The sequence below is a fragment of the Kitasatospora sp. NPDC004799 genome, from assembly GCF_040609095.1.
GTDB lineage: Bacteria > Actinomycetota > Actinomycetes > Streptomycetales > Streptomycetaceae > Kitasatospora.
This window is the reverse complement of sequence record NZ_JBEXJK010000014.1, coordinates 1-50,235: the sequence shown is the minus strand read 5'-3', so window position 1 is coordinate 50,235 and position 50,235 is coordinate 1. Positions and strand designations below refer to the sequence as shown.

Sequence of the window (50,235 nt, the reverse complement as noted above, 5' to 3'; positions counted from 1 at the left end):
GGCGCTACGAACGCGCCGCGCCGGGCGAGCCGGCCCACGTCGCCAGGCCGGCCGCAGGGTCCGCACCGGAGCGGGCGACTCCTACCTGCACAACGCCGTGGACGACCGCTCCCGCCTGGCTCCCATCGGCCACCACCACCCCGAACACGCCGCGCTCACGGGCGAGCCGGCCGCCGGCCGCGTCCCCGGCCTCACGCGTCACAACGACCAGACACCGCCGAAGATCCGGAACACGCGCTCACGGCCGTCGTGAGGCACGACGAACGACGGGCCGACGCGGCCGAGGCGCTGGAGCTGCCCGCGGGCGCGCCCGCCCGGCTCCAGGTGAGCGGGCATCAGGGCTTGCCGGCCGCGCCGGGAGCCCGGCGACGCCTGGGCCGGCCCGGCGGTTCCGGGCTACACACCCGCCGCCAGCGGGGCGACGAAGTGGTCCAGGCGGGCGGTGACCTGCCGCAGGACGTCGATCGAGCCCAAGGGGTCGTCGGGCAGTTCGAGGCCGTGGTCGGCGGCGGGCACTTCCAGGACCTCGTGTCCGGTCGATTCGGCGATGCTGCGGTCCCACAGCTTGTCGGCGCTGCCGCCGACGAGGAGGGTCGGGGCCTCGGCGCGGTGCAGGGCGCGGGCGACCGGCTCGTCGGTCAGCACGGGGGTCAGCCACGCGGCGGCGAGGTTCCGGTCGGCGGCGACGCCGGAGGCGAGGGAGGCCAGCGACTTGCCGATGAGCAGGCGGCAGGCGCCGCGCTCGGCGTCGACGGCCTCGGCGACCTCCCGTTCGACCCAGGCGATCCGGCGCTCGGGGCCGAACGTGGGGAAGTCGCGCGGGAGTTGCCACCACAGCTCCTGGACCGTCCAGCCGTGCCGGAGGAGAACCGACCGGGCGAAGTGGAGCAGCGGCCTGGCAGGCGTGTACGCGACGCCCGGGACGACGAGTGCGACGCGGTCGGGGGCGCCTTCGAAGCGGGTGCGGACGGCGAGCGGGGAGGGATCCGGCATGGGCGCAGGCTACGCGACCGTCCTCTGTGACGCGCTGTCAACCCTGACCATCGTCAGGGGCGCCGCTTGACTTTCGGGTCGGGTGGAAAGGGCGTCTCGGCTTCTACCGTCCGGACCATGACGTACACGGACAGGAATGCGCGAAGGGCCGGCGCCGCAAGGGCCGCCGCCCGATCCACGCCCACGCCCAGGCCTCGGCCCAGGCCCGTCCTCGCCGCGGCCCTGCTCTGTGCGGGGGCCGGGGTGGTGGCGTGGCTGGCGCCGGAGCGGGGTGGCGGCGCGGGGCCGGTGCGGGTGTCGGCCGGGTGGTCGGCCGACGGCTACCGGCGGGTGGCGGAGGCCGTCGGTGACGCCCCGGGGGCGGTGGCCTCGGTGCTGGAGCCGGCCACCGAGGTCGGGCTGCTGGTCCTGGGGCTCCTGCTGGCGTTCTGCTGGTGGACGGCCCGGGCCCGGCGGGCCGTCGGGGTGGTCGCGGGGGTGGCGCTGGTCGGGCTCGGCACGGTGCTGGCCTACGGGGCCAGCGAGGTGCTGAAGGTGGTCCTCGACGAGGAGCGGCCCTGCCGGGCGCTGTCCGGGCTGCCGGGCACGGCGCTCGCCGAGTGTCCGCCGCCGGGCGACTGGTCGTTCCCCAGCAACCACGCCACCCTGGCGGTCGCGCTGGCCACGGGGCTGGTGCTGCTGCGCCCGCGCTGGGCGCTGCTGGTCATACCCGTCGGCGGCGCCACGGCCGCGCTGCGGGTGGCGGCCGGGGTGCACTACCCGCACGACGTGCTCGCCGGGGCCGCGCTCGGCGGCACGGTCACGGCGGCAGCGGTCCTCGCCCTGCGGCCGGAGGCCGCCACCGCCGTGACGGCACTGACCGGGGTGCCCGTCCTCGGGCGGCTGCTGTCGGCACCGCCCGCACCACCCGTACCGCCCTCGCCGTCGATACCGTCGGCCCGGGGCTCCGGCACGGGCACTGGCACTGGCACTGGTGCAGCCCCGGGCGCGGCAGCCTCAGTCCCGTGGGCCTCCCGCGCAGGTCGCGCCGAGGGTCAGCCCGGCCTCGTGCGCGAGGACGGCGGCGGCCGCCCGGTTGGCCACGCCCAGCCGGGCCAGGATGGAGCTCACATGGGCCTTCACGGTGCCTTCCACCACCCCCAGCCGACGGGCGATCTGACCGTTGGACAGCCCGGCGGCGATCAGCGTCAGCACGTCCCGTTCCCGGGTGGTCAGGGCGGCCACCTGTTCCCGGGCGCCGACGCGCCGGTCGGCTGGGCCGCCGGCCCCGGTGGCGGCCAGGTGGGCGACCACCCGGGCGGCCACCTTGGGTGAGAGGTAGGCCGCCCCTCCCGCCACCGCGTGCACCCCGGCGAGCAGTTCCTCGGGCTCGCCGGACTTGATCAGGAAGCCGTTCGCGCCGCCGCTGAGCGCGCGCAGGATGTAGTCGTCCTCACCGAAGGTGGTCAGCATGAGTACTCCGGTGGCCAGGCCGCTCCGGCGGATCTCGGCGGCCGCCGCGATGCCGTCCGTGCCGGGCATCCGGATGTCCAGCACGGCGACGTCCGGCCGGTGGCGCCGGACGAGTTCGACGGCCTCGCGGCCGTCCCCGGTCTCGGCGACGATCTCGATGCCCGGGTCGGTGGCGAGCACCGCGCGCAGTCCCGCGCGGATCATGGGCTCGTCGTCGGCGAGCAGCACCCGGATCGGTGCGGTGGTCATCGGCGGCTCCTGTCGGTCGCTCGGTACGGAGGTGCTGCGGAGAGGGAGAGGGAGGTGTGGCGGGAGGTCAGGAGACGAGTACCTCGCGCGAGACGAGCCGGGAGTCCTGGAAGCAGAGCCGGTAGGCATCGCCGGACCGGTCCACGAACAGTTGGGCGGTGATGGCGTAGTACACGCACGAGACTCCTTCCCCCGACGGCGGCGCGGGCGTCGACGGCCCGCTCGGCGGGTGGTACGGCAGCCGGTGGCCCGGCAGCACCCGTTCGACCGAGGCCTGGTCCTGCCCCACCTGGAGGGTGGCGTAGACCTCCGGCTCCAGCACCGACAGGCCGACCACGTAGAGCGTCCATACTCGCAGTGCCACGGTCAGCAGCACGGCCGTCGCCAGCGGGACGAGCACCACGGCGGCCAGCGTCCGCCCCACCCTGCGGCGGGCCCGTCGCAGTTCGCGCACTGGCGACAGCGGGGCGGCGGGCGGCAGCGGGACGGGCCCGGCGGCACGGCGCGGCAGGTCGGCCACGACCTCGAACCCGCCGTCCGGGCGGGCCCCGTGGGCGAAGGTACCGCCCGCGAGCCGGACCCGCTCGGTCAGGCCGAGCAGGCCGCGACCGCCCGTCGCCGGCACGGCAGGTGTCGGGCCGGGCCTTCCGGCGGGCGCCGCGACGGTGGGGCCGGCGGACGTCCCGGTGAACGCTCCGGACACCGTGCCGGTGGGCGTTGCGCCGCGCGGGGTTGACGCGGACGCCGACGACGCCGCCGCCGACGACAACGCCGCGGATGCGGACGCCGAGGGCCGGGCTGCCGACGACGCCGCTCCGGGGACGGCGGGCGCGGGCGCCGGGCCGTTGGCCACCCGGAGACGGGCGCCCTCGGCCGAGTACTCCACCTCCACGGTGACGGCCGCTCGCGGTGCGTACTTGGCGGCGTTGGTCAGCGCCTCCTGCACCACCCGGTACGCGGCGTGCTCGGTGGCACGCGGCAGCCCGTCCGGCTCGCCGGTGATCTCCGCGCGGACGTCCAGGCCGGCGGCGGCCGCCTCGGCGACCAGGTGCGGGATGTCCGAGTCGGCCGGTCCGTGGGCCGCGGCAGCGCCACCGCCGCTCTCGTCCCCGTCGCGGAGGATGCCGATCACCTCGCCGAGCCGGTCCACGGCGGCCGCCGCGCCGGCCCGGATCTCCTGGACGGCCTCCCGATGGGGCGCGGCCAGGTCGGGGGCGAGCTTGAGGGCCCCGGCGCGCAGGGCGATCAGGCTGAGGTCGTGCCCGAGGGCGTCGTGCATGTCCTGGGCGATCCGGGCCCGTTCGCGCAGTCGGGCCTGCTCGGCGACCAGCTGCTGCTCCCGCTCCAGCCGCTCGGCGCGCTCCCACCCGGCCCGCACGAGCTCCTGCGACTGCCGCCAGAACCGGCCCAGCAGCCACGGCCCCATCCCGGTGCTCACGGCGAGCGCCACGAACAGCAGGCCCAGCACGATCCAGGAGGGCACCAGTCCGACCACCAGCACCCCACCCGCGACCAGGACGGCGAACACCACCGCCGCCGGCCGTACCCGCTCCATCCGCAACCCGGCCAGGAAGGAGAACCCGATCGCCGGCAGCGCCCACCAGAGGCTCGTGACACCGAGCCCGATACACACCGACGCCACCACGGGCAGCGCCACCCCACTCATCCGCATGCCCACGACCCTACGAGGACCGCCACCGCACCGGATCTGTCGAAAGTCATGCCCGAGGCCACACCCGGAGGGCTCCGGAGGAGTGCACCGCCGCCGAGACCGCCGGGATCACCGCCCGCCCGTACGCCGCCGGCCCGGCCGAGGACCTCGCCGCCGCGGGCCGCGTCCTGACACTGGTCACGGAGCGCGCGGACACCGAACCGGCCGACGCCCGAGGTTCCCGTACAGTCGGGAGTCTGACGCACTCGAACCGGGGGAAAGGTGACGTCATGGGTCTCGTCATGGTGTTCCTGCTCGCGCTCGTCGGCGCCGTCGTCGGCGCCACGACCTTCCTGGTGCTCCGGGAACGCGCACGACGCCACCGGTTCGACGCCCCCGAGGGGTGGCTGATCGAGCAGCAGCGGACGGCCGACGCCGCTCGCATGCGGGCGACGTACTCCAGCCTGTCCGTTCACCAGGGCAACGCCGTGATGGGCGACGAGGGGAACCACTACCGTTCCTGACCCACAAGGACCGGCTCGATCCTCGGCCTCCGCGACGCGCTCAGCGGCACAAGGCGGCGTCCACGACGGCTTCGAGGTGCCGGGTGACGGCGTAGTCGGTCGGGACGGTGGTCACCGCGATGTTCACCGCACGCCCGTCCTCTGTGGCGCCGCCCCGGGTCTCGTAGCCCGGGATGTCGCCGCCGTGGCCCCAGTAGACCCCGCCGCAGGAGAGCGGCCGGCTGAAGACGCCCAGTCCGGAGCCGGCCCCGCTGTCCCCGATCGGGACGGTGGTGCGCATCTGGGCGAGCTGGGCCGCGGGCAACAGCCGGTCCGGGACCAGCAGTTCGGTGAAGAAGCGGTCGAGGTCGGCGTTGGTGGAGATCATCTGCCCGGCTGCCCAACCCACCGACGGGTCCATCTCCGTGAAGTCGGTCAGCGGCCCGTCGGCGGAGTCCCTGCGGTAGCCCTTGGGGTGGGCCTCACGGATGGTCCGGTCGCCCACGGCCGGGAAGTAGGTGTGCCGCAGCCCGATGCGCCGGACGATCCGCCGGTCGATCTCCTCGGCGAGCGGCCGGCCGGTCACCCGCTGGACGATCAGGCCGGCCAGCACGTAGTTGGTGCTGCTGTAGCCGAACCTCTCCCCGGGGGCGAAGACGGGCTTCTGCCGCAGGGCGAGGTCCAGCAGCTCCCGCGGCTCGAAGTACCGGTGCCGGAAGGAGGCTTCGTCGACCAGTCCCTCGTAGTCGGCCAGGCCGCTGGTGTGCTGGAGGAGCCGGCGGACGGTGACGCCGCGCCCGTCGACGCCCTCGCCGCGGGCCAGGCCGGGCAGGTAGGTGTCGACGGGGGCGTCAAGGTCGACCTTCCCCTCCCCCACCAACTGGAGCACGACGACGGCGGTGAAGGTCTTGGTGGTGCTGCCGATCCGCACCTGCCCGCCGGCGGGGACCTTGGCACCGGTGGCCAGGTCCCCCACCCCCGCGGTGTAGTCGCGGGTCCGGCCCCGCCCGTCCCGGACGGTCGCGAGCGCGGCGGGCACCCCGTCCGCCCGCACCAGCGCGGTCAGCCCCTGCTGCACGACGTCCGGCGGGGCGGCGGCCGACGCGGCGGACGGCGCCGGCGCCCCGACGGCCGCGGCGGTCGAGAGCAGGAGCGCGAGTGCCATGTGGCGGGTACGCGAACGAGGACGCACGAGTCAACTCCAGGGGAATCGTGGGGAGCAGGAACGCCCCCCGGTCACGACCGCCAGTCTGGTCGCGCACCGATTCACCGACCTCCCCCGATCGAGGGAGCACCGCCGTTCCTCTCCGTCAGGGCCGGCCGGGCTCGACGCTGTCGGGCCCGGCACCCGGAAACCCCGCTCTAGACGAAGATCAGCAGGGGCCAGCCGAGGACCGAGAGCGCGGCCGCCGACCAGCCGACGGCGGCCGCCCGACGGCCGTACTCGACACCCCGGGCCCGCTGGAAGGCGGCGACCGGCGAGGCGATCGCCGCGATCGGCACCGCGACCGCGAGCAGCATCCAGTCCACCCGGCCGAACCCCAGTCCGCCCAGGAGGACGAAGAATCCCGCGAACACCGCCGCCGGCCCGAGCACGCACCCGGCAGCGACGGTGGCGGCCCGGAAGCCGTTCGGGCGGGCGCAGACGAGCGCCACCGCGCACGGCACGAAGCAGGCGGTCGCGACCACGTGGGCGATCGAGAGGCGGAAGCCCAGCCTCGCGGCGACCAACGCCAGCGGCCACGCGAACACCGCCATCGCCGCCCCGACGAGACCTCGGGCGCTCGCAGGCACCGCCCCCATGACCTTCCCCTCCCCGCCGGGCTGTTTTTGAACACGTTCAACCTAGCAAGGGGTCGGGATGCCAAGGGAATCGGAGACACTCGGCGACTCGCGCCGTCTCGACGGGCCCCACCCCCACGGCTACGCCGGACGCGGGCGCGCGTCCGTGCGCGGGAGTTGGTCGAGGTGCTCGCGGGCCCAGGCGCAGGCCACGTTCATCGGGCCGAGCAGCGAACGCCCCAGCTCGGTGAGGGCGTACTCGACCCGGGGCGGGTTCTCGTCGTACGCGGTCCGGGTGAGCCAGCCGTCGCGTTCCATCGCGCGCAGCGTCTCGGTCAGCACCTTCGGCGTGACACCCCGGAGCGGCGCCTTCAACTCGGTGAACCGGCGGGGGCCGTCCTCGAGGCACCGGAGGACCAGGCCGGCCCACTTGTCGCCGACCCGGATGGGCATCCGGTGGCTGCAGTGCGGGTCGAACGCGTCGGCGTCCAGGCGGGCGGTCATGGCTCCACGATAGGGCCGGTTCCGTTGAAGTAACCGGCCACCTCCGGCTTACCGTCCTCGGACATCGGGCCCGAACGGGCCCACCAGGGAGGAACCATGAGCAGGATCGTGATCTTCGGCGCGGGCGGACGCGTGGGGCGGGCGGCCGTGGCCGAAGCGGTGCGGCGGGGGCACACGGTGACGGCGGTGGTGCGGGACCCCGGGAAGTACCGGGACCTCGGCGCGTCGGAGGCGGTGACGGTGGTGCGCGGCGACGCGACGGACGCCGGGTCGGTGGCCACGGCCGCCGCCGGGCACGACGCGGCCGTGAACGCCTCGGTGCGACTGGACCTGCCCGCCGAGGAGTACTTCACCGCAACCGCGCGGGCGCTGGTCGAAGGGCTCGGGCGGGCCGGGGTGGGACGGCTCCTGGTGCTGGGCATCGCGACCACGCTGGAGGTCTCGCCGGGCGTGCGGGTGATGGACGACCCGGGGTTCCCGGAGGAGTACCGGGTGTTCTCCCGGGGCCACGTCGCGGAGTTCGAGTTCCTGCGGACCGCCGCGACGGCGCTCGACTGGCTGATGGTCGTCCCCCCGATGGACCTGACCGCGGAGGCCGAGGCCACCGGGCACTACCGCGACGCCGTCGGCGCGGTCGTCGGGCAGGGCCGGATCTCGCACGCGGACCTGGCGGTGGCGCTGCTGGACGAGATCGAGACGCCTCGGCACCACGGGGTGCAGTGGGCGGTCTCGCACTGAGGCCCCCACCCGGGCGCCCGACGGCTGCCGCCAGCACCCGAGCGCACAACCGCCGCCCCCACCCGGACCCGGCGAAGAACCGCCGGTGACACCCCGCACGTTCCTCCGAACCGCACCCCGCGAACGCCGCACCACCCGGAGGACACCGTGCCCCCGCTCAACGACTTCGCCATCTGGGCGCCACTGCTGACACTCCTGCGGGCCGAACACGCCGACCGGGCGTCCGGGCGGCGATGTTCGCGGCGGACGTCTCGCCGTCCGTCGACCCGGCCCTGCTGGAGCGGACGCTCCGCGAGCGGCTGCCGGAGGCCGTCGGCGCGACCGAGGAGGAGATCTCCGCCGCCGAGCAGCGGCTCGGCGTCGCCCTGCCCGAGGAGCTCAAGGCGCTCTACCGCGCGACCAGGGTGAGCCCGGCCGGGCCGGACGGCTCCGGGGACTGGGAGGCCGACTTCGCCGAACTGGAGGCCACCGGGCACGCCGTCGGCTGCGAACTCACCTCCCTGGACCGGCTGTTCGTCGCCGACGCGACCACCCGGCCGTGCCCGTGGGAGTACGCGGCGACCGGGGCGGTCGCCACCCCGCCCGACGCCGCCGTCCAGGGCCCGGTCGGCTCGCCCGGCCGGATCGCCTTCGGCAGCAACGGCGGTGACCACTTCGCCGCCGCCCACCCCGACCTGGAGGTCGTGGAGGTGTTCCGCCGCAGCGGCGCGCCCCTCAGCCTCGCCCCCGTCGCCGGGCTGCCGCGGCTCCGCACCCTCACCGCCCACCCCGGCACGCCGGCCGACCCGCTGGAGGTCACCGCCCTGACCGGACTGGAGCACCTGGGGCTCGGGCCCGACGAGTGGCGCGTCCTGCTCGACGCGGGGGCGGTCCCGACCGGACTGTCCGCCGGTCCCCCGCACCACTGTCGAGGGTCACCCCACCCCCGGCAGCGGCCCGAGGTGACACACCCCTCCCACCGCCCGCACCGGAAAAAGCAGTTGGTCCGGTCACGTCACGAGTTCGACAATCGCCGGATGACCGATGACCAGAACGTGATCAACCGGCGCCGCGCGGCCCGTACCACCTGCCGGCGCTTCCTCTCCGGCGACCGCCTCCTCAGCATCCGCGAGCGCCTCGCCCAACTCGCCGCCCTGGACGGCCTGGACGTCTCCCCCGACTTCTACGGCGGCGACGGGCCGGTGCGGCAGCTGGAGGAGCGGACCGCCGCGCTGCTCGGCAAGGAGGACGCGGTCTTCTTCCCCACCGGGACGATGGCCCAGCAGGTCGCCCTCCGGTACCACGCCGAGCGCACCGGCAACCCGGCGGTGGCGCTGCACCCGCTCAGCCACATCGAGCGCCACGAGCGCCATGCCCACACCCAGCTCACCGGCCTGCGCGGCCTGTGGCCCACCACCGCGCAGCGCCAGCCGACGCCCGAGGAACTCGCCGCGCTGGGCGAGCCGTTCGGCACCCTGACGGTCGAGCTCCCGCTGCGCGACCCGGGCTACCTCCTCCCCACCTGGGACGAGCTGACCGCCCTGGTCGGCGCGGCCCGCGAGGCCGGCGCCCGGGTGCACTTCGACGGTGCGCGGCTCTGGAACACCACGGTCCACTTCGACCGGCCGCTCGACGAGATCGCCGCCCTCGCCGACAGCGTCTACGTGTCCTACTACAAGGACCTCGGCGGGATCAGCGGCGCCGCCCTCGCCGGTGACCGGGCCCTCACCGCCCACGCCCGCACCTGGCGCCACCGCTACGGCGGCCAGCTCTTCCAGCAGTGGCCGGCCGCCCTCGCCGCCCTGCACGGCCTGGACACCGTCCTGCCCCGCATCCCCGGCCACATCCGCCACGCCGCGACCACCCTCACCCCCGCCCTGGCCGCCCTCCCCGGCGCCCGCCTCCACCCCGAGGTGCCGCCCACCCACGAGTTCCAGCTCTGGCTGCCCCACTCCGCCGAGGCCCTCAACGCCGCCCACCTGGCCCTGGCCGAGGAGGAGGGCATCTGGTTCGTCTCCTACTGGGAGGACGCCGCCCCCGGTCTCGCCATGGCCGAGGTCAGCCTCGGCGAACCGGCGCGGGACTGGACGGCGGAGCAGGTGACCGAGGTCGGCCTGCGCTTCCTGGAGCTGGCCGCCGAGGGCTGACCCAGGGAGACCGCCGCGGGCCGCCGTGAACCGCCGCAGGCCGCGCGAGCCACCGTGAGCCGCGCGGGCCGCCGTGAGCCGTGTGAGTCGCCGTCAAACGGTTCGCGACACGGACCCCTTTATGTCAGACTGACGATATGAGCGAGATGCACGTGGGGGCGCTGGCCGCCGTTCGCAGCCGCGAGGAGTTGGCCGCGGTGATGGCCGACGGGGTGCGGCCGAAGTGGGTGATGTTCTGGGGACACACCGAACGCAAGGGCGGCGGGACGCGGCAGGAGTGCCTGAGCCAGTGGTGGCCCGGAGAGTTCACCGTCGACGGGGTCACGTACGCCTCCGCCGAGCACTGGATGATGGCCGGCAAGGCCCGGATGTTCGGCGACGAGGAGATCGTGCGGCGGGTGCTGGCCGCCCGCACGCCCGCCGAGGCGAAGAAGCTGGGCCGGCTGGTCAAGGGCTTCGACGACGAGACCTGGACGGCCGGCCGGTTCGAGCTGGTGGTGGCGGGCAACGTCGCGAAGTTCGGGCAGGACGAGGCGCTGCGCGACTACCTGCTGGGCACGGGTGACCGGGTGCTGGTCGAGGCCAGCCCGCTGGACCGGATCTGGGGCATCGGGCTCGCCGCCGACGACATCCGGGCCCAACAGCCCACCGAATGGCGCGGGTTGAACCTGCTCGGCTTCGCACTGATGGAGGCGCGGACGCGACTGGCCGGATGAGCGGGGTCGCTCCGCTGCTGGACGGGACGGTGGTGGCCTCGGCCGCCGCCGCCCTGTTCGTCACCCCGGGGGTGCTGCGGCGAACGGCCCCGGCCCGGCGGAGCGGCCGCCCGCTCGGTCCGGAGCCGGTGCTGGCGGCCGTCGTCGCGCTCCTCTACCTCAACCAGGTCCTCGTCGCGGTCTACGTGAACCGGGTGCACCACGGGGACGTCTCCTTCATCGCCCGCCACCTGCCGCCCGGCTGGTTCGACGTGCCCCGGCTGGACGCCCTCGCCGCCCGCTTCCCGGCCCCGGAGCTGCTGGCCCCGTCGGTGCTCCGGGTGCCGGCGCTGCTCGAACTGCCGCTGGTGCTGCTGGCGTTCGTCGCCGTCGTCCGCCGACTGGACCGCGCGCTGTACGTCCGGCTGGCCCGCTCGCCGCTGGTCCCGCTCGCCGCCGCCTCGTACACGGCGGCGTTCTGCGCGGTGGAGTGGAGCCTGCGGAACCCGTACACCCTGGACGACCTCGTCCTGCGCACGATCGCGGCCTGCCTCACGCCTCCGCTGATCGCCCGGCTGGCCCGGCGCGAGCCCGAGGCCGAGCCCGGAACCAAGACCGGAGCCAAAGCCGAACCCGAGCCCGCCCGCAGCCTGTTCCGCTTCGCGCTCGACCTGTGGGCGTACGGCCAGCTGATGCTGGTGCTGTACGACACCGCGCTGCTCTACAACCTCGCCCGGCTCGGCGACCACCTCGCCTCCGCCGCACTCGCGGTGGCGGTGCTCGTCGCCACCCGCACCGTCCCGGCCCGGCCCCGGCCACCGCACCGACGGCCCGGCCCGCACACCGCCGCCCTCGCCGGGACGATCGGCCGGGCGCTCGCACTGTTCCTCGTCCCGGCACTCTCGATCCGCTACGCGGAGACCTTCGGCACGCCCGAACTCGCCGCCCTGGCCGGACTCCTGGTGATCGGGGCGGCGGCCCGCCGGGACGCGCTCCACCTCCTGCTGCCCGCTCTGGCGGGCGCGGCGGTCGGGTACGCCGTCGCGGCCCTCGCTCCCGGCCCGTACTACGAGGCGACCCTCCTACGGAGCGCGACCGGCGCACTTCTCGCAACGACCGCCGTTTGCGCGCTCCTTGACACCACTCGGACACGACTGGTCGTGCGCTCTTAACTCCTCAGCCACATACTGACGTCAATATGTCACGCAGTCAGGGTCTGGATGGACGGGGTGGGGCGATCATGCGCATGCGGCCGACGGCACAATCCGCGGGCCGGCAGCCGGGGGGCGAGCAACAGGCCGCCGAACTCCGCGCGGAGCTGGACGAGTTACTCCGCGCGAGCCGCTACGCGAGTCAACGCGAGCGGCGTCTGAACGAGGCGGTCCGAGGCACCCCGGGACGCCAGCACCCGGACGGGGAGCTGCTGCGGCAGCTCGCCCAGGCCCGCACCCTCCGCGAGGGCCTGGCCGCCCGGTGCCTCCAACTCAGCGACCAGCTGGAGGCGTTGGAGAGCCGGATCAGACACCAGCAGCAGCCACCCCCACCGCAGCCGCAGCCTCACCAACAGCACCAACAGCACCAACAACACCAACAGCCGTACCAACAACAGCAGCAGTCCCCGCCACCGCCCGTCCGCCCCGACCTCGGCGCCCTCACCGAGCGGATCACCGCCCTCCACCGGTCCGGCTCCCTCGCCGAGGCCACCGAGGTGATCGACGCGGCCGCCGCCCGGCTCGCTCCCTCCGACGCCGCGCTGCTGGTCGGCAAGCTGGTCCGGTACGGCCCGGCCGGCGCCTCGCTCCACCTCGCCCGCCGCATCGCCCGGTCCGCCCCCGAACACTCCGTCGCCGTGCTCGTCGACCTGCGCGACCTGGGCCTGGCCGAGGAGGCGGCCGAGGTGTTCCACGCCTTCTGGGGCTACCCTGCGGTCTCCCTGCCCGGCCTGCTCTCCGCGCTGGACCGGGCCGGACTCGCCGCCGACAGCGCGACGCTGCTCTGGGAGTGGGGCTCGGCACCGGTGCCCGAGCTGACCTCGCTGGCCGCCTGCCTCCAGCAGCACGGCCGGACCGACGACGTCCGGACCCTGCTGCGCCAGGCCGCCGGCCGCCCCACCGCCGACCTCGCCGAGCTCGCGGCCGGCCTGCCGCCCGCGCTCGGCACCCTCCTGCTGAACGAACTGGCCCTGCTGCGCCCGCCCGCCGAGGTGGTCCGGCTGGCCGCCGCCCTGGACGGCGCGGGCCGCTCCGGGCTGTACGCGCAGCTGCTGACCGCCCTGCTCGCCGACGAGGTCCGCCACCGCACCGCCCTCGCCGCCCTGCGCGCCGCCGGCCTCCCGACCCGCCCGCCCACGGCCCCGCGCTCCCGCTGGGGCCGCCGGTAGCGGCAGCTGCCCGAACAGGGCGGCAGCCCCCGAACAGCGAGGAGCCCCCGTCCGCCCCACCAGGGCGGACGAGGGCTCCGAGCCGGGGCCTGCTAGCAGCCGATCAGCCGCGCGCCCAGGTACGCCTTGACCTGGTCCAGCGACACGCGCTCCTGCGACATGGTGTCGCGGTCGCGGACGGTCACCGCGTTGTCCTCGAGGGTGTCGAAGTCGACCGTGACGCAGAACGGCGTGCCGATCTCGTCCTGGCGGCGGTAGCGCTTGCCGATCGCGCCGGCGTCGTCGAACTCGACGTTCCACGCGGTGCGCAGGTCGGCCGCCAGGCCGCGGGCCTTCGGGGACAGCTCGGCGTTGCGCGACAGCGGCAGGACGGCGACCTTGACCGGGGCCAGGCGCGGGTCGAGCCGCATGCCGACGCGCTTCTCCATGACGCCCTTGGCGTTCGGCGCCTCGTCCTCGAAGTAGGCGTCGATCAGGAAGGCCAGCATGGCGCGGTTGAGGCCCGCCGCCGGCTCGATGACGTACGGGAAGTACCGCTCGCCGGACTCCTGGTCGAAGTACTTCAGGTCCTGGCCGGAGGCCTCGCTGTGCACCCGCAGGTCGTAGTCGGTGCGGTTGGCGACGCCCTCGAGCTCGGAGAACTCGCTGCCACCGAAGTTGAAGCGGTACTCGATGTCCACCGTGCGCTTGGCGTAGTGGGAGAGCTTCTCCTTCGGGTGCTCGAAGAAGCGCATGTTCTCGGTGCGCAGGCCGAGGCCGACGTACCAGTCCCAGCGCTGCTGGAGCCAGTACTCGTGCCACTGCTCGTCCTCGCCCGGCTTGACGAAGAACTCCATCTCCATCTGCTCGAACTCGCGGGTGCGGAAGATGAAGTTGCCGGGGGTGATCTCGTTGCGGAAGCTCTTGCCGGTCTGGGCGATGCCGAACGGCGGCTTCTTGCGCGAGGTGGTCTGGACGGCCTTGAAGTTGGTGAAGATGCCCTGGGCGGTCTCCGGACGCAGGAAGGCCAGGCCGCTCGCCTCCTCGGTGACGCCGAGGTGGGTCTTCAGCATGCCCGAGAAGTCCTTGGGCTCGGTGAACTGGCCCTTGGTGCCGCAGTCGGGGCAGTTGACGTCCTTGAGGCCGTTCGGCGGCGGGAAGCCGTGCTTGGCCTCGTACTTCTCCTCCAGGTGGTCGGCCCGGTGGCGCTTGTGGCAGGAGAGGCACTCGGTCAGCGGGTCGTTGAAGGTGGCGACGTGGCCGGAGGCCTCCCACACCTCGCGGGCGAGGATCACCGACGAGTCGAGTCCGACGACGTCCTCACGGGCCTGGACCATCGCGCGCCACCACTGGCGCTTGATGTTCTCCTTGAGCTCGACACCCAGCGGCCCGTAGTCCCAGGCGGCACGCGTGCCGCCGTAGATCTCGCTGCAGGGGTAGACGAAGCCACGGCGCTTGCTCAGGCTGACGATCGTGTCGATCTTGTCGGCGGCCACAGTGCTCTCTTCAGTACGTACGGCACGGTCAGGGCACGGCTGGTTGCGCGTACCCGAATACCTCAGGTTACCGGCCATACGGGTACGTGATTCAAATCGGTATCGTCCGGCCGCCCCCGGCCTCCGCCACCCGCTGTTCACCCACCCGAGTGAGTTGACAATCATTTCCATATAAGCTGAGAATGATTGTCATGATGATCGGACGACGTACCCGCACCTCCATAGCTCTCGCCGCCACCGCCCTCACCGGCTCCCTCGTCCTCACCGCCTGCGGCGGCGGCAGCAACAGCAGCGCGGACGGCGTCAGCGGCAAGCTCAAGGTCGTCGCCTCCTTCTACCCGATGGAGTTCCTGGCCCAGCAGATCGGCAAGGACCACGTCGCGGTCACCGACCTCACCGCGGCCGGCGTCGAGCCCCACGACCTGGAGCTCACCGCCAAGCAGGTCGGCACCGTCCAGAAGGCCGACGCGATCGTCTACCTCAAGGGCCTCCAGCCCACCGTCGACCAGGCCGTCGCCCAGTCGGCCAGCAAGCACAAGGTCGACGCCACCGCCGCCAGCCCGCTGGTCGACCACCACCTCGACGAGGGCACCGAGGCCGGGGAGTCCGGCGGGGCCGACGGCCACAAGCACGAGGAGCCGGCCGGCGACCCGCACATCTGGCTCGACCCGACCCGCTACGCGGCGGTCGCCAGGAGCGTCGGCGACGAGTTCGCCAAGGCCGACCCGGCCCACGCCGAGGACTACCGGAAGAACACCGACGAGCTGGTCACCAGGCTCACCGCGCTCGACCAGGAGTTCCGGGCCGGGCTCAAGGACGCCAGGACGCGCACCTTCGTCACCAGCCACGCCGCCTTCGGCTACCTCGCCGAGCACTACGGCCTCACCCAGGTCGCCATCAACGGCGTCGACCCGGAGTCCGAGCCCACCCCGGCCCGCCTCGCCGCGGTGCAGAAGGCCGCCAAGGACAACGGCGCCACCACGGTCTTCTTCGAGACCCTGGCCAGCCCCAAGCTCGCCGACACCGTCGCCAAGGACCTCGGCCTGAAGACCGCCGTCCTGGACCCGCTGGAGGGCGTCAAGGACCCGGCCAAGGACGACTACCTGACCGTCATGAAGCAGAACCTGGCCAACCTCCAGGCCGCCCTCGGCGCCCCGGCCGCCCCCGCCGGGACCGCCGCGACCGACGCCGCCGCCCCCGCCCCCGCGAGCTGACGGGACCGAGCACCATGACCGACCCGATACCCCCGGCCGTCCACCTCCGTGACGCCGTCGCCTCGCGCGGCGGCCGGCCGGTGCTGCGCGGCGTCGACCTCACCGTCCGGCCCGGCGAGGTGGTCGCCCTGCTCGGCGCCAACGGCTCCGGCAAGTCGACCACCGTCAAGGCCGTGATCGGCTCCGTCCCGCTGGAGCGCGGCGCCCTGGAGCTGTTCGGCACCCCGTACCGCTCCTTCCGCGCCTGGCACCGGATCGGGTACGTCCCGCAGCGGACCACCGCCGCCTCCGGCGTCCCCGCCACCGTCCGCGAGGTGGTCTCCACCGGACGGCTGCCGCAGCACCGGCTGCTGCCCTTCCGCCGCAGGGACCGCGAGGCGGTGGACCGCGCGCTGGCCGCGGTCGGCATGCTGGAGCGGGCCGGGGACGGCGTGGCCGACCTGTCCGGCGGCCAGCAGCAGCGGGTGCTGATCGCCCGCGCCCTGGTCGGCTCCCCCGACCTGCTGATCATGGACGAGCCGATGGCCGGCGTGGACGCCGCCAGCCAGCAGGTGCTCGCCGACACCCTGCGCGCCGAGGTCGGCCGCGGCGCCGCCGTCCTCCTCGTGCTGCACGAACTCGGGCCGCTGGAGCCGCTGATCGACCGCGCCGTGGTGCTGCGGGACGGCTGCGTCGCCCACGACGGCCCGCCGGTGCCCAACACCGGCCTGCACGCGCTGCCCGGCCACGACCACGTCCACCCGCACGCCGACCTGACCCCGCCGAGGCTGCTCGCATGACCGCGCTGACCGAGATGTTCTCCTACGACTTCATGCAGCGCGCCCTGCTCGCCGCCGTCCTGGTCGGGACCACCGCCCCGGCCGTCGGCATCTACCTGGTGCAGCGCCGCCAGGCGCTGATGGGCGACGGCATGGGCCACGTCGCGATGACCGGCGTCGGCCTCGGCTTCATCTTCCAGACCAGCCCGGTCTGGATGGCCGTGCTGGTCTGCGTGCTCGGCGCCGTCACCATGGAGCTGGTCCGCTCGCGCGGCAACCAGCGCGGCGACATCGCCCTCGCGATGCTCTTCTACGGCGGCATGGCCTGCGGCAAGCTGCTGGTCTCGCTCTCCGCCCAGGCCGGGGCCGGCTCGCTGGAGAGCTACCTGTGGGGCTCGATCCTCACCGTCGCCCCCGCCGACCTGGTCGCCATCGGGGTGCTCGGCGCGGTGGTCCTCGCGGTCACCGTCGGGCTGCGCCGCCAGCTGTTCGCGATCTGCCAGGACGAGGACTTCGCCCGGGTCACCGGTCTGCCGGTGCGCACCCTCAACCTGCTGCTCGCGGTGATGGCCGCGGTCACCGTCACGGTCGCCATGCGGGTGGTCGGGCTGCTGCTGGTCAGCGCGCTGATGGTGGTCCCGGTGGTCGCCGCCCAGCAGCTCACCCGGTCCTTCGCCGCCACCCAGGCCGCCTCGATCGCGCTCGGCGTGATCGTCTCGCTGGCCGGCGTCACCGGCTCCTACCACCTCGACGTGCCCTCCGGCCCGGCCATCGTGCTGTTCGCCATCGCGGTCTTCGCGGTGTTCAGCCTGCTCGCCGCCCCGCTCGCCCGGCGGCGCCACCGCGGCGCCGGCGAGCACGGACCGCGGGTCTGCGACGTCGAACTGCCGGGGCAGGCCGCCGGGCCGTCCGACCCGACCACCCCTGAGCGACGGGCGGGGCTGGCACAATGATGTGCGAGACGCCCACGACCCCAGGAGGACCCACGGTGACCACCGCAGGCCCGTCGCCGCGCGCCCGCTCGACCCGGCAGCGTGCCGCCGTCTCGGCGGCCCTGGACGAGATCGCGGACTTCCGCAGCGCCCAGGAGCTCCACGACCTGCTCAAGCACCGCGGGGACTCCGTCGGTCTGACCACGGTCTACCGCACGCTCCAGTCGCTCGCGGACGCCGGCGAGGTGGACGTGCTGCGCACGGCCGACGGCGAGGCCGTCTACCGCCGGTGCAGCAGCGGGCACCACCACCACCTGGTCTGCCGGCACTGCGGCGCGACCGTCGAGGTGGAGGGCCCCGCGGTGGAGCGCTGGGCCAACTCGGTCGCCGCCGAGCACGGCTTCAGCGACATCGCGCACACCCTGGAGATCTTCGGGACCTGCGCGGAGTGCGCCGGCAAGGCCTGAACGACGGCGAAGGGCCCGTGGGACGTTCTCCCACGGGCCCTTCGCCGTACGGCCTCAGCGCTGCGCCGGCACCGGTGCGCCGACCTCGTTCGGGATCGCCCCGCCGAAGCGCCGGTCGCGCCGCGCGTACTGCTCGCAGGCGCGCCACAGGTCCCGGCGGTCGAAGTCCGGCCAGAGCACGTCCTGGAACACGAACTCGGCGTAAGCCGACTGCCAGAGCAGGAAGTTGGAGGTGCGCTGCTCGCCGCTGGGGCGCAGGAACAGGTCCACGTCCGGCATGTCCGGGTGGTACATGTACTTGGCCAGGGTCTTCTCGTTGACCTTCTTCGGGTCGAGCCGGCCGGCCGCGACGTCCCGGGCGATCGCCTGCGCCGCATCGGCGAGTTCGGCCCGGCCGCCGTAGTTGACGCACATGTAGAGGGTGACGGCGTCGTTGCCCTTGGTCTGCTCCTCGGCGACCTGGAGCTCCTGGACGACGCTCTTCCACAGCTTGGGCATCCGGCCCGCCCAGCGGATCCGCACGCCCATCGCGTCCATCTCGTCGCGGCGGCGGGCGATGACGTCCCGGTTGAAGTTCATCAGGAACTTCACCTCGTCGGGCGAGCGCTTCCAGTTCTCGGTGGAGAACGCGTACAGCGAGATGTTCTTGACCCCGAGCTCGATGGCGCCCTTGAGGACGTCCAGCACCACGGACTCGCCGACCTTGTGCCCCTCGGTGCGGGGCAGCCCGCGCTCCTTGGCCCAACGGCCGTTGCCGTCCATCACGATGGCGACGTGGCCGGGGACCAGCTCGCCGGGGATCTTCGGGGGCTGTGCACCGCTGGGGTGCGGGGTCGGGGGGACGTACGTCCTCTGCTTGCCGCCGCCGAAGAGCCGTCGCGCTGCCATGTGCTCACTTCTCCACGTATCTCATCGAGCGGATGCCCCGCTCCAGGTGCCACTGCAGATAGGCCGCGACCAGGCCGCTGCCCTCCCGCCAGTACCGCGGCTCGCAGGCGTCGGCCGTCCGCCAGTCCCCTGACAGCAGCGCCCCGAGCAGTACCAGTGTCTCAGGGGAGGGTACGGCACATCCGGGCACTCGGCAGTCCCCGCAGAGCACCCCGCCCGCGGGGAGGGAGAAGAAACGGTTCGGCCCCTCCAGGCCGCACTTGGCGCAGTCGGTGAAGCTCGCGCCGTACCCGTTCACCGCGAGCGAGCGCAGCAGGAAGGCGTCCAGCACCAGGTGCGACTCGTGCAGCCCGGCCGCCAGCGTGCGCAGCCCGCCGACCAGCAGCAGGTACTGCTGGACGGCCGGTTCGCCCTCGTTCTCGGCGAACCGCTCGGCGGTCTCCAGCATCGCGGTGCCGGCCGTGTAGCGGCCGTAGTCGGTGACGATCGAACCGCCGTACGGCGCGATGGTCTCCACCTGGGTGCAGAGCGGCAATCCGCGGCCGACCAGCTCACTCCCGCGGCTGAAGAACTGCACGTCCACGTGCGAGAACGGCTCCAGGCGGGCGCCGAACTTGGACTTGGTCTTCCGCACCCCGCGCGCGACCGCCCGCACCTTGCCGTGCTGGCGGGTCAGCAGGGTGATGATCCGATCGGCCTCGCCGAGCTTCTGCGCCCGCAGCACGACGCCGTCGTCCCGGAAAAGACTCATGGGGACCATTGTCCCCCACCCGCCCGGGGCTCCGGACAGCCGTGTTGCCCGCACCGGAGGCCGTGGGGGAGGCCCACAGCGGTGCGGGTCACGGCGGGCCCGAGGTGGGGTGCAGGCCCGTTTGTGGGGGATTCGAAAGGTCTACGGGGAGCCGGGGACGGGGTGCGGGACCAAGGATCGGGAACGGGATCGGGACGGGAACGGCTACTTGTACGGCGCCCTGGTCGCCGCCTCCAGCAGCGCGCCGACCCGGGACTGCGGCAGGTCCAGGCAGCGCCCGACCGCGGTCAGCGCCTCGCGCTCCTGCGGCAGGTAGCGCCCGTCCGCCAGCGCGATGGCCGCGCCCTGCAGCAGCAGCCGCTCGCGGCCCTGGTGGGCCAGGTGCGGGGTGAGCGGCTCGAGCACCGCGTGCAGTTCGACGGCCAGCCCGCCGGACATCCCGTGGGCGTCGTAGAGTTCGCCGCCGAGCCCGGAGAGCGCGGCCAGCGCCGCCAGCACCTGGGCCTCGCCGCAGTCCTCGAACCCGGCCTCGCGCACCGCCGCGCAGGCCGCGTCGCGGGCCGCCCGGTGGGCGGTGCCGCCGGCCGCGAGCAGCGCCAGCGCGATGGTGTACTGGGCGTCCCGCAGCATCGCGCCGAGGCGCACGCTGGTGGGCTGCTCCAGGCTCTCGACGCCGTACCTGCCGTGGCAGCCGGTGCACTGCACGCTGCCGATCACCGGGCCGAGCGGGACCACCGGGGTCCCCAGCAGCCGCAGCCACCGCCGGCCGTGCTGCCGGCGGTAGTTGCGGTCCCCGCCGCAGCCCGGGCAGAAGAAGTCACCGAGAACGTCAGTCCGCCACCGCGGGCGAACACCCCACAACCTGGTCACGGCGCCACTCCCCAGACATGGCAGGCGGCCTGCTCGACGATGGGCAGGTCACGCGACCGGACACCGAGCCGTCCCACCGACCCGGCCTTCCGGTGGATCGATGTTGCCACGGTTACCGGCACGTGTCAGTACCTCGAACGGCTTCCGATTCGAAAAAATGTGGCGCAGGCCACAGCGGCGGGTGGACGCGGCGAAGGGCCGTCCCCCGGGACGGCCCTTCGCACACCACCCGTTCGAATTAGGCGCGCTGCGATCGGTTGACGGCGCTGATCATCGCCTTCAGCGAGGCCAGCACGGTGTTGCCGTCGATGCCCACGCCCCACAGCACCTTGCCGTCCACCGCGCACTCCACGTACGCGGCGGCCTGGGCGTCGCCGCCCTCGCTCAGCGCGTGCTCGGCGTAGTCCAGGACGCGCACGTCCACGCCGATCCGGCCCAGCGCGTCGGCGAAGGCCGAGACCGGACCGTTGCCGGCACCGGTCAGGGTCACCGGGACGCCGTCCACCAGGGCCTCGGCGGTCAGCGCGTCCCGACCGTCCTCGGTGGTCAGGGTGCGCGAACCGCTCAGCGAGATCCGGCCCCACGGGTTGTCGGTGGTCGGCAGGTACTCGTCCTCGAAGACCCGCCAGATCTCGGCCGGGCTGACCTCGCCGCCCTCGGCGTCGGTCTTGGCCTGGATGATCCGGGAGAACTCGATCTGCATCCGGCGCGGCAGGTCCAGCTTGTGGTCGTTCTTCAGCACGTACGCCACGCCGCCCTTGCCGGACTGGCTGTTGACCCGGATGACCGCCTCGTAGGTGCGGCCGACGTCCTTCGGGTCGATCGGCAGGTACGGCACGCCCCAGGTGTGCTCCTCCACCGGCACGCCCGCGGCCGCGGCGTCCGCCTCCAGGACGTCGAAGCCCTTCTTGATGGCGTCCTGGTGCGAGCCGGAGAAGGAGGTGTACACCAGGTCGCCGGCGTACGGGTGGCGCGGGTGCACCTCCATCTGGTTGCAGTACTCGGCGGTGCGGCGCACCTCGTCGATGTCGGAGAAGTCGATCTGCGGGTCGATGCCCTGCGAGAACAGGTTCATCCCCAGCGTCACCAGGTCGACGTTGCCGGTCCGCTCGCCCTGCCCGAACAGGCAGCCCTCGATGCGGTCGGCGCCCGCCATGTAGGACAGCTCGGCGGAGGCGACGGCGGTGCCGCGGTCGTTGTGCGGGTGCACCGACAGGCAGACGAACTCGCGGCGGGACAGGTGGCGCGACATCCACTCGAACTGGTCGGCCTGGACGTTCGGGGTGGCCCGCTCGACGGTGGCGGGCAGGTTCAGGATGATCTCGCGGCCCTCGCCAGGCTGCCAGACGTCCATGACCGCCTCGCAGACCTCCAGCGCGAAGTCCAGCTCGGTGTCAACGAAGATCTCCGGCGAGTACTGGTAGCCGAAGACGGTGTCGTCGCCCAGCAGCTTCTCCGCGTACTCCATCACCAGCCGGGTGCCCTCGGTGGCGATCGCCTTGGTGGCCGCCCTGTCGTTGCGGAACACCACCCGGCGGAACAGCGGCGCGGTCGCGTTGTACAGGTGGACGGTCGCCCGCGGGGCGCCGACCAGCGACTCCACGGTCTTCTCGATCAGCTCCTCGCGGGCCTGCGTCAGCACCGAGATGGTAACGTCCTCGGGGATCGCCCCCTCCTCGATCAGCGACCGTACGAAGGCGTGGTCGGTGGCCCCGGAGGAGGGGAAGCCGACCTCGATCTCCTTGTAGCCCATCGCCACCAGCAGGTCGAACATCTTGCGCTTGCGGGCCGGCGACATCGGGTCGATCAGCGCCTGGTTGCCGTCCCGCAGGTCGGTGGAGAGCCAGCGCGGCGCCTTGGTGATCACCTTGTCCGGCCAGGTGCGGTCCGGCAGGTCGACGGTGCCGAACGGCAGGTAGCGCCCGTACCGCATGCCCGACGGCCGCTGGCGCACCGAGGCGGCGGTGATCGGGGTGGGGCGGTCCACGAAGGGACGGCCGGCGGGGGCGGACGCGGCGGAGTTCTGCTCGGTCATGGAGGTGACTCGGCTTCCTGTGATGCGTGGTGCGGGCGGGTCGGGGGTGGTCAACACCTGGTCAACACCGACTGGCCGGCCTCTGCTGCCGCTCGCGATACGCCGTTGGATCGCCGATTGCGCACAGCTCGTTCCCCGCGGCGAGGGTGCCGGCCCCAGTGGACTACAGGCCCTCGACGCGGCAGCTAAGAAGAAGCAGCCCGTTGCGCATGATGGCCCCAGCGTAACCCAGCGCCGCGCGCCCCCGAAGTGATCCGACCCACCGTTCCACTCCTTGAGACACCGGCCGCCCCCGCCGGAAGTGGTGACAAGCGGTCACCGAGGCCTCACCCTGGGCCACATGACCGCAGCAGCGCCGTTCTGCACGATCGTCCCCCCGTACGTCCTGGACCACCTCGCCGAGGCCGGTCACGAGCCCGCCGTCCACTCCCTGGCCCTGGACGCCGCGCACCGCGCGGCCCGCCTCTCCCCGCCCCCGCCCGTCGCCTCCGCCCCGGGCCTGAACCGGGTGGTCTACGACGCCGGCCACGGCCAGCGGCTGCCCGGGCGCACCGTGCGCAGGGAGGGCGCGGGCGCGTCCTCCGACAGCTCCGTCAACCACGCCTACGACGGCCTCGGCGCCACCTTCGCGCTCTACGCCGACGTCTTCGGCCGGCACTCGATCGACGACCGGAACCTGCGGCTGGACGCCAGCGTCCACTACGGCCGCGACTACGACAACGCCTTCTGGAACGGCCACCAGATGGTGTTCGGCGACGGCGACGACGTGGTGTTCGGCGACTTCACCGCCTGCATCGACATCATCGGCCACGAACTCGCCCACGGCGTCACCCAGTTCACCGCCGGACTGGACTACCAGGACCAGCCCGGCGCGCTCAACGAGTCGGTCTCCGACGTCTTCGGCTCGCTGGTCAAGCAGTACGCGCTGCGCCAGGCCGCCGCCGACGCCGACTGGCTGATCGGCGCCGGGCTGCTCGCCCCGGGCGTCCAGGGCGTGGCGCTGCGCTCGATGAAGGCGCCCGGCACCGCCTACGACGACCCGCGGCTCGGCAAGGACCCGCAGCCCGCGCACCTGCGGGACTACGTGAACACCTCCCGGGACAACGGCGGGGTGCACATCAACTCCGGCATCCCCAACCACGCGTTCTACCTGCTGGCCACCGCGCTCGGCGGCTCGGCCTGGGAGCGCGCGGGGCGGATCTGGTACGACGCGCTGACCGGGCGCGCGGTGCCCGCCGACGCCGGCTTCGCCGACTTCGCCCGGGCCACCGTGGCCGCCGCCGCGGCCCGTTACCCCGACGACCGGTCGGTCGCGGACACCGTCACGGCCTCCTGGGCGCAGGTCGGGGTCAGCCCGGGGTGAGGGCCTCCCGGGGCCGGCCCGGTACGCCTGAAGGGTGGTTGAGACCGGGTTGAGGCGGGCTTAAGGTCACGGTCCGGGAAAAGCCCGGCAAACCCCCTCGCCGGGTAGCACCATGGACACCATGCGTATCCAGGTGACCCGGACCGGCGGCTTCGCGGGGATCGTCCGCCAGGCGGAGATCGACACCGCCGACCGCACGGACGCCCCGCACGTGCACGCACTCGCCCGCGAGGCCGTGGCGGGCGGGCTGCGCGCGCCCTCGTACGGGGTGCCGGACGGCTTCCACTACGAGATCACCGTCGACGGCCGGTCGGTGTACTGCGCCGACCCGAAGCTCACCGACTCCCAGCGGGAGCTGGTCTCCCTGGTGCTGCGCGAGGGCGCGTAGCACCGGACAGGACCTAGAGCCAGCCGTCGAGGGCCGCCAGGAAGCCCTCGTGGTCGTCCTGGTGGACGTTGTGCCCGGCGCCGGGGACGGTCCGCACCGCGAAGCCGCGGGCGCGCAGCTCCTCGGCGTCCCCGGCCCGCACCACGGTGCTGCCGTCGGCCCGCACCACCAGCGAGGGCACCGCGGGCGCGGCCGGCAGGTCCGAGCCCTGGGCCGCCAGGGCCACCGCCGTGTCGGCGTCCCAGCGGGTCAGGGTGTCGAGCCTGACGTCGACGTCGGCGGCCTCCCAGCGCGGGTTCGCCGCGGCCACCTGCTCGCGGGGAGCCCGCTGCCGCGCCGCCCAGGCCGTCGGGTCCAGCCCCCACTGGCGGAACCGCCAGGACGGGTCGACGTACACCGCGCGGGCCGGCGCCAGCCGCGCCACCGCGTCCGCCAGGACGATCCCGCCGAGCGAGTGGCCGATCGCCAGCTCCGGCCCGGCCGGCACGGTCTCCAGCAGGTCCTCGGCGTACGCCGCCAGCGGGTAGCGCTCCAGCGGGCCGGCCCCGGTGCCGCGCGGGCTGGCCCCGTGCCCGCGCAGGTCGACGGCGACCACCCGGTAGCCCCGCCCGGCCAGCGCCGGGCCGACCCGCCGCCAGGCGCGGTGGTCGAAGGTGATGCCGTGCACCAGCACCGCCGTCCGCTCCCCGCCGCCCCACTCCCGGGTGTGCAACTCCACCGCGATGTCCCCCTCCTGACGCCCCATGGGCCCGGACCGACGACGAGGGCCCGGTCGGACGCGCAACGTCCGACCGGGCCCCCGGTATTCCCGTGTGGCTGAACTTCCTTGTCAGAAGCCCAGCTTGCGCAGCTGCTTGGGGTCGCGCTGCCAGTCCTTGGCGACCTTGACGTGCAGGTCCAGGTAGACCGGCGTGCCGAGCAGCGCCTCGATGTGCTTGCGGGCGGTGGTGCCGACGTGCTTGAGCCGCGACCCCTTGGCGCCGATCACGATCGCCTTCTGGCTCTGCCGCTCGATGTAGACGTTGGCGTGGATGTCCAACAGCGGGCGGTCCGCCGGGCGGCCCTCGCGCGGCAGCATCTCCTCGACCACCACGGCCAGCGAGTGCGGCAGTTCGTCGCGCACGCCCTCCAGCGCGGCCTCGCGGATCAGCTCGGCGACCATGATCTGCTCGGGCTCGTCGGTGAGGTCGCCCTCCGGGTAGAGCTGGTCGCCCTCCGGCAGCAGCTTGGTGAGCAGGTCGGCGACCAGCTCCACCTGGCCAGCCCCTCTCCCACCACCACCCTTGTTCGAGGGACTGCGTCCCACTGCCTGATCGCCGACGGCGGAGACCGGGATGATCTCGGCCCACTCGAAGCCCAGCTCGACGCCGAGCTGCTGGATCGCGATCAGCTGCTCGGCCAGGCGCTTGGAGTCGACCAGGTCGGTCTTGGTGACGATGGCGACCTTCGGGGTCTTCTTGATCCCGGCGATCTCCTTGGCGATGAACTTGTCGCCGGGGCCGATCTTCTGGTCGGCGGGCAGGCAGAAGCCGATCACGTCGACCTCGGCCCAGGTGGTGCGGACCAGGTCGTTGAGGCGTTCGCCGAGCAGGGTGCGCGGCTTGTGCAGACCGGGGGTGTCGACCAGCACGAGCTGGGCGTCCGGGCGGTGCACGATGCCGCGCACGGTGTGCCGGGTGGTCTGCGGGCGGTCGGAGGTGATCGCGACCTTCGTCCCCACCAGGGCGTTGGTCAGGGTCGACTTGCCCGCGTTGGGCCGGCCGACGAAGCACGCGAACCCGGAGCGGTACGAGGAGGAAGGGGCATTCATGGGCTCCATTCTCCCTGATCACCGGAGCCCCGCCGTCCGGGCCCACCCCTCGGCGCCCCGGAGGGCCCGCTCAGCCCTTCTTGCCGCTCTTCCCGCCCTTGCCGCCGGTGGGGATCAGCGAGAGCACGACCAGCAGCAGCAGGAAGCCGAGCGAGCCGAACAGCCACACCTGCGAGCCGGTCTCCTGCCACTTGCCCAGCCCCATCACGAACAGCAGCAGCCCGGCGAAGAACGCCACCGCCCCCATGCTCCCAGCCCCCTCACCGCGTCCACTCCCCCGGTGAGGTTATCGGCTGGGCCCAGGGCGGCAACACGCCGGGCTGTCCGCCGTACGAGGCCTCCGCGGGCCCCTCAGCGCGCCTCGGCGGACACCCGCAGCGTCCCGTCCGGACCGGCCAGCAGCACCGGCGTCCCGGCCCCGCCCAGGTCCCGCACGGCCGCCAGGTCCGCCTCGGCCGGCTGCTCCGCCTCGCTCACCACGGCCGCCGCCTCCAGCGACCTGGCACCGCTGGCCACCGCCATCGCCACCGCCGTCTGCAGGGCGCTCAGCCGCAGCGACTCCAGCGCGACCGTCCCGGCCACGTAGGTGCGTCCGGTCTCGTCACGCACCGCGGCCCCCTCGGCGACGCCGTTGCGGGCGCGGGCCGAGCGGGCCAGGGTGATGATCTTCTTGTCCTCGGGGTCGAGCTCGACGATGTCACTCATGCCGCCGAGCATAGGCACCCGGTGCTCCTCAATGTCCGACCGGGTGGGTGGGCCCGGGGTTGGGGTTGAGGACCTTCACGAGGGTCTTCGCCGCCCCCGTCGGCCGCGCCTCCTCGCGCTCGACCCGCTCGCGCCAGAACGGGTTGTCGTGCGGCAGGTGGCTGCTCACCCGGCCGTACATCCCGAAGGTCGTCAGGACGATCCCGACGATGAACGCGAACAGCACGTTCGACATCCGGAAGTTGAGGATGTTCGCGTCCGGCCGCCCGAGCACCGTCAGCCCGTAGAAGCCGGACAGGACGAACAGCAGGCCCGCCACCATGTTGAGGTTGGACGCGAAGTTCCCGCCGATCACCGCCCCGACCACCAGGATCGCGCCCACCACGATGGACAGGATGCTCAGCGCCCCGTTGGTCGACAGCCCGGCGATCCGGTCGCCGTGGGTGGCCAGGAAGCCGGGGTGGTCGGCCAGCCCCAGGCACCCGAACACGATCAGGAAGATCCCCCCGAGCCCCGCCCCGATCCGCCACACCAGGGCGAGCCGGCGGTCGACGGGTTTCAGCGTGTCTTGCAGCTTCATGGCGACCTCCAGAGCTCGGCCATGGTCAAGCTGTGCCTAGGGCGCGCCCTAGCTGTAGGGATGGCTCCCCTGCATGTGCGGCGTCTCGTGCATGTAGAGCGAGCCGCACTGCTGGCAGCAGCGCAGCCCGGTGCCCCACTCCTGCTCGGGCCGGGTCTCGGCGTCGTCGGGAATGGTCCGGCCGCAGAGCGCCACCGACAGGTCCTCGTCCCGCACCACGTGCCAGGACTTGACTCCGCCGGCCGCCCCCTGCGGGCCGTACTCCGCGCGAAGTTTGTGCGTCATGCCCTCCATGGTCGCTCGGCGACCGCCCACCCGCTACTCGCCCGCCGGGTCCTCGGCGTCGTCGGTGCCGCGGACGGGGGCGGCGACCACGGAACCGATCCGGTTGCGGCGCCCGGCCGAGGACTCGGCGGTCAGCAGGATGCCGGTCAGGCCGCCGTCGACCGGCTCGGGCAGCGGGATCTCGCAGGAGGAGCCGGGGATCGGCACCCGGCCCAGGTGCTTGGCCAGCAGGCCGCCGACGGTCTCGACGTCCTCGTCCTCCAGCTCGATCCCGAACAGCTCGCCCAGGTCCTCCACCAGCAGCCGGGCGGTGATCCGGTACGAGCCGTCGCCGAGGTCCTCCACCGGGGCGACCTCCCGGTCGTACTCGTCGGTGATCTCCCCGACGATCTCCTCCAGGACGTCCTCGATGGTGACCAGGCCGGCCGTGCCGCCGTACTCGTCGATCACGATCGCCACGTGCGAGCGGCGCTGCTGCATCTCGCGCAGCAGGTCGCCGGCCGGCTTGGAGTCCGGGACGAAGACGGCCGGGCGCATCACCGCGCCGACCTCCTCGGACTCCGCCTCCCGGTTGATGTGGGTGCGCCGCACCAGGTCCTTGAGGTAGACGATGCCGACCACGTCGTCCTCGTTGTCGCCGACCACCGGGATCCGCGAGAAGCCCGAGCGCAGCGCCAGGGTGAGCGCCTGCCGGACGGTCTTGTGCCGCTCGATCATCACCAGGTCGGTGCGCGGCACCATCACCTCGCGCACGATGGTGTCGCCCAGCTCGAAGACCGAGTGCACCATCCGGCGCTCCTCGTCCTCGATCACGTCGTCCTTCTCGGCGAGGTCCACCAGGGCCCGCAGCTCCGCCTCGGAGGCGAACGGACCCTCCCGGTAGCCCTTGCCCGGGGTCAGCGCGTTGCCGAGCAGGATCAGCAGCCGCGGGATCGGGCCGAGCACCGCGGCCAGCGGCAGCAGCACGAAGGAGGCCGCGGTCGCGGTGGTGAGCGGGTGCTGGCGCCCGATCGTGCGCGGCGAGACCCCCACCGCGACGAAGGACACCAGCACCATCACGCCGAACGCCAGCAGCACGGCCTGCCAGGTCGGGCTGACGTTGCGCACGCACACCACGGTGACCAGCACGGCCGCCGCCATCTCGCTGGCCACCCGGATCAGGGTGGCCAGGTTGAGGTAGCGGATCGGGTCGGCGGCGACGGTCAGCAGCCGCGCGGAGCCGCGCCGGCCGCTGCGCACCGCCTCCTCCGCCCGGAACCGGGAGACCCGGGAGATGCCCGCCTCGGCGCACGCGGCCAGCCAGCCGAGCACGACGAGCAGCACGGCACCGAGGATGAAGCTCGTACTCTCACCACTCACAGGGGTTCGGGCTCCGCGCTCAGTGGGTGGTGGGGGCCGGGGAGATGCCGCCGAGGCCGCGGCCCGCCCGCCAGTCGTCCAGGATGCGCTTCTGGAGGGCGAACATCTCCTCCTCTTCCTCCGGCTCCTCGTGGTCGTAGCCGAGGACGTGCAGCACGCCGTGCACGGTGAGCAGCTGCAGCTCCTCGTCCATCGAGTGCTTGGAGGGGGCCGCCTTGCCCTGCTGCTCGGCGACCTCGGGGCAGAGCACGATGTCGCCGAGCAGGCCCTGCGGCAGCTCCTCGCCCTCCTTGCCGGGGCGCAGCTCGTCCATCGGGAAGGACATCACGTCCGTCGGCCCGGGGAGGTCCATCCACTGGATGTGCAGCTCCTCCATCGCCGCTCCGTCCACCAGGATCACGGACAGTTCGGACTGCGGGTGGATCCGCATCTTGTCCAGGGCGAAGCGGGCGACGTCGAGGATGGCTTCCTCGTCGGCGTCCCAACCGGACTCGTTGGCGATGTCGATCGACATGACGGGCTGTGTGCTCAGCTTTCGGTGCGATGGGACTGTCGGGGTGCGCGGGGCGCGGTGGTCTTGCCGGGGCGCCGCTGGGCGGGCTTGCGGGCCGCCGGGGCGGCCTCGTCGGCCTCCTGGCGGGCGTCCCAGCGCTCGTAGGCGTCCACGATCCGGCCGACCAGCTTGTGGCGGACCACGTCGGTGCTGGTGAGGACGGAGAAGTGGATGTCGGGCACGTCGGCCAGGATCTCCTGGACGACCTTGAGGCCGCTGCGGGTGCCGCCCGGGAGGTCGATCTGGCTGGTGTCGCCGGTGACCACCACCCGGGAGTTGAACCCGAGGCGGGTGAGGAACATCTTCATCTGCTCGGGCGAGGTGTTCTGGGCCTCGTCGAGGATGATGAAGGCGTCGTTGAGGGTGCGGCCGCGCATGTACGCGAGCGGGGCGACCTCGATGGTGCCGGCCGCCATCAGGCGCGGGATGGAGTCCGGGTCCATCATGTCGTGCAGGGCGTCGTACAGCGGGCGCAGGTACGGGTCGATCTTCTCGTAGAGGGTGCCGGGCAGGAAGCCCAGCCGCTCCCCCGCCTCGACCGCCGGGCGGGTCAGGATGATCCGGTTGACCTCCTTGGCCTGGAGGGCCTGGACGGCCTTGGCCATCGCCAGGTAGGTCTTGCCGGTGCCCGCCGGGCCGAGGCCGAAGACGATCGTGTGCTTGTCGATCGCCTCGACGTAGCGCTGCTGGTTGAGGGTCTTCGGGCGGATCGTGCGGCCCCGGTTGGACAGGATGTTCGCGGTGAACACCTGGGAGGGCGCCGGGCTGTCCGGGTCCTGCTCCTGGCTGCGGAGCATGGCGATGGAGCGCTCCACGGAGTCCTCCGTCAGGGGCTGGCCGGTGCGCAGCACCAGCATCATCTCGTTGAGGAGCCGCTGCACGAGGGCGACCTCGGCCCGGGCTCCGGTGGCGGTCACCTCGTTGCCGCGCACGTGGATGTCGGCGGCGGGGAAGCCCTGCTCGATCACGCGCAGCAGCGAGTCCGCGGTGCCGAGCAGGGTGACCATCGGGTGCTTCTCGGGGATGACGATCCGGGCGCTGACGCGGCCGTCGTCGGCCGGCTCGGGGCGCGACTGTCCGTTGGTACGGGTCTGCGATGTGTCACTCATAGGTCGGCGCTGGGGCCTGCCTCATCCCATCCGTGTCTCGGGTGCCGCTCGGTTCTCCGGGGCACCAGGGTACGCCGCGGCCGTGATCGCCGTGGCGGGCGGCGGGGCCGCACCCGACGATGCTGCGGCAGTTCGCGGGCCGGCGCGAACCCTTTTTCCGGCTGTTCACGCCCTTCACAGCGCTCGCGGCGCGCCCGGTCTTCCCGACGCCCCGCCTTCCCGGCGCCCGGACCGGGGCGTCCGCGGCCGTCACGACGGTCGGCGGGGCGGGACGGGCACCCGGTCGAGGTCGGCGGCCAGCACCAGTTCGCCGTCGAAGTGCTTGCGGGCGTCGGCCAGGTGCTGGCCGAGGTCCGGGTAGCGCTGGGAGAAGTGGGTCAGCACCAGGGTGCGCACCCCGGCCTCGGCGGCGACCTTGGCGGCCTGCCCGGCGGTGAGGTGGCCGTGCTCCTCGGCGAGCCGGGCGTCGGCGTCGGTGAAGGTCGCCTCGACGACCAGCAGGTCGGCGCCCTCGGCGAGCGCGTGCACGCCCTCGCACAGCCGGGTGTCCATCACGAAGGCGAACCGCTGGCCCGGCCGCGGCTCGCTGACCTCGCCCAGGGTGACGGTGCGGCCGTCCACCTCGATCGCGCCCTCGTGCTGGAGCCGGCCCACCGCCGGGCCGCGCACGCCGAGGGCGGCGAGCCGCTCCGGCACCAGCCGGCGGCCGTCCGGCTCGGACAGCCGGTAGCCGAAGGACTCCACCGGGTGGTCCAGCCGGACGGCGTCCAGCGCGAAGCGGGCGCCGGGCGCGGGCAGCGGCCCGGGCTCGTCGATCGGGCGGGGCCGCAGCACGGCCGTCTCGTGGTACGCGGTGGAGTGCCGCAGCCGCTCGAAGTAGACCTCGCCGGAGGCCGGGAAGTAGACGTCGACCGGGTGCGGGACCCGGTCGAGGTTGATCCGCTGGATCACCCCGGCGAGGCCCAGGCAGTGGTCCCCGTGGAAGTGGGTGACCGCGATCCTGGTGATCTGGGTGGCGGTGACCCCGGCGTGCAGCATCTGGCGCTGGGTGCCCTCACCGGGGTCGAACAGCAGGCCCTCGCCGTCCCAGCGCAGCAGGTAGCCGTTGTGGTTGCGGTGCCGGGTGGGCACCTGGCTGGCGGTGCCGAGGACGACGAGTTCGCGCGAGGACACCTGCGGTCAGACCATGCGCTCGGTCATCGACATCCCGCCGAGCACGTGGACGTGCGCGTGGAAGACGGTCTGCCCGGCGCCCGCACCGGTGTTGAAGATCAGCCGGTAGTCCTCGATGCCCTCGTCCCGGGCCACCGCGCCCGCCTCGGCGAGGAGTTCGCCGGCGATCTCCGGCTCGGCGGCGGCCAGCGCGGCCGCGTTCGGGTAGTGCGCGTGCGGGATCACCAGCACGTGCACGGGCGCCTTGGGGGCGATGTCGCGGAAGGCGAGGGTGCGCTCGGTCTTGCGCACCACGGTCGCCGGGATCTCGCCCGCCACGATCTTGCAGAACAGGCAGTCGGGCTGCGGCTCGCCGGCCATGGCGCTCTCCTCGGGATCGGTACGTCGGGTGGTGGGGCGGTACGGGCGCAGCCTAGCCGAGCGCGGCGACGGCCCGCTGGTACTCCTGGAGGTGCTTCCAGCGCACCGCGCGCATGCCGACGACGTCGCCGTCGTCCGTGTCGAAGTCCTCGGTGAGGAAGGCGACCGCGAGGATGACGAAGCCGAGCAGCCAGCGCCTGGTGAGCCGCCAGGTGTTCGGCCGCATCACGCCCTTGCGGCGCACCACCCGCATCGCCATGATCCCCTTGCCGACGCTGAAGCCGGTCAGCCGGGCGAGCACCACCTGGTTGAGGAAGGACGCGCCGAGGCCGACCAGCAGCAGCGCCACGAAGTAGGGCACCACCGGCCCGCCGCTCTGCACGGCGTGGCCGGCCACGTGCCGGGTCCTCGGGCGGCTCGCGGCGTTGGCGGCGACGAAGCCGAGGCCGACCGCGAACAGCCAGTCCAGCACGATCGCCAGGAACCGCCGGCCGCCGCCCGCCTCCTTGGGGCAGGGCGGCAGCGCCCGCCGCGGCGGCTCGGGCCGCGGGGAGGGGGTCGGGTACGGCTGCGGGTACCCCTGCGGTGCGGGCGCCGGCGGCTGCGCGTACCCCTGCGGTGCGTACCCCTGCTGCGGGTACGGCTGCGGCGGGTACGGCTGCGCGGGCGGGTAGCCCTGCTGCGGGTACGGCTGGGCCGGCGGATGGGGCTGCGGCTGCTGTGCGTAAGGATTCTGGCCGTACTGCGGCGGCGGGTAGCCCTGCGCCATGGTGGTTCCCCCGTGAGCTGTGGATCAAGAAGCAGCCCCGCATCCTACCCACGCCCCCGCGCCCGGGAGCAGGACGTCGGACCGGCCGACTTCCCGCTCCCGAAACCACTCCTGCGGGCCTCAGGCCCAGGGCAGCGGCGGCGCCGTGCGGGCCGGGGTCCCGGCGAGCTCCGCCAGGGCCAGCCGGACGCCCTCGGCCAGCTGCGGGTCCTCACCGGCCGCCCAGTGGTGCGGGGCGAACGGCACCTCGACGTCCGGGTCGACGCCGTGGTTCTCCAGGCCCCAGCCGTAGTTCTCCAGCCAGAGCGCGTACTTGGGCTGGGTGACCAGGGTGCCGTCGACCAGCCGGTAGCGGCTGTCGATGCCGATCACCCCGCCCCAGGTGCGGGTGCCGACCACCGGGCCGATCCCGAGCGCCTGGACGGCCGCGTTGACCACGTCGCCGTCCGAGCCGGTGAACTCGTCGGCGAGCGCGACCACCGGCCCGCGCGGGGCGTCCGCCGGGTACGGCACCGGGTGGTCGGTGTCCCGGATGACGTCCCAGCCGATGATCCGGCGGGCCAGCTTCTCGATCACCAGCTGCGAGGTGTGGCCGCCCCGGTTCCCCCGGACGTCGACCACCAGGCCCTCCCGGGCCATCTCGCTGCTCAGGTCGCGGTGCAGCTGCGCCCAGCCGGCCGTCTGCATGTCGGGCAGGTGGAGGTAGCCCAGCCGCCCGCCGGACAGCTCGCGCACCGCGGCCCGCCGCCCGGCCACCCAGTCGTGGTAGCGCAGCGCCTCCTCGTCGGCGAGCGGGACGACCACCGGGTGGCGCCGGTCGGTGCCGTCCTTCCCGGCCACGGTCAGCTCGACCGGCTGCCCGGCGGTGCCGGCCAGCAGCGGGGCCGGTCCGGTGACCGGGTCCACCGGGCGGCCGTTGACGGCGAGCAGCGCGTCGCCCGGGCGGATCGCGGCGCCGGGCGCGGCCAGCGGCGAGCGGGCCCGGGGGTCGGAGGACTCCCCGGGCAGGATCCGGCCGATCCGCCAGCGCTCGCCGTCCCGGACCAGGTCGGCGCCGAGCAGGCCCTGGCGGCGGGCCGGCTCGGTGTACCGGCCGTACGGGATCACGTAGGCGTGCGAGGTGCCGAGTTCGCCGTGCACCTCCCAGAGCAGGTCGACCAGTTCGTCGTGCGAGCCGACCCGATCGACCAGCGGCCGGTAGCGCTCCAGCACCCCGGCCCAGTCCACGCCGGAGAGGTCGGGGCGCCAGAAGTTGTCCCGCATCAGCCGGCCGTTCTCGGCGTACATCTGCCGCCACTCGGCGGCCGGGTCGACGGTCACCCGCAGCCGGGCGAGGTCGACGGTGGTCTCCTCGTCGTCGCCGCCCTTGTGGTCGGCCGGGACGACCCGCAGCTCGCCCTCGTCCAGCACGGCCACCCGGGTGCCGTCCGCGCTGACCGCGAACTCGTCCAGGCCGTGCACCAGTTGCTCGACCCGGCGCTTGCGCAGGTCGAAGCGCTCCAGCACCGGGCGGGGCCGGTCGTCGTCCAAGGAGGCGGCCCCGTCGCCGAGTTCGCCCATCAGCGGGGCCCTGGTCCAGAGCACGCCGTCCTTGGCCGCGGCGAGGTCCTCGAAGCGGCCGCCCTCGACCGGGAAGGGGATGATCCGGTCGGCGATGCCGTCCAGGTCGACCCTGGTCACCGGCGCGGCGTCGGCCGCCGCCTCCTCGCCGTCCGCCTTCCTGGCCTTCGGCTCGTCCTCCTCCCCGCCGAGCGGGCGCCCGGCCCGCTGCGGCCCGAACGGGGAGGGCGTGTCGGCGGCCAGGGTGACCAGGTACGGGCGGCAGCCGTTCGGGAAGGACAGGTCGAAGACGTGCGCGTCGTAGACCGGGTCGAAGTTGCGCACCGACAGGAAGGCCAGGTAGCGGCCGTCCGCGGTGAAGGCGGGCGAGGTGTCCACGAAGCGCGGCTGGGTGACCTCGCCGACCGTCCGGGTGGCCAGGTTCGCCAGCACGATCTGGCGCAGCGAGTGCGGGCCCATCCCGCGCACCGGACGCGACCAGGCCAGCCAGGCCGAGTCCGGGCTGAAGGCCGGCCCGCCGGGCTCGCCGTCGGCGCTGCGGTCCAGCTCGTGCACGGCGCCGTCGGCCAGCGAGACCAGCAGCACCCGGCCGTCGTGCACGCCGAGCGCGGCCTGCTTGCCGTCCGGGGAGACCACCAGGGAGTTGACCCGGCCGATCCGCCCCGCGGCGAGCCGGCGGCGCTCCTCGCCGTGCAGGTCGGGGGCGTACTCCAGGGCGTCCTCGCCCTCGGCGTCGGTCACCCAGAGCACGCCCTGGGCGCCGTCCTCGCCCGGCACCACCCGGACCAGCCGGCCGCGCACGCCCGGGGTCTCGTCCAGCACCCGGGCCGGGCCCTCGCGGTGGGTCAGCCAGTGCACGCTGCCGCGCACCACCACGGCGCTGCCCCGGCCGGTGCGGTCGGGGGCGACGGAGTCCAGCCAGTGCGCGGCGGGCACCGGGCGGGGGCGGCGCCCGGCCCGCGGACCGGCCGGCCGGACGTCCAGCCGGCGCGGCGCGGCGCCCGCCAGGTCGTCCAGCAGCCAGAGGTCGCCGGCCCGGTGGAACACCACCCGGGTGCCGTCGGTGGTGGCGTTCCGGGCGTAGAAGCCGTCCGGGTCGGTGGTGTGGCGGCGCAGGTCGGTGCCGTCCGGGCGGCTGGACCACAGCTCGCCGACGCCCTCGTGGTCGGACAGGAAGGCGATCCGCTCCCCTGCCCACATCGGGGAGTCCAGCTGCCCGTCCAGCTCCGCGTGGACGCGGACGAACTCGTCCCGGCCGAGCCACAGCTTGCCGGCCCGCCCGCCCCGGTAGCGCTTCCACCAGGCCGGGTCACGGCCGTTGACGCTGCTCAGCAGCACGCGGTCGCCGCCCGGCTCGAAGGCCAGGCCGCCGACCGGCCCGTACGGCAGCCGCTGCGGCTCGCCGCCGTCCAGCGGCACCGCGTGCGCCCAGGTGCGGCGCGGGCTGGCCTCGCCGGCGGCGGTGGCGGCGATCGGGCGGCCGTCGGCGGTCCAGCCGAGCACCCTGGTCTGGTGGCTGCCCCAGTAGGTGAGCCGGCGCGACGGACCGCCGTCCACCGGCACCACGTGCACCTCGGGGGCGCCGTCCCGGGTGGAGGTGAAGGCGAGGTGCCGCCCGTCCGGGGAGAACCTCGGGTGGTGGACCGGCAGGTGGTCCGCCGTCAGCCGCCAGGCCCGGCCGCCGTCCAGCGGGGCGAGCCAGAGGTCGTCCTCGGCGACGAAGGCGACCAGGTCGCCGTGCAGGTGGGGGTGGCGCGGGTAGGCGCCGGCCGGGGTGCTCAGGGAGTCCGTCACCCGGCCAGCCTAGGCAGGTGCGCGGACGGTCTGCGCCGTTTTCCGCAGACTCCCGGCGCCGCCCGCGGACGGCCGTCGCGCGCTCGCGCCGGGTGCCGTCGGGGGGCGCTGCAACAAACGTCAGGACCAGCGCCCGGTGCGCCCGAGCAGCAGCGCGCCGGCGGCCACCCCGGCGGTGGAGGTGCGCAGCACCGAGGGGCCCAGCCGGTACGGCTTCGCGCCCGCCTCGGCGAAGGCGGCCAGCTCCTCCGGGGAGACCCCGCCCTCCGGGCCGACCACCAGGACGATGTCCCCGCCCTCCGGCAGCCCGGCGTGCGCGAGCGGCTCGGCGCCCTCCTCGTGCAGCACGGCGGCGAACGCGGCCCCGGCCAGCACCGGCGTCAGCTGCCGGGTGGTCATCACGTCCCGCACCAGGGGGAAGCGCAGCCGGCGGGACTGCTTGCCCGCCTCCCGGGCGGTGGCCCGCCACTTGGCGAGCGCCTTGGCGCCGCGGTCGCCCTTCCACTGGGTGATGCAGCGCGAGGCGGACCACGGGATCACCACGTCCACGCCGACCTCGGTCATCGTCTCCACGGCCAGCTCGCCGCGGTCGCCCTTGGGCAGCGCCTGGACGACCACGATCCGCGGCGCGGGCTCCGGTTCCCGGCGCACGGCGGCGACCGCCACGTCGACCTCGTCCTTGCCGAGCACCTCGGCGACCGTGCCGTCCACGCCGAGCCCCAGCCCGTCGGCCAGGGTCACCGCCTCGCCCGGCTGCAGCCGCTTCACCGCGGCCGCGTGCCGCCCCTCCGGGCCGTCCAGGCGCACCACGGCCCCGGGCGCGGCGGTGGCGATCCGCTCGGTCTCGACGAAGAAGACGGGCGCGGTCATGACGGGGAACCTCCGAAAGTGGGACGGGAACACGGAAGGGGTGCCGGGGGCCTTCCCCCGGCACCCCTCCGCGGACGACTACCGGCCGTTGAAGGCGTCCTTCAGCCGGGAGAACAGGCCCTGCTGGCCCGGCGCGAACTGGCCGGACGGCCGCTCCTCGCCGCGCAGCACCGCGAGGCGGCGCAGCAGCTCCTCCTGCTCGGCGTCGAGCTTGCTGGGCGTCTTCACCTCGACGTGCACTATCAGGTCGCCCCGGCCGCCGCCGCGCAGGTGGGTGATGCCCCGGCCGTGCAGCGGGATCGACTGGCCGGACTGGGTGCCGGGCCGGATGTCGACCTCCTCCAGGCCGTCCAGGGTCTGCAGCGGCACCTGGGTGCCGAGCGCGGCCGCCGTCATCGGGATGGTGACGGTGCAGTGCAGGTCGTCCCCGCGCCGCTGGAAGATGGTGTGGGTGGTCTCGGCGATCTCCACGTACAGGTCGCCGGCCGGGCCGCCGCCGGGGCCGACCTCGCCCTCGCCGGCCAGCTGGATCCGGGTGCCGTTGTCGACACCGGCCGGGATCTTGACGGTCAGGGTGCGGCGGGCCCGCACCCGGCCGTCGCCGGCGCACTCCGGGCACGGGGTCGGCACGACGGTGCCGAAGCCCTGGCACTGCGGGCAGGGGCGGGAGGTCATGACCTGGCCCAGGAAGGACCGGGTGACCTGGGAGACCTCGCCCTTGCCGCGGCACATGTCACAGGTCTGCGCGGAGGTGCCGGGGGCCGCGCCCTCGCCGCTGCAGGTGGTGCAGGTGACGGCGGTGTCGACCTGGAGTTCCTTGGTGGTGCCGAAGGCGGCCTCCTCCAGGGTGATCTCCAGCCGGATCATGGCGTCCTGGCCGCGGCGGGTGCGCGAGCGCGGGCCGCGCTGGCCGGCCGCGGCGCCGAAGAAGGCGTCCATGATGTCGGAGAAGCCGAAGCCGGCCGCGCCGGCCCCGAAGCCGCCCGCCCCGCCGCCGCCCGGGGACAGCGGGTCCCCGCCGAGGTCGTAGACCTGACGCTTCTGCGGGTCGGAGAGCACCTCGTAGGCGGCGTTGATCTCCTTGAACCGCTCCTGCGTCTTCGGGTCCGGGTTGACGTCCGGGTGCAGTTCGCGTGCCAGGCGCCGGAACGCCTTCTTGATCTCGTCCTGCCCCGCATCCCGTCGGACGCCGAGTACCGCGTAGTAGTCCGTGGCCACCAAATGCTCCGCTTGTTCCGCCTGTAGTAGTGCTGCGACTGGTTAGCCGCCGTTAAGGGTTTCAACGACGGCCGCTTGCTAGGACTCGGCCAGGATCTGGCCCACGTACCGCGCCACCGCTCGCACCGCCCCCATTGTGCCCGGGTAGTCCATCCGGGTCGGACCGATCACACCCAGTTTCGCCACGCTCTCGTCGCCCGAACCGTAGCCGACCGAAACGATCGAGGTGGAATTCAGCCCCTCGTAGGCGTTCTCCCGCCCGATCCGGACCGTCATCGCGGCGTCCGCGGTCTCACCCAGGAGGCGGAGCAGGACGACCTGCTCCTCCAGGGCCTCCAGCACGGGCTGGATGGTGAGCGGGAAGTCGTGCCCGAAGCGGGTCAGGTTGGCCGTGCCGGCCAGCATGATCCGCTCCTCGTTCTGCTCGGCGAGCGTCTCGAACAGGGTCGCCAGGACCGTGCTGACGGTCGGCCGGTCGGCCTGCTCGAAGTGCGCCGGCAGCTCCTCCAGCAGCCCCGGGACCTCGGGGAGGCGCCGGCCGGCGGCCCTCGCGTTGATCCGGGCCCGCAGGTCCGCCAGCACCGTCTCGCCGACCGCGCCCGGGCAGTCGACCATCCGCTGCTCGACCCGGCCGGTGTTGGTGATCAGCACCAGCATCACCTTCGCCGGGGCCAGCGCCACCAGCTCGATGTGCCGGACGGTGGAGCGGCTCAGCGAGGGGTACTGCACCACCGCGACCTGCCGGGTCAGCTGGGCGAGCAGCCGCACCGTGCGGGCGACCACGTCGTCCAGGTCGACCGCGCCGTCCAGGAAGTGCCGGATGGCCCGGCGCTCGGGGGCGCTCATCGGCTTGATCTCGGCGAGCTTGTCGACGAAGAGGCGGTACCCCTTGTCGGTCGGGATGCGGCCGGCGCTGGTGTGCGGCTGGTGGATGTACCCCTCCTCCTCCAGCGCCGCCATGTCGTTGCGGACGGTCGCCGGGGAGACCCCGAGGTTGTGCCGTTCCACCAGGGCCTTGGAACCGACCGGCTCCTCGGTGCCCACGTAGTCCTGCACGATCGCGCGGAGCACGGCGAGCTTGCGTTCGTCCAGCTGGCGGACCTCACCGGCCATGGGGCACGCACCTCCGTCTTCGCACGTTGTCCGACTGTGTCCCTCGCTGCTGCGGGCCCCTCCGGGAAGCCCCCGTTCCTGGCACTCTGAACACGCGAGTGCCAAAACCGTACCTGCCAGTGTACGGCCCGGGTCCTACGGCAGGAACGGCCCGACCGGGGTGATCCTCCCCGCAGTTCCGCCCACGGCCCGCGGGGCCCCGGCGGTTCGGTCCGGTCGGCGCCGGGGTGGTGCCGGGAGGCCGTCCGGGTGGCAGCATCGAAAGCGACGGCGAACGGAGGAGCAAGCGATGTCGAGCTCGGGCCAGCACACCCTCCCCCAGCCTCCGGCCGGGGGTACCCCCTTCGCGCCCGACCGCGGCCTGACCGGCCGCATGGTCGCCACGATGTTCGTGATCGGGCTGCTGTACGTCGGTTTCACGGGCCTGCTGATCGCGCTGCTGCGCGGCGCCTGGCCACTGATCGTGCTGATCTCCGGCGGGCTGTTCGTGGCCCAGTTCTGGTTCAGCGACCGGATCACCGAGCGGGCGATGGGCGCCCACCGGGTGTCCCCGGAGGAGTTCCCCCAGCTGCACGGCACCGTCGACCGGCTCTGCGCGCTGGCCGACATGCCCAAGCCCCGGGTGGCGGTCGCCGACAACGACATGCCGAACGCCTTCGCCACCGGCCGCAACCCGCAGAACGCGGTGGTCTGCGTGACCACCGGGCTGCTGCGCCGGCTGGAACCGGAGGAGCTGGAGGGCGTGCTCGCGCACGAGCTGTCGCACGTCGCCCACCGGGACGTCGCGGTGATGACGATCGCCGGCTTCCTCGGCGTCCTCGCCGGGGCGATGACCCGGATCGCCGTGTACGGCGGGTTCATGGGCGGCGGGCGCAACAACAACGACCAGAGCGCGGCCGTCCTGGCGCTGGTCGTCCCGCTGGTGTCGATGGTCGTCTACGCGATCAGCTTCCTGCTCACCCGGCTGCTGTCCCGCTACCGCGAGCTGGCCGCGGACCGGGCCGCCGCCCAGCTCACCGGCCGGCCCAGCGCCCTGGCCGCCGCGCTCACCAAGGTGACCGGGCAGATCGCCGCCATCCCCACCAAGGACCTGCGCCAGGCGCAGCCGTACAACGCCTTCTACTTCGCCCCCGCGCTGAGCGCCCGGGAGGCCGCCTCGCAGCTGCTGTCCACCCACCCGAGCCTGGAGCAGCGGCTGGCGCAGCTGGCGCGGATCTCCGAGCAGCTCGGCCGCTGACGCCCCCGTTCCCGCCCGTTCCCGAAAGGACCCCCATGGGATTCCTGGACGCCCTGTTCGGCCGCAGCAAGCCCGTCAGGCCCGACCTCGACCAGCTGTTCGGCGTGCCGTCCGCCGCGCTCACCCTGGAGGCCGGGGCCGGCTTCACCCCCACCGGGCTCGGCTCGGTCTGCTTCGCCGCCGTCGAGGGCGCGGCCTTCGTCCAGGTCGAGCAGCAGGTCCGGGCGCTGCTGGACGCCGACACCGGCCGCGGCGGAGTCCCGGTGGAGGCCTCCCGGGACGCCTACGGCTACTCCTGGCTGCTGGCCCGGCACCGGCCCGAGGAGCTGCCGGAGCTGGTGAACGACCTGCACGCGGTCAACAGCGAGCTGGAGGCGAACGGCTTCGGGCCGCAGCTGCTCTGCTCGCTGGTGGGCTTCCGTGATCCGCGGGGGCGGTCGCTGGCCCTGGTCTACCTCTACAAGCGGGGCACCTTCTACCCCTTCGCCCCGGTGCCCGGCGGCGGGGAGAAGCGCGACAGCGCGCTGGAGCTGCAGGTCAACGCGCTGCTGGGGAACGACCTGCGGCTGGAGAAGGACCTGGGCCGCTGGTTCCCGGTCTGGGGCGCGCCGGGCCTCTGACGCGCCGTCCGCCCTCCCTATGATCACCCGTATGCGCAGCCGCCAGTACGGACCCGACCTGACCCCGCCGTGGAAGAAGCAGCAGCCCGCCCCGGAGGTGCCCGCCGAGCGGGACCTGGTGGTCGAGGAGGCGGCGACCGGCTTCTGCGGGGCGGTGGTGCGCTGCGAGAAGACCGCCGAGGGGTTCACCGTCACCCTGGAGGACCGCTTCGGCAAGCACCGGGTGTTCCCGCTGGTGCCGCGCGGCTTCCTGCTGGAGGGCCGGGTCGTCACCCTGGTCCGCCCCACCGGCCCGGCGGCACCCCGCACCCCGGCCCGCACCGCCTCCGGCTCGATCGCCGTCCCGAACGCCCGCGCCCGGGTCGCCCGGGAGTCCCGCATCTACGTCGAGGGCCGGCACGACGCCGAGCTGGTCGAGCGGGTCTGGGGCGACGACCTGCGGGTCGAGGGCGTGGTCGTCGAGTACCTGCGCGGCATCGACGACCTGCCCGCGATCGTCGCCGACTTCGCCCCCGGCCCCGGCCGCCGCCTCGGAGTCCTGGTCGACCACCTCCTCCCGGGGACGAAGGAGCACCGCATCGCCGCCCAGGTCACCGGGGACTCGGTGCTGGTCGTCGGCCACCCCTACATCGACGTCTGGCAGGCCGTGAAGCCCTCGTCCGTGGGCATCCCCGCCTGGCCCGCCGTCCCCCGGGGCGAGGACTGGAAGGAGGGCACCTGCCGCCGCCTCGGCTGGCCGGTGGACACCCCGGCGGCCTGGAAGCACATTCTCTCCAAGGTGAACTCCTACAAGGACCTGGAGCCCGAACTCCTCGGCCGGGTCGAGGAGTTGATCGACTTCACGGCCCTGCCGGGTCAGGAGTAGGTCTGGAATTCCGAGGTGTCGAGCGTGATGTCCAGCAGGTCGAGCTGAATCGGGTCACCGAACTTCGTGGTCCGCTCGGACCAGTACACCGGGGCGCCCGAAGCCGTATCGGTGGTCAGTTCGGTGAGGAGCACACAGACGCCCTTGAGCGGATCAACGATGAGGTACGCCGGGATCCCGCCCTGGGCGTACATCTCACGCTTGATCCGGTAGTCCCGGTGCACGCTGGTCTTGGAAACCACCTCGACCACAACGGTCACCGCGGAGGCGGGCAGCAAGCGGCCCGCCTCCGGGACGGCACCACGCTCGAAGACGACGAGGTCCGGCTGCGGTTCACTGGCCTCACCGGAGATGATCAGGTCCTGGGTCTGAAGCGTTCGCCATCGGTCGTAGGGGGTCTGGTGCTGAATCCCGGAGACGATGAGGTTGTGGACCATGTCAGGCCCCGCCATCATCACGATTTCCCCCCTGATGAGTTCGGCCTTGACGCCTTCCGGCACCTCCAGGTTCTCGAAGATCCCGGTCATCCGATCATCGATGGCGGTCATCGCACGCTCCCTCCGACGGCTGACTCCCACGTTAACGAATGTCAGTCCACCAGGTCACGCACGACGGCGTCCGCGAGCAGCCTCCCCTGGAGGGTGAGGGCGGCGCGGCCCTGCTGGTACGGGCCGGCGGCGAGGAGGCCGTCGGCGAGGTGGCGGTCGGCGGCCCTGCGGCCGGTGGGGGTGAGCAGGTCGAGGGGGATGCCGTCGGCGAGGCGCAGCTCCAGGAGGATGCGCTCGACGCGGCGGTCCTCGTCGGCCAGCACCTCGCGGGCCTGGGCCGGGGTGCGGTGCTCGGCGAGGGCCCGGGCGTAGGCGGCGGGGTGCTTGGCGTTCCACCAGCGGACGCCGCCGACGTGGCTGTGGGCGCCGGGGCCGGCGCCCCACCAGTCGGCGCCGGTCCAGTAGAGCTCGTTGTGGCGGCAGCGGCCCTCGGGGGTGGTGGCCCAGTTGGAGACCTCGTACCAGGAGTAGCCGGCGGCGCTGAGCGCCTCCTCGGCGATCAGGTAGCGGTCGGCGTGCACGTCGTCGTCGATCATCGGCAGTTCGCCGCGCTTGACCCGGGCGGCGAGCCGGGTGCCCTCCTCGACGATCAGCGAGTACGCGGAGACGTGGTCGGGCCCGGCGCCGATGGCGGCGTCCAGGGAGGCCCGCCAGTCGTCGTCGGACTCGCCCGGGGTGCCGTAGATGAGGTCGAGGTTGACGTGCTCGAAGCCGGCCGCGCGGGCCTCGGCCACGCAGGCCTCGGGGCGGCCCGGGGTGTGGTGGCGGTCGAGCAGCCGCAGCACGTGCGGGCGGGCGCTCTGCATGCCGAAGGAGAGCCGGTTGTAGCCGCCCTCGCGCAGTTCGGCCAGGTACGCCGGGTCCACCGACTCCGGGTTGGCCTCGGTGGTGACCTCGGCGCCCTCGGCGAGCCCGAACTCCTCGCGGATCGCGGCGAGCATCTTCACCAGGTCGCGGGCGGGCAGCAGGGTCGGGGTGCCGCCGCCGAGGAAGACCGTCCGCACCGGCAGGTCGGCGTCCCCCAGCACCTTCCGGGCGAGCCGGATCTCGGCGACCACGTTGTCCGCGTACGTCTCCTGCGAGGCGACTGCCCCGGAGGAGCGCAGCTCGGTGGCGGTGTAGGTGTTGAAGTCGCAGTAGCCGCAGCGGCTGGCGCAGTACGGCACGTGCAGGTAGAAGCCGAACGGCCGCGAGCCCAGCCCGGCGAGGGCGTGCGCGGGCAGGGAACCGTCGGACGGCACCGGTTCGCCGTCGGGGAGTGCGGAGGGCATGAGCCCATTGTCCCGTACGGCCCGACCGAACCGGCGAGCCGTACGGGACGGGGGCGGATCAGGCCTCGTTGGCGCCCGCGTACATCGCGGCCACCGCGTCCGCGTAGGTCCGCTCGACCACCGGGCGCTTGATCTTCAGGCTCGGGGTGAGCTCGCCGTGCTCGATGTCCAGGTCGCGCGGCAGCAGGTGGAACTTCTTGATCGTCTGCCAGCGCTGGAGGTCGCCGTTGACCCGCCGGACGAAGCCCTCGATCAGCTCGTGCACGGCCGGCTCGGCGGCCAGCTCGGCGTAGGACTTCCCGGCCAGGCCGTGCTCGGCGGCCCACGGCAGCAGCACCGACTCGTCCAGGCCGATCAGCGCGGTGCAGTAGTTGCGGCCGTTGCCGATCACCAGGATGTTGCTGACGAACGGGCAGACCGCCTTGAACTTGCCCTCGACCTCGCTGGGCGCCACGTACTTGCCGCCGGAGGTCTTGAACAGGTCCTTCTTGCGGTCGGTGATCCGCAGGAAGCCGTCCGGGCTGAGCTCGCCGATGTCCTCGGTGTGGAACCAGCCGTCCGGCTCCAGCACCTCGGCGGTCTTCTCCGGCAGGTTGTGGTAGCCGCGCATGACGCCCGGCCCGCGCAGCAGGACCTCGCCGTCCTCGGCGATCCGCACCTCGGTGCCGGGCAGCGGGCGGCCCACCGTGCCGATCCGCACGTCCTCGGCGCGGTTGACGCAGGAACCGGCGCTGGTCTCGCTCAGGCCGTAGCCCTCCAGGATCGGCACCCCGGCGCCGATGAAGAAGTAGCCGATCTCCGGGGCGAGCGCGGCGCTGCCGGAGACCGCGCCGCGCAGCCGGCCGCCGAAGGCCGCCCGGATCTTCGAATACACCAGCTTGTCGGCGAGCGCGTGCTGCACCCGCAGGCCCAGCGGGGCGCTCTCGGCCCCGGTGGCGATCCGGCTCTCCTGCACCGCCCGGGCGTGCGCGCGGGCCACCTTGGCGGCCCACAGGAAGACCTTGTACTTGGCACCGCCCTCGGATCTGGCCTTGCCGGCGATGCCGTTGTAGACCTTCTCGAAGATGCGCGGCGCCGAGGCCATGATGGTCGGCCGGATCGCCGGCAGGTTGTGGATGATCCGGTCCACCCGGCCGTCCAGCGCCATCACGTGCCCGGTGGCGATCTGCCCGGAGATCAGCGTCTTGCCGAACACGTGCGACAGCGGCAGCCACATGAACTGCACGTCGTCCGGGCCCAGCAGCCCGCTGGCCTCCTGCGCCCGGCCCTCGTACGCCCAGCAGTCGTGCACCAGGCGCACGCCCTTGGGGCGGCCGGTGGTGCCGGAGGTGTAGATGAGGGTGGCCAGCTGCTCCTTGCCGAGCCCGTCGACGGCCTTCTCCACCGCGTCCGGGTGCTCCGCCAGGTACGCGGCGCCGCGCTCCTCCAGCTCGGCCAGGGTGAGCAGCTCCAGGCCGGCCGTCCCGGGGGCCTCGCCGGGCGCGTCGAAGAGGATCACGGTGCGCAGCTCGGGCAGCTGGTCGATCTGCTCGACGGCCTTGGCCAGCTGGGCCTCGTTCTCGGCGAACAGCGCCCGGGAGCCGGAGTCGGAGAGGATGAACGCGGTCTCGTCCGCGTTGGTGCTCGGGTAGACGGTGGTGATCGCGGCGCCCGCGCACATGGCGCCGAGGTCGGCGAGGACCCATTCGAGCCGGGTCGAGGAGGCCAGGGCCACCCGGTCCTCGGGCCGGATGCCGAGCGCCATCAGGCCGGCGGCCACCGCCCTGACCCGGGCCGCGGTCTGCGCCCAGGTGAGCGAGCGCCACTGCTCGGCGCCGGGCGCGCCGTCGGCGGCCTGCTCGTCCACGGGCGAGGGGTAGCGGTAGGCCTCGGCGTTCGGGGTCAGGGCGACCCGCTCCAGGAACAGGTGGGCGACGGAGGCGGGGCGCCCGGCGACGAGGTCGGGCCTGCCGGAGTCGATCAGGGACTGCGCGGAACTCAACGAGGACCTCCGGGGGCGGGTGGCCGTCTGAGGGATTGTCGCGGCGTCCGTGGGGGCGGTCGCCGGGCCCCCGGTTCACCTGAGCGGTACCGGTCAGTAACAAAGGGGCAATCAGCAGCCTAGGGGGAAACCGGTCATTCCGTAAGGGGGCAGCGCCCGACGGCACGCCCCCGCCGCACCGGTGCCGCACCCGTGCCGGCCCCCTCCGGACCGGTGCCGCGCCCGTACCGCACCGGCGCCGAACCCGGCCGTTCGGCAAAGGCCCGGCAAACCTCAGGCTCCCGCACGCCGAATGACCTGTACGACGCTACAGAACACCGAGAATTGGGATGCGAACCCGCCCGGCTACGACAAGAGTGTGCTAGTGCTGATCAGACTGTTGAGGGCGTACCTGCGCCCGTACTCCCGACCGATCACCCTGCTGGTGCTGCTCCAGCTGGTGTCCACCCTCGCGGCGCTCTACCTGCCGACACTCAACGCCGACATCATCGACGACGGGGTGGTCAAGGGCGACACCGGCTACATCCTGCGCGTCGGCGGGGTGATGATCGCGGTCACCGTCCTGCAGGCGCTGTGCTCCATCGGCGCCGTCTTCATCGGCGCCCGCACCGCCATGGCCTTCGGCCGGGACGTCCGCGCCGCCGTCTTCGACCGGGTGCAGAGCTTCTCCGCCCGCGAGGTCGGCCAGTTCGGCGCCCCCTCGCTGATCACCCGCACCACCAACGACGTCCAGCAGGTCCAGATGCTCGCCCTGATGAGCTTCACGCTCATGGTCGCCGCGCCGATCATGTGCGTCGGCGGCATCATCATGGCGCTCAACCAGGACGTCCCGCTGTCCGGCCTGCTGCTCGCCGTCATCCCCGCGCTCGGCGTCGTCGTGGTCCTGCTGGTCCGCGCCCTGCGCCCCCGGTTCCGCAGCATGCAGGAGCGGATCGACACCGTGAACCGGGTCCTGCGCGAGCAGATCACCGGCATCCGGGTCATCCGCGCCTTCGTCAAGGACGACCAGGAGCAGGCCCGCTTCGCCGGCGCCAACGAGGACCTCACCCACGTCGCCCGCCAGGTCGGGCGGCTGATGTCCATCATGTTCCCCGCCGTCATGCTGGTGGTGAACGTCTCCAGCGTCGCCGTGCTCTGGTTCGGCGCCCACCGCATCGACGACGGCGCCATGGAGATCGGCGCGCTCACCGCGTTCCTCTCCTACCTGATGCAGATCCTGATGAGCGTCATGATGGCCACCTTCATGTTCATGATGGTGCCGCGCGCCGAGGTCTGCGCCGAGCGCATCGAGGAGGTCCTCGGCACCGACAGCAGCGTCGTGCCGCCCACCGCCCCCGTCACCGAGGTGCCGCGCCGCGGCGACCTGGAGCTGCGCGACGTCGACTTCCGCTACCCCGGCGCCGAGGCCTCGGTGCTGCGCGGCATCGACCTCACCGCCCGCCCCGGCGAGACCACCGCCATCATCGGCTCCACCGGCAGCGGCAAGTCCACCCTGCTCGGCCTCGTCCCCCGGCTCTTCGACGCCACCTCCGGCCAGGTCCTGCTGGACGGCGTGGACGTGCGCGAACTCGCCCCCGCCGCACTGGCCGAGACCGTCGGCATCGTCCCGCAGAAGCCCTACCTCTTCTCCGGCACCGTCGCCAGCAACCTCCGCTACGGCCGGCCCGACGCCACCGACGAGGAGCTCTGGCACGCCCTGGAGATCGCCCAGGCCAAGGAGTTCGTCGAGAAGCTGCCCGAGGGCCTGGACGCCCCCATCGCCCAGGGCGGCGGCAACGTCTCCGGCGGCCAGCGCCAACGCCTGGCCATCGCCCGGACACTGGTGCGCCGGCCCTCCGTCTACCTCTTCGACGACTCCTTCTCCGCGCTCGACTACGCCACCGACGCCAAGCTCCGCAAGGCCCTCGCCCGCGAGACCTCCGACGCCACCGTCCTGATCGTCGCCCAGCGCGTGTCCACCATCCGCGACGCCGACCGGATCATCGTCCTCGACGAGGGCGCCGTCGTCGGCACCGGAACCCACCACGAGCTGATGGCCGACAACCCGACGTACCGGGAGATCGTGCTCTCCCAGCTCACCGAGCAGGAGGCGGCGTGACCACGCCCGGCAAGAAGCCCGACCTGAACAAGGGGCCGGCCCCGAGAGACGCCGCCCCGAAGGCCGACCCGAAGGACGCCCCGAAGGCCGACCTGAAGAAGGACGCCGCCGCGGACGCCGGGCTGCCCAGCGACTCGCAGGCCGCCGCCGCCCGCCGCGGCCCGGCCGGCCCCGGCCGCTTCATGGGCGGCCAGGGCACCGAGAAGTCCATGGACTTCAAGGGATCCGGCAAGCGCGTCCTCGGCCTGCTGCGCCCCGAACGCAACACCCTGATCGGCGTCCTGGTCCTCGGCGTGCTCGGCATCGGCTGCGCCGTCATCGGCCCCAAGATCCTCGGCGACGCCACCGACCTGATCTTCGCCGGCGTCGTCGGCGCCCGCTTCCAGGCCGGCGCCTCCAAGGAACAGGTCGTCGACGGGCTGCGCGCCCACGGCGACGGCGGCGTCGCCGACCTGCTCGCCTCCGTCGACTTCGTCCCCGGCCAGGGCATGGACTTCGGCGCCATCGGCAGCGTCCTGCTCTGGGTGCTCGGCATCTACGTCGCCTCCTCCGTCCTCGGCGTCTTCCAGGGCCGGCTCGCCACCAACGCCATCCAGGCCGCCAGTTACCGGCTGCGCCAGGACGTCGAGGCCAAGCTCGCCCGGCTGCCGCTCAGCTACTTCGACAAGCAGCCGCGCGGCGAGGTGCTCAGCCGGGTCACCAACGACATCGACAACATCGGCCAGTCCATGCAGCAGACCCTCGGACAGGTCGTCAACTCGCTGCTCACCGTGGTCGGTGTGCTCGCGATGATGTTCTGGATCTCCCCGCTGCTCGCCCTGATCGCGCTGGTCTCGGTGCCCGTCTCGGTGGTCGTCGCCACCAAGGTCGGCAAGCGGGCCCAGCCGCAGTTCGTCCAGCAGTGGAAGTCCACCGGCCAGCTCAACGCCCACATCGAGGAGATGTACACCGGCCACACCCTGGTCAAGGTGTTCGGACGGCAGCAGGAGTCCGCAGAAACCTTCCGCGAGCACAACGAGTCGCTCTACCAGGCCAGTTACAAGGCCCAGTTCATCTCCGGCATCATCCAGCCCGCGATGATGCTGATCGGCAACCTCCAGTACGTGCTGGTCGCCGTCGTCGGCGGCCTGCGGGTGGCCAGCGGCGCGCTGTCCATCGGCGACGTCCAGGCGTTCATCCAGTACTCCCGGCAGTTCAGCCAGCCGCTCACCCAGGTCGCCAGCATGGCCAACCTGGTGCAGTCCGGCGTCGCCTCCGCCGAGCGCGTCTTCGAGCTGCTGGACGCCCCCGAGCAGAGCCCCGAACCGGCCATGCCCGAACGGCCCGACGTGGTCCGCGGCCGGGTCGCCTTCCAGGACGTGACCTTCCGCTACGACCCCGAGAAGCCGCTCATCGAGGACCTCTCGCTCAAGGTCGAGCCCGGCCAGACCGTCGCCATCGTCGGCCCCACCGGCGCCGGCAAGACCACCCTGGTCAACCTGCTGATGCGGTTCTACGAGGTCAGCTCCGGGCGGATCACCCTCGACGGCGTGGACATCGCCGCGATGTCCCGCGAGGACCTGCGCTCCGGCATCGGCATGGTGCTCCAGGACACCTGGCTGTTCGGCGGCACCATCGCCGACAACATCGCCTACGGCGCCGAGTCGGCCACCCGCGACCAGGTCGTCGAGGCCGCCAGGGCCGCCCACGTCGACCGCTTCGTGCGCACCCTGCCGGACGGCTACGACACCGTCATCGACGACGAGGGCACCGGCGTCAGCACCGGCGAGAAGCAGCTGATCACCATCGCCCGGGCGTTCCTCGCCCAGCCGTCCATCCTGGTCCTGGACGAGGCGACCAGCTCCGTCGACACCCGCACCGAGGTGCTGATCCAGCGGGCCATGGCCCGGCTGCGCACCGGCCGCACCAGCTTCGTGATCGCCCACCGGCTCTCCACCATCCGGGACGCCGACGTGATCCTGGTGATGGAGAACGGCTCGATCGTCGAACAGGGCTCGCACGACCAGCTGATCGCCGCCGACGGCGCCTACGCCCGGCTCTACCAGGCGCAGTTCGCCGAGGCCGCGGTCGAGGTGGACTGACGCCCGGTCGGTCGGCCTGTCGGCCGACCGGGCGGAGGGCCGGGGCGGGGACCTCCCGCCCC

General features: G+C 73.3%; 48 protein-coding genes and 3 pseudogenes. 20 read left to right on the top strand and 31 right to left on the bottom strand.

What is annotated here, in order from left to right; translation table 11 throughout:
- Nucleotides 1-253 (top strand): annotated as a pseudogene (locus tag ABZW03_RS03700) (hypothetical protein); the annotation flags it as partial.
- Nucleotides 254-396: 143 nt separating this feature from the next.
- Here ABZW03_RS03700 and ABZW03_RS03695 read toward each other — a convergent pair.
- On the bottom strand, nt 397-993 hold the full coding sequence (locus tag ABZW03_RS03695; protein WP_355251613.1) for an alpha/beta hydrolase: 597 nt from the start codon (nt 991-993) through the stop codon (nt 397-399).
- A 320-nt stretch (nt 994-1,313) separates the two neighbouring features.
- A complete protein-coding gene (locus ABZW03_RS03690; protein ID WP_355251628.1) occupies nt 1,314-1,493 on the bottom strand; it encodes a hypothetical protein in 180 nt (59 codons plus the stop codon).
- Between ABZW03_RS03690 and ABZW03_RS03685 the strand changes: the two are divergent.
- Nucleotides 1,459-1,752 (top strand): annotated as a pseudogene (locus tag ABZW03_RS03685) (phosphatase PAP2 family protein); the annotation flags it as partial. The gene ABZW03_RS03690 and the pseudogene ABZW03_RS03685 overlap by 35 nt on opposite strands.
- A gap of 237 nt (nt 1,753-1,989) precedes the next feature.
- On the opposite strand, the gene ABZW03_RS03680 reads toward ABZW03_RS03685, so the two are convergent.
- Together ABZW03_RS03680 and ABZW03_RS03675 are read right to left on the bottom strand one after the other, a co-directional pair.
- Nucleotides 1,990-2,694, bottom strand: a complete 705-nt coding sequence (locus tag ABZW03_RS03680) for a response regulator transcription factor (protein ID WP_355251610.1) — start codon at nt 2,692-2,694, stop codon at nt 1,990-1,992.
- A 67-nt stretch (nt 2,695-2,761) separates the two neighbouring features.
- Complete coding sequence (locus tag ABZW03_RS03675) at nt 2,762-4,366, bottom strand: histidine kinase (protein WP_355251607.1); 1,605 nt, start codon at nt 4,364-4,366, stop codon at nt 2,762-2,764.
- 86 nt (nt 4,367-4,452) lie between these two features.
- On the opposite strand from ABZW03_RS03675, the pseudogene ABZW03_RS03670 reads away from it, so the two are divergent.
- Both ABZW03_RS03670 and ABZW03_RS03665 read left to right on the top strand, forming a co-directional pair.
- A pseudogene (locus tag ABZW03_RS03670) lies at nt 4,453-4,572 on the top strand (MarR family transcriptional regulator); the annotation flags it as partial.
- A gap of 63 nt (nt 4,573-4,635) precedes the next feature.
- Entirely contained in the window at nt 4,636-4,869 is a 234-nt protein-coding gene (locus ABZW03_RS03665; RefSeq protein ID WP_355251605.1) for a hypothetical protein, read from the top strand.
- A 40-nt stretch (nt 4,870-4,909) separates the two neighbouring features.
- Here ABZW03_RS03665 and ABZW03_RS03660 read toward each other — a convergent pair whose 3' ends face one another.
- From ABZW03_RS03660 to ABZW03_RS03650, 3 genes are all read right to left on the bottom strand, one after another.
- Nucleotides 4,910-6,013: a serine hydrolase domain-containing protein gene (locus ABZW03_RS03660; protein WP_355251602.1), complete on the bottom strand. Its 1,104-nt coding sequence runs from the start codon at nt 6,011-6,013 to the stop codon at nt 4,910-4,912.
- 197 nt (nt 6,014-6,210) lie between these two features.
- The gene (locus ABZW03_RS03655) at nt 6,211-6,651 is read right to left on the bottom strand and encodes a hypothetical protein (RefSeq protein ID WP_355251599.1); all 441 of its coding nucleotides are present in this window, start codon (nt 6,649-6,651) and stop codon (nt 6,211-6,213) included.
- A gap of 120 nt (nt 6,652-6,771) precedes the next feature.
- Entirely contained in the window at nt 6,772-7,134 is a 363-nt protein-coding gene (locus ABZW03_RS03650) for a helix-turn-helix domain-containing protein (protein WP_355251597.1), read from the bottom strand.
- Nucleotides 7,135-7,230: 96 nt separating this feature from the next.
- On the opposite strand from ABZW03_RS03650, the gene ABZW03_RS03645 reads away from it, so the two are divergent.
- The 5 genes from ABZW03_RS03645 (at nt 7,231) to ABZW03_RS03625 (ending at nt 13,073) form a co-directional block, all read left to right on the top strand.
- Nucleotides 7,231-7,872 (top strand): NAD(P)H-binding protein, encoded by a 642-nt coding sequence (locus ABZW03_RS03645; RefSeq protein ID WP_355251594.1) that lies wholly within the window; start codon nt 7,231-7,233, stop codon nt 7,870-7,872.
- A 233-nt stretch (nt 7,873-8,105) separates the two neighbouring features.
- On the top strand, nt 8,106-9,998 hold the full coding sequence (locus tag ABZW03_RS03640; protein WP_355251591.1) for a beta-eliminating lyase-related protein: 1,893 nt from the start codon (nt 8,106-8,108) through the stop codon (nt 9,996-9,998).
- A 146-nt stretch (nt 9,999-10,144) separates the two neighbouring features.
- A complete protein-coding gene (locus ABZW03_RS03635) occupies nt 10,145-10,714 on the top strand; it encodes an NADAR family protein (RefSeq protein ID WP_355251625.1) in 570 nt (189 codons plus the stop codon).
- Nucleotides 10,711-11,865 carry a hypothetical protein gene (locus ABZW03_RS03630; protein ID WP_355251588.1) on the top strand — a complete coding sequence of 385 codons (1,155 nt, stop codon included), beginning with the start codon at nt 10,711-10,713 and terminating at the stop codon, nt 11,863-11,865. Before ABZW03_RS03635 ends, ABZW03_RS03630 begins: the two co-directional genes overlap by 4 nt.
- A 68-nt stretch (nt 11,866-11,933) precedes the next feature.
- A complete protein-coding gene (locus ABZW03_RS03625) occupies nt 11,934-13,073 on the top strand; it encodes a hypothetical protein (protein WP_355251585.1) in 1,140 nt (379 codons plus the stop codon).
- Between the two features lie 92 nt (nt 13,074-13,165).
- Here ABZW03_RS03625 and ABZW03_RS03620 read toward each other — a convergent pair whose 3' ends face one another.
- Nucleotides 13,166-14,548, bottom strand: a complete 1,383-nt coding sequence (locus ABZW03_RS03620) for a glycine--tRNA ligase (protein WP_224279482.1) — start codon at nt 14,546-14,548, stop codon at nt 13,166-13,168.
- Nucleotides 14,549-14,742: 194 nt separating this feature from the next.
- On the opposite strand from ABZW03_RS03620, the gene ABZW03_RS03615 reads away from it, so the two are divergent.
- From ABZW03_RS03615 to ABZW03_RS03600, 4 genes are read left to right on the top strand one after another with little or no spacing between them, the layout of a single operon-like run.
- Nucleotides 14,743-15,762, top strand: a complete 1,020-nt coding sequence (locus ABZW03_RS03615; RefSeq protein WP_355251622.1) for a metal ABC transporter substrate-binding protein — start codon at nt 14,743-14,745, stop codon at nt 15,760-15,762.
- A gap of 14 nt (nt 15,763-15,776) precedes the next feature.
- Entirely contained in the window at nt 15,777-16,541 is a 765-nt protein-coding gene (locus ABZW03_RS03610) for a metal ABC transporter ATP-binding protein (RefSeq protein WP_355251581.1), read from the top strand.
- Complete coding sequence (locus ABZW03_RS03605; RefSeq protein ID WP_355251578.1) at nt 16,538-17,473, top strand: metal ABC transporter permease; 936 nt, start codon at nt 16,538-16,540, stop codon at nt 17,471-17,473. Before ABZW03_RS03610 ends, ABZW03_RS03605 begins: the two co-directional genes overlap by 4 nt.
- Nucleotides 17,474-17,508: 35 nt before the next feature.
- Nucleotides 17,509-17,919, top strand: coding sequence for a Fur family transcriptional regulator (locus ABZW03_RS03600; RefSeq protein ID WP_355251575.1), 411 nt, complete (start codon nt 17,509-17,511; stop codon nt 17,917-17,919).
- A 54-nt stretch (nt 17,920-17,973) separates the two neighbouring features.
- Here the strand turns inward: ABZW03_RS03600 and ABZW03_RS03595 are convergent, their stop codons facing one another.
- The 4 genes from ABZW03_RS03595 to leuA form a co-directional block, all read right to left on the bottom strand.
- Entirely contained in the window at nt 17,974-18,807 is an 834-nt protein-coding gene (locus ABZW03_RS03595; protein ID WP_355251572.1) for an isoprenyl transferase, read from the bottom strand.
- A 4-nt stretch (nt 18,808-18,811) separates the two neighbouring features.
- Nucleotides 18,812-19,558, bottom strand: coding sequence for a DNA repair protein RecO (recO, locus tag ABZW03_RS03590; RefSeq protein WP_355251569.1), 747 nt, complete (start codon nt 19,556-19,558; stop codon nt 18,812-18,814).
- A gap of 204 nt (nt 19,559-19,762) precedes the next feature.
- The gene (locus tag ABZW03_RS03585; RefSeq protein WP_355251566.1) at nt 19,763-20,428 is read right to left on the bottom strand and encodes a TerB family tellurite resistance protein; all 666 of its coding nucleotides are present in this window, start codon (nt 20,426-20,428) and stop codon (nt 19,763-19,765) included.
- A 238-nt stretch (nt 20,429-20,666) separates the two neighbouring features.
- Nucleotides 20,667-22,463, bottom strand: coding sequence for a 2-isopropylmalate synthase (leuA, locus tag ABZW03_RS03580; RefSeq protein ID WP_355251563.1), 1,797 nt, complete (start codon nt 22,461-22,463; stop codon nt 20,667-20,669).
- Between the two features lie 340 nt (nt 22,464-22,803).
- On the opposite strand from leuA, the gene ABZW03_RS03575 reads away from it, so the two are divergent.
- Nucleotides 22,804-23,826 carry a M4 family metallopeptidase gene (locus ABZW03_RS03575; RefSeq protein ID WP_355251560.1) on the top strand — a complete coding sequence of 341 codons (1,023 nt, stop codon included), beginning with the start codon at nt 22,804-22,806 and terminating at the stop codon, nt 23,824-23,826.
- Between the two features lie 121 nt (nt 23,827-23,947).
- Nucleotides 23,948-24,214, top strand: a complete 267-nt coding sequence (locus ABZW03_RS03570) for a protealysin inhibitor emfourin (RefSeq protein ID WP_049651101.1) — start codon at nt 23,948-23,950, stop codon at nt 24,212-24,214.
- A 13-nt stretch (nt 24,215-24,227) separates the two neighbouring features.
- Here the strand turns inward: ABZW03_RS03570 and ABZW03_RS03565 are convergent, their stop codons facing one another.
- The 16 genes from ABZW03_RS03565 to hrcA all read right to left on the bottom strand — a co-directional run bounded on the left by ABZW03_RS03565 (nt 24,228) and on the right by hrcA (nt 39,472).
- A complete protein-coding gene (locus tag ABZW03_RS03565) occupies nt 24,228-24,959 on the bottom strand; it encodes an alpha/beta fold hydrolase (RefSeq protein WP_355251555.1) in 732 nt (243 codons plus the stop codon).
- Between the two features lie 84 nt (nt 24,960-25,043).
- Entirely contained in the window at nt 25,044-26,024 is a 981-nt protein-coding gene (locus ABZW03_RS03560) for a GTPase Era (protein ID WP_355251552.1), read from the bottom strand.
- A gap of 70 nt (nt 26,025-26,094) precedes the next feature.
- Nucleotides 26,095-26,262, bottom strand: a complete 168-nt coding sequence (locus ABZW03_RS03555) for a hypothetical protein (protein WP_355251549.1) — start codon at nt 26,260-26,262, stop codon at nt 26,095-26,097.
- Nucleotides 26,263-26,375: 113 nt separating this feature from the next.
- Nucleotides 26,376-26,729, bottom strand: a complete 354-nt coding sequence (locus ABZW03_RS03550) for a cytidine deaminase (protein WP_355251546.1) — start codon at nt 26,727-26,729, stop codon at nt 26,376-26,378.
- A 28-nt stretch (nt 26,730-26,757) separates the two neighbouring features.
- Nucleotides 26,758-27,309: a DUF4383 domain-containing protein gene (locus ABZW03_RS03545; RefSeq protein ID WP_355251544.1), complete on the bottom strand. Its 552-nt coding sequence runs from the start codon at nt 27,307-27,309 to the stop codon at nt 26,758-26,760.
- Nucleotides 27,310-27,357: 48 nt separating this feature from the next.
- On the bottom strand, nt 27,358-27,594 hold the full coding sequence (locus tag ABZW03_RS03540; RefSeq protein ID WP_355251541.1) for a hypothetical protein: 237 nt from the start codon (nt 27,592-27,594) through the stop codon (nt 27,358-27,360).
- A gap of 33 nt (nt 27,595-27,627) precedes the next feature.
- Nucleotides 27,628-28,953, bottom strand: a complete 1,326-nt coding sequence (locus ABZW03_RS03535) for a hemolysin family protein (protein WP_355251539.1) — start codon at nt 28,951-28,953, stop codon at nt 27,628-27,630.
- 19 nt (nt 28,954-28,972) lie between these two features.
- Complete coding sequence (gene ybeY / locus ABZW03_RS03530) at nt 28,973-29,467, bottom strand: rRNA maturation RNase YbeY (RefSeq protein ID WP_030061268.1); 495 nt, start codon at nt 29,465-29,467, stop codon at nt 28,973-28,975.
- Between the two features lie 14 nt (nt 29,468-29,481).
- Nucleotides 29,482-30,513 (bottom strand): PhoH family protein, encoded by a 1,032-nt coding sequence (locus ABZW03_RS03525; RefSeq protein WP_355251619.1) that lies wholly within the window; start codon nt 30,511-30,513, stop codon nt 29,482-29,484.
- Nucleotides 30,514-30,864: 351 nt separating this feature from the next.
- The gene (locus ABZW03_RS03520; RefSeq protein WP_355251537.1) at nt 30,865-31,788 is read right to left on the bottom strand and encodes a ribonuclease Z; all 924 of its coding nucleotides are present in this window, start codon (nt 31,786-31,788) and stop codon (nt 30,865-30,867) included.
- A 6-nt stretch (nt 31,789-31,794) separates the two neighbouring features.
- Nucleotides 31,795-32,148, bottom strand: a complete 354-nt coding sequence (locus tag ABZW03_RS03515) for a histidine triad nucleotide-binding protein (RefSeq protein ID WP_355251534.1) — start codon at nt 32,146-32,148, stop codon at nt 31,795-31,797.
- A gap of 52 nt (nt 32,149-32,200) precedes the next feature.
- The gene (locus ABZW03_RS03510) at nt 32,201-32,917 is read right to left on the bottom strand and encodes an RDD family protein (RefSeq protein WP_355251531.1); all 717 of its coding nucleotides are present in this window, start codon (nt 32,915-32,917) and stop codon (nt 32,201-32,203) included.
- A 120-nt stretch (nt 32,918-33,037) separates the two neighbouring features.
- On the bottom strand, nt 33,038-36,271 hold the full coding sequence (locus ABZW03_RS03505; RefSeq protein WP_355251529.1) for a PDZ domain-containing protein: 3,234 nt from the start codon (nt 36,269-36,271) through the stop codon (nt 33,038-33,040).
- Between the two features lie 120 nt (nt 36,272-36,391).
- Nucleotides 36,392-37,141 (bottom strand): 16S rRNA (uracil(1498)-N(3))-methyltransferase, encoded by a 750-nt coding sequence (locus ABZW03_RS03500; protein ID WP_355251526.1) that lies wholly within the window; start codon nt 37,139-37,141, stop codon nt 36,392-36,394.
- 78 nt (nt 37,142-37,219) lie between these two features.
- The gene (dnaJ, locus tag ABZW03_RS03495; RefSeq protein ID WP_355251523.1) at nt 37,220-38,359 is read right to left on the bottom strand and encodes a molecular chaperone DnaJ; all 1,140 of its coding nucleotides are present in this window, start codon (nt 38,357-38,359) and stop codon (nt 37,220-37,222) included.
- 78 nt (nt 38,360-38,437) lie between these two features.
- Nucleotides 38,438-39,472 carry a heat-inducible transcriptional repressor HrcA gene (gene hrcA / locus ABZW03_RS03490; protein WP_355251520.1) on the bottom strand — a complete coding sequence of 345 codons (1,035 nt, stop codon included), beginning with the start codon at nt 39,470-39,472 and terminating at the stop codon, nt 38,438-38,440.
- A 289-nt stretch (nt 39,473-39,761) separates the two neighbouring features.
- Between hrcA and htpX the strand changes: the two genes are divergently transcribed.
- The 3 genes from htpX to ABZW03_RS03475 are packed head-to-tail and all read left to right on the top strand — an operon-like array spanning nt 39,762 to nt 42,194.
- Nucleotides 39,762-40,709, top strand: a complete 948-nt coding sequence (gene htpX / locus ABZW03_RS03485; RefSeq protein ID WP_355251517.1) for a zinc metalloprotease HtpX — start codon at nt 39,762-39,764, stop codon at nt 40,707-40,709.
- A 35-nt stretch (nt 40,710-40,744) separates the two neighbouring features.
- Complete coding sequence (locus tag ABZW03_RS03480; RefSeq protein ID WP_355251514.1) at nt 40,745-41,329, top strand: hypothetical protein; 585 nt, start codon at nt 40,745-40,747, stop codon at nt 41,327-41,329.
- 31 nt (nt 41,330-41,360) lie between these two features.
- Nucleotides 41,361-42,194 carry a DUF3097 domain-containing protein gene (locus ABZW03_RS03475; protein WP_355251511.1) on the top strand — a complete coding sequence of 278 codons (834 nt, stop codon included), beginning with the start codon at nt 41,361-41,363 and terminating at the stop codon, nt 42,192-42,194.
- Here ABZW03_RS03475 and ABZW03_RS03470 read toward each other — a convergent pair.
- From ABZW03_RS03470 to ABZW03_RS03460, 3 genes are read right to left on the bottom strand one after another with little or no spacing between them, the layout of a single operon-like run.
- Nucleotides 42,185-42,742 (bottom strand): Uma2 family endonuclease, encoded by a 558-nt coding sequence (locus tag ABZW03_RS03470; protein ID WP_355251508.1) that lies wholly within the window; start codon nt 42,740-42,742, stop codon nt 42,185-42,187. The genes ABZW03_RS03475 and ABZW03_RS03470 overlap by 10 nt on opposite strands.
- A 41-nt stretch (nt 42,743-42,783) precedes the next feature.
- Nucleotides 42,784-44,013, bottom strand: coding sequence for a radical SAM family heme chaperone HemW (gene hemW, locus ABZW03_RS03465; RefSeq protein ID WP_355251505.1), 1,230 nt, complete (start codon nt 44,011-44,013; stop codon nt 42,784-42,786).
- A gap of 58 nt (nt 44,014-44,071) precedes the next feature.
- Nucleotides 44,072-45,994, bottom strand: coding sequence for an AMP-binding protein (locus ABZW03_RS03460; protein ID WP_355251502.1), 1,923 nt, complete (start codon nt 45,992-45,994; stop codon nt 44,072-44,074).
- A 364-nt stretch (nt 45,995-46,358) separates the two neighbouring features.
- On the opposite strand from ABZW03_RS03460, the gene ABZW03_RS03455 reads away from it, so the two are divergent.
- Together ABZW03_RS03455 and ABZW03_RS03450 are read left to right on the top strand one after the other, a co-directional pair.
- Nucleotides 46,359-48,092, top strand: a complete 1,734-nt coding sequence (locus ABZW03_RS03455) for an ABC transporter ATP-binding protein (RefSeq protein WP_355251499.1) — start codon at nt 46,359-46,361, stop codon at nt 48,090-48,092.
- 182 nt (nt 48,093-48,274) lie between these two features.
- Nucleotides 48,275-50,173 carry an ABC transporter ATP-binding protein gene (locus ABZW03_RS03450; RefSeq protein ID WP_355251616.1) on the top strand — a complete coding sequence of 633 codons (1,899 nt, stop codon included), beginning with the start codon at nt 48,275-48,277 and terminating at the stop codon, nt 50,171-50,173.
- The last annotated feature ends 62 nt before the right edge of the window (nt 50,174-50,235 follow it).

Bases quoted from the DNA above. Each gene is read 5' to 3' on its own strand.
- ABZW03_RS03695 (WP_355251613.1), bottom strand. From the start codon at position 993: ATGCCGGATCCCTCCCCGCTCGCCGTCCGCACCCGCTTCGAAGGCGCC.
- ABZW03_RS03680 (WP_355251610.1), bottom strand. From the start codon at position 2,694: ATGACCACCGCACCGATCCGGGTGCTGCTCGCCGACGACGAGCCCATG.
- ABZW03_RS03675 (WP_355251607.1), bottom strand. From the start codon at position 4,366: ATGCGGATGAGTGGGGTGGCGCTGCCCGTGGTGGCGTCGGTGTGTATC.
- ABZW03_RS03665 (WP_355251605.1), top strand. From the start codon at position 4,636: ATGGGTCTCGTCATGGTGTTCCTGCTCGCGCTCGTCGGCGCCGTCGTC.
- ABZW03_RS03660 (WP_355251602.1), bottom strand. From the start codon at position 6,013: ATGGCACTCGCGCTCCTGCTCTCGACCGCCGCGGCCGTCGGGGCGCCG.
- ABZW03_RS03655 (WP_355251599.1), bottom strand. From the start codon at position 6,651: ATGGGGGCGGTGCCTGCGAGCGCCCGAGGTCTCGTCGGGGCGGCGATG.
- ABZW03_RS03650 (WP_355251597.1), bottom strand. From the start codon at position 7,134: ATGACCGCCCGCCTGGACGCCGACGCGTTCGACCCGCACTGCAGCCAC.
- ABZW03_RS03645 (WP_355251594.1), top strand. From the start codon at position 7,231: ATGAGCAGGATCGTGATCTTCGGCGCGGGCGGACGCGTGGGGCGGGCG.
- ABZW03_RS03640 (WP_355251591.1), top strand. From the start codon at position 8,106: ATGTTCGCGGCGGACGTCTCGCCGTCCGTCGACCCGGCCCTGCTGGAG.
- ABZW03_RS03635 (WP_355251625.1), top strand. From the start codon at position 10,145: ATGCACGTGGGGGCGCTGGCCGCCGTTCGCAGCCGCGAGGAGTTGGCC.
- ABZW03_RS03630 (WP_355251588.1), top strand. From the start codon at position 10,711: ATGAGCGGGGTCGCTCCGCTGCTGGACGGGACGGTGGTGGCCTCGGCC.
- ABZW03_RS03625 (WP_355251585.1), top strand. From the start codon at position 11,934: ATGCGCATGCGGCCGACGGCACAATCCGCGGGCCGGCAGCCGGGGGGC.
- ABZW03_RS03615 (WP_355251622.1), top strand. From the start codon at position 14,743: ATGATCGGACGACGTACCCGCACCTCCATAGCTCTCGCCGCCACCGCC.
- ABZW03_RS03610 (WP_355251581.1), top strand. From the start codon at position 15,777: ATGACCGACCCGATACCCCCGGCCGTCCACCTCCGTGACGCCGTCGCC.
- ABZW03_RS03605 (WP_355251578.1), top strand. From the start codon at position 16,538: ATGACCGCGCTGACCGAGATGTTCTCCTACGACTTCATGCAGCGCGCC.
- ABZW03_RS03595 (WP_355251572.1), bottom strand. From the start codon at position 18,807: ATGGCAGCGCGACGGCTCTTCGGCGGCGGCAAGCAGAGGACGTACGTC.
- recO (WP_355251569.1), bottom strand. From the start codon at position 19,558: ATGAGTCTTTTCCGGGACGACGGCGTCGTGCTGCGGGCGCAGAAGCTC.
- leuA (WP_355251563.1), bottom strand. From the start codon at position 22,463: ATGACCGAGCAGAACTCCGCCGCGTCCGCCCCCGCCGGCCGTCCCTTC.
- ABZW03_RS03575 (WP_355251560.1), top strand. From the start codon at position 22,804: ATGACCGCAGCAGCGCCGTTCTGCACGATCGTCCCCCCGTACGTCCTG.
- ABZW03_RS03570 (WP_049651101.1), top strand. From the start codon at position 23,948: ATGCGTATCCAGGTGACCCGGACCGGCGGCTTCGCGGGGATCGTCCGC.
- ABZW03_RS03565 (WP_355251555.1), bottom strand. From the start codon at position 24,959: ATGGGGCGTCAGGAGGGGGACATCGCGGTGGAGTTGCACACCCGGGAG.
- ABZW03_RS03560 (WP_355251552.1), bottom strand. From the start codon at position 26,024: ATGAATGCCCCTTCCTCCTCGTACCGCTCCGGGTTCGCGTGCTTCGTC.
- ABZW03_RS03550 (WP_355251546.1), bottom strand. From the start codon at position 26,729: ATGAGTGACATCGTCGAGCTCGACCCCGAGGACAAGAAGATCATCACC.
- ABZW03_RS03545 (WP_355251544.1), bottom strand. From the start codon at position 27,309: ATGAAGCTGCAAGACACGCTGAAACCCGTCGACCGCCGGCTCGCCCTG.
- ABZW03_RS03540 (WP_355251541.1), bottom strand. From the start codon at position 27,594: ATGACGCACAAACTTCGCGCGGAGTACGGCCCGCAGGGGGCGGCCGGC.
- ybeY (WP_030061268.1), bottom strand. From the start codon at position 29,467: ATGTCGATCGACATCGCCAACGAGTCCGGTTGGGACGCCGACGAGGAA.
- ABZW03_RS03525 (WP_355251619.1), bottom strand. From the start codon at position 30,513: ATGGTCACCCTGCTCGGCACCGCGGACTCGCTGCTGCGCGTGATCGAG.
- ABZW03_RS03515 (WP_355251534.1), bottom strand. From the start codon at position 32,148: ATGGCCGGCGAGCCGCAGCCCGACTGCCTGTTCTGCAAGATCGTGGCG.
- ABZW03_RS03510 (WP_355251531.1), bottom strand. From the start codon at position 32,917: ATGGCGCAGGGCTACCCGCCGCCGCAGTACGGCCAGAATCCTTACGCA.
- ABZW03_RS03500 (WP_355251526.1), bottom strand. From the start codon at position 37,141: ATGACCGCGCCCGTCTTCTTCGTCGAGACCGAGCGGATCGCCACCGCC.
- hrcA (WP_355251520.1), bottom strand. From the start codon at position 39,472: ATGGCCGGTGAGGTCCGCCAGCTGGACGAACGCAAGCTCGCCGTGCTC.
- htpX (WP_355251517.1), top strand. From the start codon at position 39,762: ATGTCGAGCTCGGGCCAGCACACCCTCCCCCAGCCTCCGGCCGGGGGT.
- ABZW03_RS03480 (WP_355251514.1), top strand. From the start codon at position 40,745: ATGGGATTCCTGGACGCCCTGTTCGGCCGCAGCAAGCCCGTCAGGCCC.
- ABZW03_RS03475 (WP_355251511.1), top strand. From the start codon at position 41,361: ATGCGCAGCCGCCAGTACGGACCCGACCTGACCCCGCCGTGGAAGAAG.
- ABZW03_RS03470 (WP_355251508.1), bottom strand. From the start codon at position 42,742: ATGACCGCCATCGATGATCGGATGACCGGGATCTTCGAGAACCTGGAG.
- hemW (WP_355251505.1), bottom strand. From the start codon at position 44,013: ATGCCCTCCGCACTCCCCGACGGCGAACCGGTGCCGTCCGACGGTTCC.
- ABZW03_RS03450 (WP_355251616.1), top strand. From the start codon at position 48,275: ATGGGCGGCCAGGGCACCGAGAAGTCCATGGACTTCAAGGGATCCGGC.